The organism is Streptomyces sp. NPDC093801 (genome assembly GCF_040701585.1).
GTDB lineage: Bacteria > Actinomycetota > Actinomycetes > Streptomycetales > Streptomycetaceae > Streptomyces.
Map to the genome: position 1 here is coordinate 284,086 of NZ_JBFBDP010000001.1, position 57,671 is coordinate 341,756.

The following is a 57,671-nucleotide window of genomic DNA, read 5'->3' on the forward strand; positions in this document are numbered from 1 at the left end:
CCGGCGGGTGAGCAGCGGTGGTGGAACGCGTCGATGTGGGCGATGTCCGAGGTCCCGGCCCGCCGGATGCCAGCGAGCACAGCGATGAGGGCAGGTCCGGGGCGTGGGGTGGGGCGGTTCAGCAGAGGTCTTCGCCCCACGCCGCCGAGACGAAGGCGGAGCGACGGTAGGACTTGCGGCGTCGGCCGTCCGGCAGGGTGATGTCGCGGGTCTGGATCCCGTACGGAGCCAGGAACTGGGCCAGCCGGGTCTGGGTGAGGTCGGCGTAGGACCAGCAGCCCACCGCGGTACCGGGCAGCAGGCGCAGTCCGCCCACCAGGTCCGCCGACGCCAGCGCCTCCGGATCACCGAGCGCGCCGAACACCGCCAGGCAGGCTTTCAGCAGGTCGGCCGGTTCTTCGCCTGCCTGCCGGCAGGAGCCATTCTCCGGCCCCTGTCCGCAGGAGAGGCAGTCGGGTTCGGCCGGGACATCTCCACTCGGGCGGCAGCAGTCCGTATCCGCCTCCGGCGCGCCCGTGGCAGCGGGCGAAGTGCTGCCGGTGACCGGGGCGCAGGGGGCGGACAGCAGGAGGGACAGCTCGACGCCGGCGGCGAGGCGGTCGAGGACGAGCTCGGTGTACTCCTCCACGTACGTATGCAGCGAGGTGTTCTCGGGCAGCGGCCGGGAGAACCTCTCCAGGAGTCGGCCTTCGAGGTGCTGGACGGTGGTGTGGGCCTCCAGGAGGGCCCGGTGGTGGGGGTTCTCCGGCTTCGGCGCCGTCCCGAGCAGGGTGTGGGCGAAGGCGTCGAGGAGGTTGGGGTGAGTTGTCAACGGGTGGGGCCTTTCGTAGCGAGGGGGGTGGGTGCGGGCTGAGGCAGGCCCGGCAGCGCGTACGGCGGCGGGCCGGGCTTGGGAACGGGCCGGTAGCCGGCCAGCTGGGGTGAGCGGGCGCGGGCCGCGTGGGTGAGCGCGCTCACGGGGCGCCGCTTGATGCCCAGGCGGGCGGCGGCGGTGTTGTAGACGTCGTGGCGGTCCCGCGGGCGGACCGCGACCACGTGGATTTCGGTGCGGAAGGCAGAGCCCGCCGGGGCCGGGCGCTGGGCGTAGACGATGCGCCATGCAGCCCGGTGGTCGACGTAGAGCTTGCGCAGGCCGGCAAGGTCGCCGGTGAGCTTGCCTCCGAACAGGCGGGCGTTGACGACGTCCTGGAGCTGGGCGAGGACGAGGTCGCGAATGTCGCTCGGGGCGGCGAGCAGGTCGTTCCAGGCGCGCGGATCGAAGTTGAGGCTAAACGCGGGCCGGGGCTCAGGCCCGCTCACGTCACGGTCCCGTTCATGCCAGGGGTGTCCTCGGCGTCAGGATCGACGGTCCGGTCGGAGCGGCCGGGACCGCGCAGGAGACGGTGGGCGGGCCGGTCCGGATCGGTCTGGCAGGCGGAGAGAGGTCCGCCCGGTGCGCGGACGGCGGCCATGGCATGGGTGAGGCAGTCCCGGTGCCACACGAAGATCCCCGCCAGGCCGGCGTCGGGTTCCTTGTGCTGGAGGTAGGCCAGCCACAGGGCATGCAGCCAGGCCACCACGTCAAGGTGTTCCTGCCACTGCCCGCACCACGGCGCGGCGGTGGTGATCTCCGCGCCGTAGGTGGGCATCAGGAAGTCCTCGACCCAGTCCGTGAGCGAGTCGATCTCGTTCTCGTATGCCTCGCCCTCCAGTTCCAGGATCGGCCGCGGCTCCGGCGGGAGCACAGGCGCCGGCATCCCCGGCATGCCGGGGAGCGAGGGCATGGCGAAGCCGGGGAACGGCATGGGGTCGGGGGCGGTGGCCAGGCTGTCGAGCTGGCGGGCCTGCTCGGCGGAGCGGTCCAACAGCTTGGCCACACTGGCCTGGATGCTCTGCAACTCGGCTTCCGGTATCCGGACCGGCTCCAGGTCCTCGCCGTCGGCGGCTTCTTGTGATTCGTGCACGAAAAGGGAACTCCTCGCGGCCGTATACGGCCCATGGAAAAGCGGGAAGGGGACTTCAACGATCCACGGGATCCCCGGTTTGGCTAACCGGGGATCCCGTGATACAAAGCCCGGCAACCGGACCGGAACGGGATTCGAGAACACCGCATCCGGCCCCGGAGTAGTGCTCCGGACGGTCAGGCGGACAGCGTGAAGTCGTCCTGGGTGAGCGTCTGCTGAAGCGTTTCGGTGAGCCGGCCGGCGGCGATCTCGGTGTAGTGCTTGGTCTTCTCCACGCCGATGAAGTCGCGGCCTTCCAGCAGGGCGGCAACGCCGGTGGAGCCGGAGCCGGCACAGAAATCGAGCACGGTGCCGCCGGGCGGGCTGATCTTGACCAGCTCCCGCATCACTTGCACCGGCTTCTGCGTGATGTGCTGCCGGTTCTTGCCCGAGGGCTGCGAGGCCGAGTACAGGCCGGGCAGGTAGACCTCGTTCCGGTCGCCGTCGATGGCGCCGTTGGAGCCCCAGACGATGAACTCGCAGTTCTGGGTGAAGCGGCCCTTCTGCGGCCTGGCCTGCGGCTTGTGCCAGGCCAGGACGCCGCGCCACAGCCAGCCGGCGGCCTGGAGTGCGTCGGTGGTGACGGGGAGCTGGCGCCAGTCGGTGAACAGCAGCGCCGTCCCGCCGGGCCGGGTGAGCCGGTGGGCCTCGGTCATGATCTGGGTGAGCCAGAAGCCGTAGCTCCTTTGGTCCATGTTCTCGCCGGTGAAGTCCGGCAGGCTGTGACCGGCGTCCGCGGAGGTGTACTTCTGCCGGGCCGTCCGGGAGGTGCGTTCCTTCGCGGTGCGCCCGCCGGAGTTGTACGGCGGGTCGGTGATGACGGAGTCGACGCAGCCGTCCGGGAGGGTGGACAGGACGCTGAGCGCGTCACCCTGATGCAGGGAAAAAGGCAAAGAGGTACCCCAATTCGGGTCGGGAAAGAGATGAGTCTCCCCAGAACGCGCCAATCGGGCACGCGCCCGCCAGACGGTATGCGGGCATGGCAAGGCCACGGCAGAAAGCGCCGGCACTTGCAGGGGGGAGTCCCAAAACTGTAGGGCACGATCCCCGGTTGACCACGGTCGGCGCGAAAACCCTTGAAATAGAGCCTTGATCATCTATTTCTTGGTCAACCGGGGATCGGCACCTACAGTTTTGGAACCGCCCCGGCACGCACCGACTGCCGGGTGGCCTCCCCCACCCATGCCCTCACGGAGGATTCCTGTGCCCACCCGCGCCTGACCCCGCGCCCTGCCGCGCCGGACCGAGAGGCAACTCGAACCGGCCCCCGGCAGGAACGCCAGATCACCCATCACCCGGCCGTACTGCGCCCTTCTCACATGCTTCACGGACCGCGCGGCCGGGGCTTCACTCCCCTCAAGGACACCGTCATGACGCACCTCTGCCCGCCCCAGCCTGAATCCCGGCCGCCGGCACCGCCCGGCGAGCGGGGAGGCGCACCGGATTGAAGGCCGTAGCCGCCGCTCTCGGCGTCGTCTGCCTGACCCCTCTCCTCCTCGCCGGCACCGCCGCCATCGCCGCGGCCGGAAGCGGCGGCGCCTCCCGCGCAACCGCCTGTACCTCCGGCGGCAAGGACGTCGACACGAACGCCGTCGCCCGGCAGGTCGCGGCCATCCTCGGCGGCCAGGGCGCCGACCAGAACGTTCGCGTCGAAGGCCTGGAACTGCCTGCCGAGCAGATCCCGCACGCCAAGACCATCGTGGACACCGGCATCGCCATGAAGGTCCCCGAGCGGGGACAGGTCGTCGCCCTCGCCACCGCCATCCAGGAATCCCGGCTTCGCAACCTCAACTTCGGCGACCGCGACAGCCTTGGGCTGTTCCAGCAGCGGCCCAGCCAGGGCTGGGGAACCCCCGAGCAGATCCGCGACCCCGTCTACGCCTCCACACGCTTCTACAAGGGGCTGCTGGAGGTGAACGGCTGGCAGCAGATGACCATCACCCAGGCCGCCCAGGCCGTGCAGCGCTCCGGCTACCCGGACGCCTACGCCCAGTGGGAGCCCCTCGCCCGGGCGCTGCAGCAGGCCATCGTCAAGACCCTCCCGAACGGCGGACAGACCCAGCCCGGCCAACCGGACACCGGAAACGGCTGCCGGCCGGGCGAGGACGGATCCGGCTGGGGTGAGATCCCCGAAGGCGCCGTCCCCGACGGGTACAAGATCCCCTCGGACGCCTCACCGAAGGCCCGTACCGCGATCGACTGGGCGATGCACCAGCTCGGCACGATGTACCAGTGGGGCGGCACCTGCCTCGCCCCGCGCGGACCCGACCCGATGGGCCGCTGCGACTGCTCCAGTCTGACGCAGCAGGCCTACGCCAAGGCCGGCGTACAGCTGACTCGCACCACGTACACCCAGGTCAAGGAAGGCGACCCGGTCCCGGCCAGTGCCCTCAAGCCCGGTGACCTGCTCTTCACCCGCGGCACCGCCGCCGTCCCCGAGCACGTCGGCATGTACATGGGCGCCGGGCTCGTGATCAACGCGCCGAAGACCGGTCGTCCGGTGCGGATCGAGAAGGTCGGCGACTGGCAGATCCTCGCCGTCCGCCGCATCCCCGCGCTTCACAGCTGACCGCCGGCAACGCCGCCCTGGCCTGGTCCGCGCCTCTCACGCGCCCTGAGCGCCCTCTTCCCTTCCACCGCATTTCGCAAGGCCGCTTTGCCCTGCGCACGCAAGGAGCTCCGTCATACCCATTCCACTCGCAGACCGCGTCACCCACCTCGCCTTCGACCCGGGCATCACCCCGAAGGGTGGCGGCCTGCCCGGACTTGACGTCCTGAAGAACGTCGTCAGCTCGATCAACATGTTCGGGATCATCGCCGTCGTCGGTGCCCTGGCCGTGTCCCTCGGCGTGTGGGCCTGGGGCCACCACACCGGCGGCCACCAGGCAGAAGCCAATGGGAAGAAGGGCGCCGTCGTCTCCGCCGGCGCGGCCCTCGGCCTCGGCGCCGCCAACGGCATCGTGGCCTTCTTCTCCGCACTCGGCACCCAGGTCCGCTGATGGGCAGGCGCTCTCTGTCCCCCTTGCACCGGGCCACCTCCCACTGGCCTTCCAAGCGGCGGATCACCGTCCTCGTCACTGTGACGGTCCTGCTGCTCGCGGTCGCCGCAGCCGCGGCCCTCCTCACCAACCGGGACCAGGGCAAGGCCCGCACCCCCGCAGCACCGGCCCCGGCCGACCCGTCACCGTCCACACCGGGCGCACCGAAGCCCGGTACGGGGACGAGAGCGGTACCCAGCCCGCCGCGGCTGTCGGATCCTCTGGCCTACGGGCGGGCGGCGGCGGTGATGCTGTGGTCCTACGACACCCGCACCACCAGCCGCGACCAGCAGCTCGCCGGCATGCACGCCTGGATGACCGCCGAGACGAAGTACACCGACTGGACTTCCCTCTCCTCCCAGGTACCGGACCCGGTGCTGTGGTCGCGGATGGCCGACAACGCCCAGCACGCCACCGCCACGGTCTCCGACGCCCGTTTCCCGTCGGCGTTCAAACAGGCCCTGGCCGAACACCCGACCGCGATCACCGAGGCATACATCTACGCCGTCACGGTCACCGGCAAGCAGTCCATCGCCTGGAAGGACGGCGGTGGCGGGGCGGAGGACCGCGCGGTCACCCTCGCCGTCCAGTGCCGACCGAGCGCCGACTGCGCCCTGGTCTCCCTCGCCCCGAGCGTCGCCCCGTAGCACGCCACTGAACAGATAAGGAGGTACCCCTTCCAGTGGACTTCTGCTCCCTGCCCCTGGCGAGCAAGCTGTGCACGGCCGCCGACGCCATCGACTTCGTCAACGATCCGGGCAAGGCCATCACCGAGGGCATCGGCAACTGGATCGCCAAGTCCGTCGGTGAGTTCGCCGCCGGAGCCGCCGACCTGGCCGCCGAGGCCGTCGACACCACCACCAAGGTCGACCTGCGCGCCGGGTGGTTCGTCGACAACTACGAACTGCTGCTGCCGATCGGCCTGACCATCCTGGTCGCCACCTTCTGCGCCCAGCTCATCCGGGCCGCCATCAAACGCGACGGCCAGGCCCTGGCCCAGGCGTTCACCGGCACCGCCTCCGGCGTCCTGTTTTCCTTCGCCGCCATCGCGCTCACCACCGTGGCCATCGAAGTCGTCGACGCGCTGTCGGCCGGGCTGTTCGCCGCGGCGGACACATCCATCCAGGAAGCCGTACGGCGCATGGTCAAGGCCAGCTATGTCGGCTCGATGGTGCCGCTGGGCTGGATGATCCCCGCAGTCGTCGGCCTCGGCTCCGCGATCGGAGCGCTGCTGTACTGGTGCGTGATGATGGTCCGCAAGGTCGGCATCCTCGTCCTGGTCACCCTCGCCGTCTTCGCCGGAGCCGGCGGCGGCTGGGAAGCCGCCCGCCGGTGGCGCCGCGGCTGGATCGAAGCCACCGCCACCCTCGTCGTCTCCAAGCTCCTGATGACGATCGTCTTCCTCCTCGGCGTGTCCGCCCTCGGACGGACCGACCCGAAGGACGGCATGGCGGCCCTCGCCGACTGCCTCGCCGGCGCCGTGATCATGCTGCTGGTGCTCCTGTGCCCGTACGCCACGTTCAAGTTCGTGCACTGGGCCGCCGAGGGCACCGACGGCGAATCCATCCATCGGGCCGGCGGCGCGGGTGCACAGATCGCCAAGCAGCACACCGAGCAGGCCGCCCGCAAGGCCGCCGCGATGGCCGCGACCGGCGGTGCCGGAGGCGCCGCAGCCGGAGCCGCCCCGCAGGGACCGGCAAGCGTCCCGGGCCAGTTCCCCGGCGACGTCGCCGCCAGCCCCACCGGCGGCAGCGGCGGGGAGAAGAACACCGCGCCCCTGCCGTCCACGGGCGGCGGGCTCGCCGATGGACTGTCGAAGGGGGTCCAGCCTCCGCCGACCCGCGTGAACCAGGACACCAGCGGCCACCTCGGCGGCAGCCCCGGCCCGCAGGCCGGACCGACCTCCCCGAGCAGCAGCACCGGTCCGGTACCGCGCAGCACTCAGCAGGTGCCGCCACAGGGCGCCCCGAGTGCGACAGCCGGATCCTCCGGCAGCCCGTTCACCACGTCACCCCCGCCGACCGGTTCCTGATCCGTTCGCCCCTGCCCGGGCGGGACACCCACACAGCGTGTCCCGCCCGGGCCCCGGCCCCGCGCCCCGAAAGCGGCCCCTGCCTTGTCTGATCTCTCCCTGTCCCCACTGACGATCAAGTTCCCCCACCGGTCCAGGCGCGGCATCCTGCTCGGCCTGTCCCTTCCCCAGCTCGTCCTTGCCTCCGCCGCCCTCGCCCTGCTCCTGGCGACCGTGGTGTCCACCGGCCTTCTCGGAGCGCTCGCCCTGACCCCCCTGTGGGCGGCCGTCGCCGCCCTCGTCGCGGTCCGCCGCCACGGCCGGTCCCTGATCGACTGGGCGCCGATCGTCCTGCGCTACGCCCACCGCCGACGCACCGGCCAGACCATGTGGCTGGCCCGCGCGGTCTCCCGCCCCAAGGTGGACGGCCTGCTCCACCTGCCCGGCACCGCCGCCTCCCTGCGCGTGGTCACCCCGGCCGGATCCCAGGCCGCCGCCGTCCACGACCCCCACCAGCAGACCCTCACCGCCGTAGCCCGCGTCACGTCCCGCGCCTTCGCCCTGCTCGACCCCGCCACCCAGAACGCCAACGTGAGCGCCTGGGGGCGGGCGCTGGCCGGCATCGCCCGCACCGGGCACATCGCCACCGTCCAGGTCCTGGAACGCACGGTCCCCGACTCCGGCGACACCCTCACCCGCCACTGGACCACCCACGGCCACCCGGCAACACCGGTGGCCGGGCACGTATACGCCGACCTCGTCGCCTCCGCCGGACCGGCCGCCGCACCGCACGAGACGTACCTGGCGATCTCCCTGGACATGAAGGCCGCCAAGCGGCTGATCTCCCAGGCCGGCGGCGGCCTGCCCGGAGCCTTCACCGTGCTCGGGCAGACCACCGCCTCCGTCACCCAGGCCGCCCGCACCGCCGGGCTGATGGTCACCGGCTGGCTCACCGCCCGGGAAGTCGCCGCCGTCGTGCGCACCGCCTACGACCCCAAGGCACTGGCGGCACTCCAGCAGTGGTCCGAGCACGGGCGGGCCGAGGCCGACCCGGCGGCGGCCGGCCCGGTGGTCCAGGTCGAGGAGCACGACCGGGTCATCACCGACACCGCCCGCCACGCCACCTACTGGGTGGAGAACTGGCCCCGCACCGAAACCGCGCCCGGCTTCTTGCACCAGCTGATGTTCACCGCCGGGGTACGCCGCTCCTTCTCCCTTATATACGTCCCCCAGGAGCTCGAGTCCGCGCTGCGGGACGTCCAGCGCACCAAGGCCACGATCATCGCCGACGCCAACGAACGCGCCCGCCGCGGCCAGGTCGACTCCGAAGCCGACTCCGTCGAGTACACCGACGTCAAGGAACGCGAACGCCAGCTCATCGCCGGCCACGCCGACGTCGCCCTCACCGGCCTGCTCACCGTCTCCGCCGAAACCGACGCACAACTCGACGCCGCCTGCGCGCAGATCGAAACCGCCGCCGTCACCGCCCAGGTCGACCTGCGCCGCCTCGTCTACCAGCAGCCCGACGCCTTCACCCTCGCCGCCCTCCCCCTCGCCCGCACCGCCCTGTAACCGGCACGCGGACCGGGCATCGCCTACCGCCCTGCCGCCGCTGACCTGCCCCAACAGAAAGACGCCCTGCTTCTTGGCTTCCTCCCTCACCGACTCCGGCGACGCGCACCCCTACCTGCGGGCCGCCACCGCCGGCGTCCGCCACCACACCCGCCAAAGCGCCACCGCAGGCGCTCCGGCCGACCGCGCCCACCTCGATGTCCTGCACGGCCACCTGACCGGACTGCACCTGCTCCTGGACCAGCTCGCCGAGGCCACCCGGCCCGCCCACCCGGCGGCCGGACGCCACCTCGCCGCAGCTCACCTGCGGATATGGCAGGCCTCAGCCGGCGTCCACGACGCCTTCCACACACTCCCCGCCACACCTAAGGCCGACGCGGACCCCGTCTGCCGCCCCGAGACGCTGCCCGAGGGGCCGCCTGTCCTCACCATCTGCCAGCGCCACCTCGCCTCCGGGCACTCCATCCGCCGCAAGACCACCCCCAGCGACCACAGTCCCCGCACCGCCGGAGCGGTGTGAGCGGCGCCTCCGCAGAATCGATCCGCCCCATGCCCCAGCAGCACCGTCCCGGCCGCCGCGCCCGCCGTGCCAGCGCCTCCCCTCTGTTCACCCCGCACGGCACCGACCGCGCCAGCCGCCGCGCCGCCCGCAAGCAACTCGCCGAAGCCGAGGCCAAAGCCCGCGCAGCCGCCGCAGTCCACGGACCCGAGCCCGCCGAAGCGCAGATGCCGACGCCCACATACCCGTCCTCCGGACGGTCCGGCGCAGCCTCCGCCCGCGGCAGCGTTCTGCACCTGCCCGCGCACCGCATGACCACCGCGGTCGCCGCCGGCGCGTACCCGTTCCTCGCCGAAGGCGGCCTCGGAGCCGACGGCATCTACATCGGGCGCGACGTCCACGCCGAAGCCGCTTTCACCTTCGACCCGTTCACCCTGTACGGCAAGGTCGAAGGCTTCACCAACCCCAACGTGCTGCTGGCCGGGGTCATCGGCCAGGGCAAGTCCGCTCTGGCGAAGTCCTTCGCGCTGCGCAGTGTTGCGTTCGGCTACCGCGTCTATGTGCCCTGCGACCCGAAGGGCGAGTGGACTCCCGTCGCTCAGGCGCTCGGTGGCACCTCGATAGCCCTCGGCCCAGGCCTGCCCGGCCGCCTCAACCCCCTGGACGCAGCACCGAGGCCGCCGTCCGTACCCGAGGCGGACTGGGCGGGTGAGATCCGAAAGCGGCGCCTGCTCCTCCTCGGCTCCCTGGCCCGTACCGTGCTGGGCCGGGACCTGATGCCGATGGAGCACACCGCCCTCGACATCGCCCTCGACGGCGTCGTCAAGGCCGCCGCCCACGCAGGCCGCACCCCGCTGCTCGGGGACATCGCCCACACCCTGGCCCAGCCCGCGCTCCTCGACCAGGCCGCCGGCACCGTCTCCGGCCACCTCGGCGACGCGGCCCGCGACCTCGCCCACGCCCTGCGCCGCATGGTCCACGGCGACCTCGCCGGCATGTTCGACGCCCCCTCCACCGTGGCCTTCGACCCGAGCACTCCGATGCTGAGCATCGACCTGTCCCGGCTCGGCGGCTCCGGCGACGACACCGGCCTCGTCCTCGCCATGACCTGCGCCTCGGCCTGGATGGAGTCGGCCCTCACCGACCCCCGCGGCGGGCGCCGCTGGATCGTCTACGACGAGGCGTGGCGCATCCTGCGCCACCCCGCGCTCCTCCAGCGCATGCAGGCCCAGTGGAAGCTGAGCCGCGGCCTGGGCATCGCCAACCTGATGGTCGTCCACCGCCTCTCCGACCTGCTCTCCGCAGGCGACGCCGGATCCCAGGGCCGGGCCCTGGCCGAGGGCCTCCTGGCGGACTGCTCCACCCGCATCGTCTACCGGCAGGAAACCGATCAGCTCCACGCTGCCGCCGCCCTGCTCGGCCTCACCAGCGTCGAGACCGAAGCGATCTCTCACCTCAGCCGCGGACGCGGCCTGTGGAAGGTCGCCGGACGATCATTCATCGTTCAACATCTTCTTCACCCGGCCGAGCAGCACCTGTTCGACACCGACGCCCGCATGCACTGAGGTCTGCCCACCTCACCGGGCCACCCCCTCGCAACCGAATCCCCCAGGAGGACCCCCATAGAATCCCATCCGACCACCGCACTGTTCCCGATGCTCGACGACGACGAGCTCCGGGCACTCGCCGACGACATCCTCGAGCTCGGCCAGCACCACCCCATCGTTCTCGACGCTGACGGCCGAATCCTCGACGGCCGGAACCGGCTGAAGGCATGCGAGATCGCCGGCATCGAGCCTGTATACGTCACCTACGACGGGAACAGCCCGAGCGCCTACGCCCTGTCGGTCAACAGCCGCCACCGCCACCTGACCAAGGGGCAGCTCGCGATGATCGCCGCGAAGGCCCGTTCACTCAGTGAACATTCGGAGCGTTCACCGAGTGAACAGTCCGTCCGTTCACTGAGTGAACAGGCCGGAGTCTCCACCGGCCGCATCACGCAGGCCACCATAGTCCTGCGCTACGCACCACTCCTCGCCGACGCCGTCATCAAGGGCACCAAGAGCCTGAACGAGGCGTACGCGACAGCCCAGGAGAACAAGGCCAAGGAGAACTCCGCCGAGGCCCAGCTCGCCCGCCTGCGGGAAGAGGACCCCGAGCTTGCCGACCGGGTCGTCGAGGGCGACCTGACCCTGGCCGGCGCGTGGGCGGAACGTACTGAGCGCGTCGAGGAGGACAAGCGGCAGCGAAAGGTCGCCACCCGCCTGCTCGACGAACTCATCCCGCCGCTCGCCCAGACCCGCGGCACCAGGACGTTCAGCCGGTACGACCCCGCGTACACGACCGGCGCGCCCCTCACCCGCGAGATCATCGCGCACGCGATGACGGCGCTGGCCGAGATGGACCAGGTCTGGCAGGAGCGTGATCTGCCGTGACGAGCGATACCGAACTCCTCCTGCGGCAGCTCGTCGAGGAGACCGCGCTGGAAATCACGGACGCCGACGGCCGGTTCCGCAAGCGCGACCTCGTCGACGCGGTACGTGGCAAGCTCGATGACGTGAACCTCGGCCCGGACACGCTGGCCATCGCCCTGGACAAACTCGCCGAGAATGCGGTCACAGGGTTCGGGGACCAGCGCAACCCCCGTCGCAGGGGGCCGGGCTCCTTCTTCCACCCCGACGACATCCTCAAGCTGGGCAACGGCGTCTGGGTCTGGATGAGACGCGCGACCGACTCCGACGTTGTCGCCTGGCGCAAGCAGTCGCGGCGGAACCGGGTGCACGTCGATGCGGTGGACAACGAGCGCCAGGAATACGCCGACGATCGCCTCGACGCCTTCCGCGCCAATGACGGCATCGTCTACCTCATAGACCTGGAGCGGATTGTCTTCCACTGGACCGAGGACAACGCCACTCAGTCCGGCCCCTTCTGACCGTAGCAGGCGAGCACCGCAGGCCCGACCACCCGACCCGGCGTGCATCGGGCCCGCGGGCCGACCACCAGACCTGTCTGTACAGGCCTTCCGAAGTCCGCTGCCTGCGGCGACTCCCACGCCGACCGCCCCGCTGCCCGGAGGATCCTCAGCGCCCGCACAGCAGACTTCGTTCCCGCACCCGAAAGCCCCTGCCCTGAACCCCGATTTCGAGCTGTACGACAACGCCAGCCGCGACGCCGAGCAGATCCACTCTCACGCGACCGGGTCTGCCACCGCGGCTGACCTGGACCGGTGGGCGCGCAGGGATGCCGCCGGCCTCCTGGCCCGCCACCGCTTCCCCGAGCCGCCCCTTGACGCACCCGACCTGCGCCCCTATCTGAAGGCCCTGGACGAGGCGGCCACACCTGTCGAGGCCGCCGTCGTCACCAGCGCCGTGCTCAACGCCTCCGAAGCGTTCGTCGGTGCCCTCAGCGACTACCTCCTCGCCGCCGGCCACCGCTATCAGCACAACGTACGGTCCTCGGCCGACTCCCCACGCACGGCGGCGTGGAGAGCCGCGAGCGGTCTGCTGGCCTCCATGAGCGAGGCCGCTCGCGCCGTCGAAACCACCCTCCGCCAGGAGTACGACACCCCGGCCCGACCGGGCAGCCACCCCGGACAGAAGCCACCGGCTCCTCCGCCGAACCCCGCATCCGGCCCCACCGCGCCCCGCCGCTAGAACCCATGACAGGAGGCAGCACGCACATGCTGCACCACCCCGTGAGCATCCACGTCGGAGCCCACACCGCCGCACCCATGACCCACCCGCGCACCGACCCCGTCCACCGCCTGCTGTGGGGGCGTGGATTCTCCTACTGCCCCCGCCTGCACGCCTACGTCGCACCCTCGGAACTCCCGGTCGAACAGCAGGAGCACCTCGTCCACCAGGCCGTCCACGCCCTCACCGCGCTCGGCCACCCGGTCGCCCACTTCCACCACCAGCACCCGGGCTAACCCGCCCGGCCAGCCCGCCCGGAGACACCCCCTGCCCCCACCGCCCACCCCCGCGACCACGCCCCCGGGCCCGCCGCCCCTGACCACCCCCACGGATCCGAGCGGCCGCTACGCATACGGCCTGCTGCTCCTCGACCTCACCGACCGCCTCAACGGGATCCCGGACCCCGACCGCGCCGCCGCTCTCGTCGACCAGATCCTCCATCCCGACGACGGGCTGCTGGCCCGGCTCGCCGAGCTCTTCGAAGCCGCCGGCGAGAAGGCGAAGGAGTCCGAGGACGACGACGCCTTCGACCTGGCCGCAGACTTCGAGGAAGCAGCCGTCCAACTCCGCGACATCGGCGACACCCTGCACGGCGCCACCGAGCGGATGGCAGCACTCGCCACCGTTCCTGCGCCTGCGCCTGCGCGGCGGTCCAGGTCTCTCGGCAGCGCCGTCCCCACCAGCAGCAGCCGGCCAGCGCCCGGCCGCTCCCGCTGACCCGAAACGGAGTCCCGCTTCTGTCCGGCCAGTTCGTCATCGGCACGCACCCGCAGTACGGGTACGTCGCCTCCTCCACCGGCATCCCCCACCACATCAGCCAGTGGTACCTCACCCGCCTCGGCTTCCAGCCGCTCCATGGCCTGCACGGCGTGTACCTGCTGAGCACCCCCGGCCACGACGGTGCTCGGCGCACCCGCGAGGCCGTCGCCAGCCTGCGCGCCAGCGGCTACCCGGTCCACGCCGACTACTCCCTCGATCCCGCCAACACCACACAGGCGGCCCCGGCGCCCGATCCGCGGGCGTGGTACCGCACCACCGTGGCGCAGGCCGCAGCCGTCCGCTCCCCGCAGGAGGGGCCCGCCGTGCCCGCCCGCCCCGCGCCCGCCGCCTCCACCGGGCGGCCGGCGAACGCACCGGCAACCGCCGGGCCGGGGCGAAGCCGTTGACGAAGGACCCCGCGATCATCTCCATCACGCGTGGCAGGGGCGGGCAGGTCGAGGCCGAGGGCCCGATCGACGCGCTCGCCTGGGCCCTGCTGGACCGTGCCGGGTTCATCCGTCAGCCCACCCTGCGGGGCACCTGGCACCGGCTCCCCTTCGACATGGGCGAGGAGTGGGAGAACGAACACGCCTCCTACGCAGCCGACATGCTCCGCGCAGCCCGCTACACGATCCACCTCGACCCCGCCCTGACACCCGGCGGCCGTCCCGCACCGCACAGCCCGCGCCAGGGCGCCGGCCCGGTCCCTGCACCTGCTGCGCCCGCCGCGGTGCCCCGTACCCGCTGACCACCAGGACCTTCCCATGACCACCGCCCCCCAGCCCGGCCCCGGCCTGCCCTCACCCAGCGAGCTGCGGCGCCAGGCCCGCGCCGAGGCCAGCCCCTTCCTCGACCGGCTGGACCTGCCCGACCCCGCCGACGCCCTGCGGGACTGGACACGCCGACTGGCCGAGGCCGAGACACCTGCCCAGTTCCACGTCCTCGTCGACACCGTGACCGGCACACACGACAGCACGCTGCTGGCCCTGCGGGACTTCCTGCTCACCGCCGGCACCTGGTGCCGCGAGCACGGACACGCCCGGCTCGGCGAGCGCTACCAGCGCACCAGCGACCTCCTCGACGTCGCCGACCGGCTCCTTCACCAGCTCGGCGTCGACCACCTCGCCGCCACCTGGCCCAGCCAGGCACCCACCGCCCCCTCCCCAGGAAGGACACCTCACTGAACTCGGCCGAGATCAACCTCTTCACCAGCAAGCACGACGGCATCGTCGCCCTGGTCACCGGCGACAACTGGCGCTGGGCCCGCAAGATCCTGCTGGTCGCCGGATTCACCAAGGACGGCGACGGCAACTACACCCTGCCCCTGGCCGACCTCCCCCGGATCCGCGAGGCCCTGACCGAGGTCCACGAGCTCGCCCGCGCCTGCCAGATCAAAGTCACCGCCACGCACCAGCCCTATGTCGGCGACTTCGCCCGGGACATGGCCAAGCACCTGCCCGGCCAGTGGACCGTGAAGGTCGAAAACTACTCCCTGCCCGTGTGGCAGGAGGACCTGGCAGCCTGCATCTGGGACACCAGCCCCGGCCAGGGATCCAAGTTGTACGGCCCGCTACTGCACACCGTGGAGAAGCGCCGGGTGCCCTGGGCGGCTGTGCTGCGCAGCGACACGGGAGTCGAACTCGCCGTCGTCCAGGCCCCCGACGACGCCAGATACCACGTCGGCGCGCTCGCCCCCAGGGACATGTACCTGGACGAGGAGGTGACCCCGCCGCAGAGCATCGCCGTGCAGCCGTCCGCCGTCACCGCGGCGCGCCGGGCAGACTCCGTGCTGCTGGCCGACTACCGCCGGGCCGTCCTGCAATCCCACCTCAACCACCTGGCCGATGACCTCGCCTGGGCGCAGGAGGCGTACGAGCCCGGCACCGTGCACAGTCCGCCGCAGCCGGACCTGGCAGGCGCCTTCGCCCGCTTCACCACCCACGCTCCCGGCCTCATCACCGCCCTGCGTGGGGCGCCTGCCGCCGGCGCGCAGGAGGCGGCGTTCCTCGAGCGCATGGACGCCGCTTTCGGTACCCGGCCGCCCGGCAACGGCGCGGACACCGGTGCGGCCCTGCCCGCAGCTGATCCGCTGGCGCTGTGGCTGATGGAGGGAGGCCAGCTGATCGACCTGGCCCGCACCGCCCACCCGGCGCTCACCCCCGCACCGGTTGCCGCCGCGCCTGGGCGGCCTCCAGCGGTCCCGAGCGCACTTCCCGCTGCCCTGCCACCGAGTTCCCGCGCTGTCCCCAGCCGCAGATAGCCCCCTACCTCCTTGGAGTGCCCATCACCTCGCCCCCGTCCCCGACCCCTCAACTGCGCCAGGCGGTCGACTCCCTGACCGGCTACGCCGCCCAATACGCGGTGATACGACTGCGCTACGAGAGGGCCCTGAACCCTCCGCGACCCGGCTACTGGCAGATCACCGTCCCGGGCGCCGCCGCCGAGGGCCACATCCGCGATCTCGCCGAGGCATTCAACCGGCTGCTGCCCCACACGGGCGTGCTGCTGGAGTCCGCCCGCGCCGGCATCGACGCCATACCGCCCGCCCGCCACCACGCCGGATGGCGGCTGCTGCTGGACGACCTTGCGCACGCCGCCGGCCAGGCAGCCCGTCTCCCCGATCCCGCTCGCGGGGGCGGTGACCGGCTGTGGCCGTACCTGCAGACCTGGGGCGAACGCGCCACCTTGTTGCGCGACCTCGCCCTCCAGCCCCAGCAACCCCACTCGGACGTCGTACTGAGCGCGCCCGAGGAGGAGCTGTGGACCGCGCACGCCCACGCGGCCCGCCTGCGGGGCCTGCTCCAGCCCATCGAGTCCCGCTACGACGCCGCGGGCCGGCAGATCACCGTGGCCAGCGCCCTTCACCCGGAAGACCCCGACGAGGAGATCGTCCTGGTCCTGTCCGGGGACATCGACAGCCCCGGCATGCGGGTGATGGGGCACCACACCAGCCACGACGACGCCATCGCGCACCTGCCCGCGGCCGTCCCGCCCGGCGTGCTGTACCCGGCCGGGCCTCCCTCCGTATCGGACAGGCAGGCGCCGTCCCTGGCCGATCTGACCCGGGATGTGGCCGGTGGCCGCCACAGCGGCGACGTCGCCGAGGCGATCTCCTACATCGCCGGCCATCGGGCCGAGGGCGGATACCTCGCGGACATCGCCGCGTTCCTCGACACCTGTACGGCCTGGGCGAGCGCCATGGACACCCGCGCCGGCCTCGACCTCGCCGCCCGCCTGCGGATGCTCGCCGCCCAGACCCGGCAGCTCGGCCACGAACTGCGCCGCGTCGGTGACGACATGGACGCCGCCGTCGCCGTCCTTCCCCCGTACCGCACCCCGGCCCCCCGCCACCTCAAGGCCCCGGCCACCCCGGCGCTGACCACAACCCCGCTGCCCGCCGCACCGCCGACCAGCGCTCTGCACGCCCACCGCCGGTAGCCGCACCCCCTTCTCGCACGCCATCTGACGGAAAGCCCTGCCCTGTTGACCCTGGCCGCCACCCCGACCGCCGCCCCGCCGCCTGCCACGTACGGTGCCGTTCTCGGCAGCCGGCACGTCGCCCGCCTGCTCGCCGGCACCCTGACCGGGCGCCTGCCCAACGGCATGGTGCCCGTCTCCCTCGTCCTGTGGATCACCGCAGCCGGGGGGAGCCTGGCGTTCGCCGGGATGCTCGCCGCCCTGTACGGGCTGGCTTCGGGACTGTCCCAGCCGGTCAAGGGCAGGCTCATGGATCGGTACGGGCAGACCCGCGTCTCGGCCCCAGCGGTCCTGGTCAACTCCGGCTGCCTCCTAGCCCTCGTCTGGATCGGGGCGAGCGGGCACCCGGCCGCCGTCACCGCGACCGTCGGCGTGGCAGGGGCATTCACCCCGCCGCTGGAGGCCGGGCTCCGTGCCCTGTGGCCGAGCGTGCTCACCGACCCCGCACAGCGCCGGGTCGTCCAGGCCCTCGACACCGGCTCCCAAGGACTCCTCTACATCGCAGGCCCCCTGCTCGCCTCCTGGCTCGCCACCACCTACGAGCCGGACGCCGCGCTGGCCGCGACCGCGGCCCTGGGGCTGGCCGGCACCGCCGTGGTGCTGACCGCCTCCCCGTCCCGGACCTGGCGCCCCGCCACCCACGACAGCGACGCGGTGGCGGGCAGCGGGCGGCTGATGAACACCGCCCTCGTCCTGCTATTCCTCGCACTCGCCGGGACCGGCTTCACCCTCGGCGCGATGAACGTGTGGGCCGCCAGCATGGCCACCAACCACCACCAGCCCCTGCTGTCCGGAGTGCTTCCCGCAGCGTTCTCCACCGGATCCTTCCTCGGCGGCCTGATCTACGCCCGCCGGGCATGGCCCGGCACGACCACCACCCAGCTCCTGGCCACCAGCACGCTGTTCCTCCTTGGCTGGCTGCCCTTGCTGGCCCAGCCCGGCCCACACACCGCGATCGGACTCGCCCTCGTGCCGGGGTTGTTTCTCACCATGGTCATCACCTGCGGATTCCACACCATCGACATCCTCGCCCCCGCCTCCCGCACCACCGAGGCGTACGCCTGGCTGATCTTGAGCGTCGGTGTCGGCCAGGCCGCCGGAACCGCCCTCGCCGGCACCCTCGCCACCCACCCGCACACGCTCGCAGCTCTCCCCGCAGCCGGTGCCGCCACCGCCCTGGCTGTCCTGGCCTGCGCCCGCGGCCGGATCGGCCCCGCCCGACGACGTGGCCGCCACCGCCGCACGCATGCCACAGGCGCGGCCCTCCCCCGCCACGCCCGCCCGTAGCCCCCACCACTGATGCGCTGGAACCTCCGGGCCCGCGCGTTCGCCCAACACCCCACCGCTTTCCCGCCACCGCCGATAGGACTCCCGCCTTGCCCGAATCACCAGCCGAGCCGCTCATCCCGATCCGGCACAGCATCACCGGCGAGATCACCACCACCCGCTTTGGCGCCGCCGCCCGGCGGATCCTGCTCCAGTCCGGCTTCGAAGAGGCGCCGGACTGCGCCTGCCGAGCGACGGAACCCGGTACGGAGCAGGCGCACGGGCCTGCTCGGCAGCCGGCGAGCTGCTCGTCGCCGGCCATCCCCTGCCCCTGCACCGAGCCCTCGGTTGGCCGGTGAGCGCCGACGTACGCCCCGGTTGGCCCGGTCGCCGATGTCGGCACAGTCCGTGATCCGCCCCCAGAGCGGCCAGCCTCTCCAGCGCATCGCCAACCCGCCCGCAACCGCACCTGTTGAAGGATCCACGTTTTGACCACACCCGGAACGCCTACCAGTCCAGCACGGACAAAGGGCGGCGAACTACGGGCCAAGGTGGCCCGACTGCTGGCCGACCGGCCGACGGACAAGCTCACCATCGGGGACATGGCCCGGCACCTGGGCCACTCCCACGGCGCCGTCCGCAACGCCGCCCTCACCCTGGTGCGACGCGGCGAGGCCGACCAAAGCGGAACCGGACAACCGGAGTTCCGAGCGAACGCGAAAACCGCCGCAGCCGCACAGACCGCTGTGATCAGCCCACCGGGCACCCACGCTCCCCGCGCCCAAGCGGCCACGGCCCGCACGACCACTGCCGCAACAGCCCCCAGGCAGACCGGCCCGATCCGCCGCGCTGGGGGCCAGCTCTACCACCCCCGGGAGCTGGCCGATCTGCCCGACGTCGAGGCGTTGAACCGGCTGCGCGACGCCGACGTACCGGTGCTGCTCTACGGCCCCCCGGGCACCGGCAAGACGTCGCTCGTGGAGGCGGCGTTCCCGGACCTGCTCACCGTCGCCGGTGACGGCGACACCACGGTCGGCGACCTGATCGGCGAGTACACACAGGACGACGCGGGAGCCTACGTCTTCCAGTACGGTCCGCTGGTCACCGCGATGACCGAGGGCCGCGCCCTGCTGATCGACGATGCCACCTTGATCTCACCGAAGGTGTTGGCGGCGCTGTATCCCGCGATGGACGGGCGCAGGCAGATCCAGGTCAAGGCCCACAAAGGCGAGACCATCAAGGCCGAACCGGGCTTCTACGTGGTGGCGGGCCACAACCCCGGCGTCCACGGGGCGGTGTTGACGGAGGCGCTCGCGAGCCGGTTCAGCGTGCAGATCCAGATCGGCACGGACTACGACCTCGCCCTGGCCTTGAAGATAGATGCCCGGGTGGTCCGGGTCGCCCGACACCTCGCCCGCCAGGTCGACCTCGGCGAGCTGGGCTGGGCCCCCCAACTGCGCGAGCTGCTCAGCTACCAGAAGACCGAAGCCGTCCTCGGCACGAAAGCCGCGCTCGCGAACCTGGTCGGCATCGCTCCTGTGGAGGATCGCGACGCCGTCGCCGACGCCGTCATCAAGGCCGTCGGCGTCAAGACGATCGCGCCCCTCACCCTCGGCAAGCAGCTCCCCGCCTCGGCCGTCCGGAAGCCCCCAGGCAGCGCCGTCTCCGCGCACCGGGGCCGCTCGCGATGAGCGCCCACCACCACGTCCAGTCCCCCGCCACCACCCGGGACGAGGACGCCGACCTCGCGCGATGGGACGACGACGGTGCCCCGCCCGCACAGCCCCGTTCCTCCCCGTCCGCGTGGCTGCGCGTGGGAGCCGAACTCGGCGATCGGCTGGTCGCCCTCTCCGGCCGCCTGGACCTCCTCGTCACCTGCCGCCCCGGCACGCGCAGCGGCGCACCGGCTGCGTTCTTCCCCACGCTGGGCGAGGTCGAGTTCGACGCCCGTTTGTTCGCCCCGTTCCAGCCCCATGAGATCCATCCGCGGATCGTGGGCGACGAGGAGCGGTATCCCGCCGCCTGGGGAGTGTTCGTCCACGAGGCCGCGCACGCGGCCCACTCCGTCTGGACGGCGCCTGCGGGAGCGGACCCCCGTGTCGTCGAGGCCGCGCTCCTGCTGGAGGAGAGCCGCGTCGAAGGCGCCCACCTGACCAGGCGGCCCACGGACCGCACGTACCTGCGCACCAGTGCCCGAACCCTGGTCATGCCCGACATCGCCCACCCCACCCTCCAGGGCATAGAGCACGCCGCCTCCGTGGCGGCCCTGATCCTCGGCCGCCGGGACGTCGGCATCCTGGACGCCGGCGAGACCCAGGCCGTCGCCGATCTGTGCGAAAAGGTGCTGGGCGCCGACCTGCTGGCCACCCTCACCCGCATCTGGTCCGCGGCCCACCGGTGTGCCGACCACGACGCCACGACCATGCTCGCGCGCGCCCAGGACTGGTGCGACGCCCTGGACAGCGCTGCCCCCTCCCAGCCCGTGCCGGAGAACCTCAGCGATCTGCTGTCCGGCGCCGTGACGGTCGTCATGGACAACATGGCCGCCAACGACGCCGCCGACCTCGCGGCACACGCAGCCGCGAACAACGCCGTGGCCGCGCGGTCCAGGGCACAGGCCAAGGACCGCGCCCAGCAGGCCGACCAGCGGCGCAAGGCCGCCGCCACCGCCAAGTGGGTCTTCAACCCCCGCGGCGCCACCGTCAACCCCGACGGCACACCGGCCCCCTACAGCAACCCCGTCACCGGCACCCGCAGGCCCACCGCCGCCGAGCAGAGCGCCGCCGCGCGCCTGAGCCGCGCCCTTCGCGCCGCCGCCTACCGCGAACGCACCGAGGAGCGGACCACCAGCCCCACCCCGCCCGGCCGCCTCAACATGCGCCAGGCCCTCGCCCGCGACGCCCAGCGCGCCGCCGGCTCGATACCCACCGCAGAACCGTTCACCCACACCCGCCGCCGCAACTCACCCACCCCGCCCCTGCGCGTGGGCATCGCCGTCGACGTCTCCGGCTCCATGCGCGCCGCCTGCGGACCCGTCGCCTCCGCTGCCTGGATCGTGGCCCGCGCAGCAGCCCTGACCGACCCCGACTCCCGCACCGCCACCATCGCCTACGACCACGATCTGACCGCACTGACCCGGCCCACCCACCGGGCGCCAGAACGCGTGACGACGTTCAACGCCAACGGCGGCAGCCACAACCTCGGCGACGCCATCGACGCACTCGACCACGGCCTCGAACTCAGCCGCCCCGGCGCCGGCCGCCTCCTCGTGATCGTCACCGACGCCCGATACACCCCCGACGAGACCGCTCAAGCCGTCACCCGCATCAAACGACTCACCACCGCCGGCTGCGCCGTACTCCAGCTCACCCTCAACAAGACATCCCTCCACCTGCCGGGGACCACCCTGCTCCACCTTCCCCGGCCGGCCAGCGCGCCCGCCGCCATCGCCACGGCGGCCACCGACGCCATCCGCAGGACACGCTGAGACGACGCAGAAGGCGGAAGCGTCCCCGAGACCACCGCCACGCGCTCCAGACCACCTCCGTCCACCGCATGAATCGTGCATCCGATGCACGACCCACCGCGACGACGCAGGCCACCACCCCAACCGCCAACGAAAGGCACTCGACTTGACGCACCAGACCAGCAACCCGACCTCGAACGCAAACCCCGTCAAGCGGACTTCCCCGGGGGTCCGTACCGCATGGCAGATCGTCCACAGCTGTGGACACGAGGTCACCCGAGACCTGTCCGACCGCCCCGCCGACCGGCGGGCGTCCTTCGCCCGCTGGCTCGCAGACCGCGACTGCACCGACTGCTGGAAGACCGCCCGCGACAGCGACACCGCCTCGAAGGAAGCCTGGCTGGCCGCGCGCCGCGCCGAGGAACAGGCCGCCGCGAAGGCATGGACCGAACAGTTCGACATGCCGCCCCTGGAGGGCTCCGAGCGCGCCCTGGACTGGGGCGAGCGCTCCCGCTACCAGCTGGCCACCGCCGCCTACACCGCGCTCGTCACCGAAGGGAGCTGGGAGGAGGCGGACTGGACGGTGCTGGAGGAGAAGGTCCGCACGGTCACCCGGGCCGGGTGGTGGATCGACCAGCGGGATGCCGAGGGTGCGGATCTGCCGGAGCTGCTGGAGGCGGCGACCGAGGCCGACCGCGGCACGGAGAACCCGTTCCGGTAACCGCCGGGCCAGTGACGTCGCCCGCGGCGGGAGACGTATAGCCGACGATCCCCGGTTAGCCAAACCGGGGATCCTCCAGACCATTGAAAGTGCTGGCCCCACCGCCACCCATGCTCTTCGTAGAGAGGACTTCGCCGTGCCCGAAGCCGTCCCCCGTACCGCGTCCATACTCGCCGACACCATCACCCCCCACCGGGACATCACCCACGCACACTTCGCCCCCGGCGACCGGATCGTGGTGATCAAGGGCATCGCCGACGGCGAGCTGTGGGGAGACGCAATGACGGTGGTCGCCCCGTCCTGGCACACCCCCACCGAGGAGGACGGCTGGCGGCTGCGCGACCCCAACGGCGGCGCCCTGTCCTTCATCACCGGCCACCCCCGCTACCTCGTCCACCTCTCCAAGCGCTGCCCGGACTGCCTGATCTACCAGCGCGCCCTGCGGGACTTCCTGCTGCCGAAGGCCGACGGGGACGAGCCCCTGGATGCCGGGTGGTACTCCATCGAGGACCGCAACCAGCTCTTCCACACCGCAGACCAGCGGAGCACCCGGTGATCGCCCGCCTGCACCGCCGGCAGCACGCCGCTACGGCCGCGCTGGGCAACGCGCTGGAGCGTCCGGTCAGCTTCACCCGCGAACTCAGCCACCGCATCGTGGCCTGTTGGGACCGGCTGGACCCGCGCTCCGAGTTCGCCGAGCGGGAGGCATGGAGCGAGTTCCAATGGGCCGCGCACCTCAGCCATGCACAGCCGCGCTCCGAGGCGGCCGATTCACCGTACTTCCTTCATCTCAGCGTCCGGCTGCACCGCATGGACCGGCCGCTCGCCCCGGCGCAGTGGTCGGAGATCGCCCACCGGCTCGCCCGCACCGCGGGCCTGGCGCCGCCTGGGGACGGCGAGCCGTGCCGGTGGATCGCGCTCCAGTTCCGGCACGGGCGCCTGGATGTCATCGCCAACCTGGTCCGCGAGGACGGTACCCTCGCCCGCACCCCGAGGCGGCTGGCCGAGGACCTCGCCCGACAGGCCCGGATCCTCGAATCCGAGTTCGACCTCACCCCTGCCCGGCCCCCGGCCGGACACCAGGACCAGGTGATCGCTGACCCCCTGGTCGCCGCGGAAGCCACACCCGCGCAGATCGCCGAGCATATCCGCGCCCTCACCGACGAGATGAACGGCAGCCTCGCCCAGGCCCGGCGCCTGACCGAACAAGCCGCCCACGAGCTGGCGACACGGCCCGAGGTGTACGCCCGGCGCGGCGCGCACCAGCTCGAGTGGGCAGCCGGGCGCCTGTACGGGCTGCTCCACGACCTCGAAGGCACCGCCGAGACGCTGGCCAACCCGCCCGCACTGCTGCGCAACGCCGTGGTCCGCTCCACCCGCCGCCCCGCCCGCACGGCGCGGCGAGCCCGCTGAACCCACCCTCGAAGGGAGCCTGTTTGCCTCTGGCCGAACGCCACCTCACCCTGCGGCGCGACCCGCACTCCGGTGAAGTCCTCGCCCGCGGCGGCGACGCGGTCGCCCGCAGCATCCTTGAGCGCACCGGCTTCGTCCCCGTCATCCGCCACCACGACCGCTACCACCGGCTGCCGAAGAACCTCGACCGGGCCGAGGAAGAGCACCTGGCCACCCGCGCCGTGGCCCGCCTCCAGGCAGTCGGCTACACCGTCGAGGCGGACACCGCCTTCGCCACCGACCGTCGTGAGCCGCGCTATCCGAGCCTCGGCGCTCAGGTCGCGCACCTCGCCTCCCGGATCCGCGAAGCCGACACCACCGAAGACGTCGCCGGCGTACTGACCGAACTGACCGCCGAGGACAACGGCATCCTGCCGGCCCTTGCCGAAGTCCTAGCCGCCACTGCCGACTTCTACCAGCACTTGGGCGATCCGGCCGACCCCTCCACCGCGAAGCGGCTGCGCTACCTCGCCGAGGAACGGCTCGCCGTCATCGACTCGGACGTGCGCGCCACCCGCAACGCACTGGCCGACCGGCACAGCCCGCACCCCCACCGCCATCCCTGCCCGGGCAAGGTCGGCCCCGGCGAGAGGGAGGCATCGGCCGCCTGCCCGTGTCCTGTCCCCGTCACCACCACGCCCCCGTCCGCGCTGCGGCCCGCGCCCGCCGTTCGGCGCCGCTGACCACCGTCCCGTACCGCCTTGAGGAATCCATGCCCACCGACCACCACGAGGAACTCGGCGCCTTCGCCGCGATCCTCACCCAGCTCCTGCCCGGCACCTGGACCCACCAGCTCCGCCTGCACACCGCCCACGACGACCAGTTCTTCCTCACCGCCGACGTGTGGGACATGAACCAGGTCGCCGAACCCCTCGCCACCACCACCCTCACGCACGACGTCATCCTGACCCGCGACGACGGCCGGCGCCTGTTCCTCATGGACCACCCCCGCCACGCAGACGCTGTCCTCATCGCCGCCATGGCCCCGGAAGACATCCATGCCGGAGCCTTCCGCGGCGTGCGCGAACCGGACGGCATCGTGATATCCGCCGACCCCGAGGAGGCCGCCGACGCCATCACCACCAGCCTCCTGCCCCGCTACGAAACCGCCCTGGCCCACGTCCGCGACAACGCCGCCCGCCTCACGGCCGATGCAGTAGGCCCGCAGACTGTCGAGATGACCTGGACCGAGGACGGCTCCCTGGCCGCCGAGGCCAGCAGCGACGAGGCCGCCCGGATCCTGACCGCCAACGGATTCGTCCACGACCCCGACCGGCAGGCGTACGTACTCGCCGGTGACGACACCGCCGTCCAGGCCCGCCACGTACGCACCGCCGGCACCCAGCTCGCCGCCCTCGGCATCGGCGTCGCCCTGCGCCACCCCACCCCCCTCACCAGCGTGAACAGCACCCCAGTCCCGGTCCCGCGCCAGCACACGGCGGGCAAGACCCGGTCCCGGTGAGGAGGCAGCCCCACCAGGTCGCCGAACTCGTGCACGCCGAGGTGCGCCGCCCTCTCCCCGGCTCCCCGCAAGCACCTCGTCGTCGCGGTGGTCCTCCCGCACCCGCTGATGGCCCGTGGCACCGGCGGCGCCTCCCTTCCCCGCCCCAGGAGCCCATGTCCCCCTCACGCCCCGACCTGGCCGTCTACGCCAGGGCCCTCGCCGCCCGGCTGCCCGGCACCTGGGCCGCCACCTACAGCCGTCACGACGGATACGCCGACCAGCTCGCAACCGCCGGAGCGGTCTGGGACGCCGGCGCCGTCGGATACGCCGCGTCCACCTACGTTCTTCGCCACCAGGCCGTCCTCGCCCGGCCTGACGGCGCTCGCCTGCTGGTCTTCGACCGGCCTCTTCGCCCCCGCCGGTTCATGGTCGCCGCCCTGGAGCCGGACGCCCCCCACGACTCCTTCCACGGCGTGGGCGAGCCCAACGGCATCGCCGTCCCCGCCGACCCCGCCCGCGCCGCAGCCCAGGTCGCCCGCCGCCTGCTGCCCCGCTACGAGCACGCCCTGCGCCAGGTCCGCCACAACACCACCCACCCGCCGCCGCGGCGGCCGGCACCACCTCTGATCACCGGGACCGTGAGCATCGCCTGGTATCCGGACGGCGTGGTCGGCGCCGTGACCGGGGCCCGCGACGCCACCTCGGCCCTCTACAGCGCCGGGTTCCAATACCACCCCCACCACCGGATGTTCCTGCTGCCCGCCGCCCTGGGCGACCGCGAACAGATCACCCGCATCGACAGGGCCGCCCAGCAACTCGCCCGGATCGGCATCGGTGTCACAGTGCGCCCCGCCCCGACCGTCACCCCCGCAACACCGCCCGCCCCACGCCCTGCCCTGCCCACCGCCGTCTCTGCACCGAGCCGCTGACCCCGGGCCACCCCCCTACGGAAGGAGTGCCCACCTTGGGCAATCTCGCTGATGAATACGGCACCGACGTCGAGATCTACCGACGCCACGCCACTCCCGACACCATCCACATCGTCAGCCGCACCGACGCCCCCGAAGAACTCCTCGCCCTCCTCGACAGCACCGGCCTGGAACGCAAGACCGAGGCCATCTACACCTGGCACGAAACCCCCGAGGGTCTGAGTGAGGCCGCACAGAAGCAGCTGGTCACCCGCGCCGTGCTCCCGCTCCTGATCGCCGACTACAAGGTCAACATCGACCAGGACGTGTACGACGTGACCGCCTGGGCGCAGACCCTGGACGCGCACCGCGCCGCCCAGGCCCGAGCCGCCGCGGCCCCGGCCTCCCCGCCGACCGCTCCGGGCACCAACGCCTCTCCCCGCTCCCGCTGAACCAGGGCGACACCGCTCACCCACCGGAGCACCACGATCCCAACGCCTCAAAAGCCCCCTCCCCCGATCACGCCCGACCGCCGTCCACGCCTGGCCGTCTTCCTACTGCGCCGCTACCTGCGCACCGTGACCGCCACGGCAGCCGACCGAAGGCCCACTCGCCGACCCGGATGAGTCACGCCGCCGAAACACCTGCCCCAGACACCCCGCCCGGAGGACCATGCCCGGCCCCAACCCCCAGCCCGTCCAACTCGCCCGCCACATCGCCCAACAGATCGACGTGCTCAACGAGCACCTGGCCACGGCGCCGCCGCGGCAGGCCGCCCAAATCCTCGGCCAGGTCCTCGACCCGGAAGAGGGCGTGCTCGGCAGCCTGACCACCCTGGTCGCCACCGGCTCCCACTTCGCCAAGCACCACGCCACAGCCGGAACCCTGCCGCCCGAGGTGTGGCTCGCCCTCGGCCGCGCCGCCAACGAACTCAACGACATCGGCCTCGACCTCGACGAACACGCCGACGCCCTCCACCAGCTCACCCGCCCACCCGCCACCACCACGGCGCCGCCAACCGCATCCGCCCTCGTCGCACGGAGGCACCGGTGAAGAAGACCTGGACCGGATGGGGCCCGGCCGACCAGCCCGAACAGCACTACCTGATCGAACCCCGCCACCTCGGCGGCGGCGGAGACCCCCGCTACATCGCCGAGTACCTGCGCGCCTCCGGCTGGAGCGACCACACCCGCAGCGGCGGACCGTACGTCTTCGACAGCCCCGACCGCACCGTGCGCATCGGCTACGACCCCACCACCATGCCCGGCGGCTGGACCGTCTCCGGGCACGCGGTCGGCGAACACCAGCCGGCCTGGCACGCCACGTTCACCATGGCCGTCCCCGTCGAGATCGTCGCCGGTCTCACCGACAGCCTGACCAAACCGCGCTCCGCGCACGCCCCCAACGTGTGGGCCCCACTGGAGGAGAACGAGTGGGAGACCGAACGCGGACAGCACTTCACCGCCGTCTCCCCGGACCGCAACGCCTGGGTGCAGTACCACCAGAACAGACCCGGGCAGGCCCACTGGTGGGCCGGCGCCCGCACCGAGCACGGCCGCGCCTGGGACGCGGTATTCACCTCCACCACCCCCCTCCACCTCGTCCAAGGCTTCGCGACGGCGCTCGCCGACCCGACCCCGGTGATGCGCCCGCGCGGACACGTCCCCGCCACCAAGTGGATCACCACCACGTCGGTGTCCGTGCGGCCCTCCGAGCTCGGCACATGGCAGCAGGCCCGGATCACCGCCGCCCGCGCCGCGACCTGGGCCCGCAACTCCTGGACCGCAGCACGCCCCCGCAAGCACGCACCCACCGCCACCGCCGGCCCGTACACGGCAGCAGGCGCACGTGGCCGCCGATAACACCCCGGGAAGGAGATGAAGCCCTTTCGTGAGCATCAGTGAGCGGCACCTGGCCGCCTTCGCCGCCGACCACAACGTCTACGGCTCACCCGTCAGCCCCCGCTACCTCGCCGGCCGCGGGGACCCCCGGCACATCACCCACGCCCTGTGGGCCGCCGGATGGACCACCGCCTCCGACCCCCTGCACCCGGCCATCCGCATGACCAGCCCCGACCGCTCCCTGCGTCTCGACATCGACTTCGCCGAACACCGCACCGGCTGGAGGGTCGGTCCCGGATTCGGGCACAGCCACTGGTCGGCCTCCTTCAGCACCGACACGCCGGTGGAGATCGTGGCGGGCCTGACCGACGCCCTGATCCGGCCCGAACCCGACACTCCCGCCTCCCCGGTCGCCGACGTCCTCACCGCCCGCGGCTGGCAGCACACCACCGACGAGGCAGGCACGCAGACCCTGCTCTCCCCGGACGGCACCGTCCAGGCAGAACTGCGCGTCTCTCCCTCGATCGGGGTGATCGGCTGGCAGTTCACCACCGCCCACCACCACGGCGAGTACGGCCCCAAGGGACTGCTGTGGCGGGCCGACTTCCACGAGAACACCCCTCCCCACCTGCTGGCCGCCGTCACCGCCGCCGTGTGCCACCCCGGCTCCGTCCTGCGCGCCCGGTACGACCACGTCTCCAGCCCCCACGTGCACATCGACGCGGAGTTCGTCATCGGCGACGAGATGGCCGCCGCTCACAAGCAGCGCCTGGCCCAGGCCCGACGCCACCGTCCACGCCCGCCCAAGCCCACCCCGGGCGTGGCCACCTCCGTACCCGCCGCCCGGGCGGGCGCGGCCGGCCCCGCCCGATAGGTCCCCGCCCTCCGGTTCCAAGGAATCCCCACCACGTGTCCCTGTCCGCTGACGAAGACCACCGGCGTGCCCTCGGCCGTCTCACGCGATACATCACGGAGGCCCAGGAGATCCTCGCCTCCTGGGACACCTACTCCGACGAGCACACCGATGCTGACGGGTGGCCGCACGACCCCATCGCCTACGGATACCGGCAGCGCCGCCGCGATGCCGAAACCTGGGAGGCGTTCGCGAAGATCCGGTTCGTCGCCCTCACCCACCTTCTGCCGCTCGCGGAGCGGCAGCTGCCACACATCCCGACGCTCCGTGTCCGTCCGAGTTGGTCCTGGCAGCTGAAGACACTGAGGACTTCGCTCGACGAGATCTACCGCCTCCAGGAGTCCTGGCTGGCCGAGCGGGACGCCCTGCCGGACCGGGCGGTGCCCGGAACGCAGGAGTACGACGAGCCGCTCGCCGACCGCAACGCCGAAGCCTGGCACTACCTCGACACCTGGGCCGTCCACGGCCAAGCGCTCCTCGACATCAACACCGCTGCCCAGCAAGGGTCTCGCCATCGCGCCGACCTGACCACGGCTGCCGTCATCTCCACCGCGGGCCCAAAGCCCCTCTCCAAGAGGACCCCCTGACCGATCACACAGCCCTGACCGTCGAGCAGGCCCTCGTCCGCCCCCGCTACCTCGCCGGCCCCGGTGACCCTGCCTGGGTCACCGCTGCCCTGCACCGCGCCGCCGGGTGGAGCTACGGGTACGACCCGCTCATGCCGCGGGTACTGCTCACCAGCCCCGACCAACTGGCGGTACTACACCTGGAGCCCGCCCCCGACCAGCCCTGGTGGGTCCTGCGCCACCACCGCACCGACACGAACCCCTCGTGGTCGGTGAACTTCGGTGCCCGCACCCCGGTCGAGATCATCGCCGCGTTCACCGACACCCTCACCTCACCCCACGCCCCGCCCGCACCTGGCAGCCCGTACGAGCCGCTTCTCGCGGCCGGCTGGCAGCCGGCGCGCGACCACGACGGGCTGACCTCACCCGACGGCATCGCCCACGTCGAGCACTTCACCGACACCGGCTCCAACAGCTGGTTCATCGACGTCGCCATCGGCGGCGACCCCGAAGGCCAGGTCTGGAAGGCATACCTCAGCGGCACCACTCCACCCCACTTGATCACCGCTGTCACCGGCGCGCTGGCCGACCCCGCCCCCATCGCCCGCGACCCGCATCGCCTGCCCCACCTCGGCCACCACCTGCACACGACTACCGCGCAGGTACCGGCCCCCGACGTGGCCTTCGCCCTGGAGCGGCGCATCGACGCCCTCACCGCCCGCCCGCCGTCCAGCACACCCGCGCCCTCGCCACCGCCGGGGAAAACGCCCCCGACCCGCCGCCCCCGCTGACCCTCCCCCTCTGGAACCGCCCCCTTGCCCAACTCCTCCTCGAACTCAGGCAACGACGGCTACGACATAGCCTTCAAGGCACTGCTCGGCGCCATGGCCGTCATCATCCCCGCCTCCGCCTTGGCCTGGCTCGGCGGCAACGCCCTCGCCTGGGCCACCGACGCCGGCGACTGGGTGCCCTACCAGCCAGCCGCCGCTCTCCTGCACCCCGAGCAGCTGTGGCCCGCCGCGGACGAGACCGCGCTGCTGATCGCCACCCGCATGCTGCCCGCCCTGATCCTCATCGCGCTCGTCCTGGGCGGGCTCACCTGGTGGCGGCGCCACGCGGGCGCCGCCGGCAGGGGCAAGCGGAAACGTATCGCCGGGATGGCCAAGCGGTCCGACATCGAGCCGCTGCTCGCCAAGGCCATCACCGCCAAGGCCCGCTCCCTGCGCCCCAGCCTCAAGCACGCCAAGACCATCGACGCACACGACACCGGCGTCCTCCTCGGCAACCTCCAGGGCAGCCGGCACGAAGTCCGGATGGGGTACGAGGACGTAGCTGTCGCCATCATGGCGCCCCGCTCCGGCAAGACGACCTGCCTGGCGATCCCCGCCATCCTGGGTGCGCCCGGCCCGGTCCTCCTCACCTCCAACAAGGCGGCCGGCGACGCCTACACCGCCACCCTCGACGCCCGCGGCCAGGTCGGCCGGGTGTGGTCGATGGACCCGCAGCAGATCGCCCACGCCGAACGCGCCATGTGGTGGAACCCCCTCGCCGACGCACGCACCCTCGACGGAGCGGGCCGCCTGGCCGGGCACTTCCTCGCCGCTTCTGTGGATGCCTCCCAGCAGGGGGACTTCTGGTCCAAGGCCGGCAGCAACATCCTCGCCCAACTGTTCCTCGCCGCCGCGCTCGACGAGCGGCCGATCACGGACGTGATGCAGTGGCTGGCGTTTCCCGCAGACCGTACGCCGCTGGACATCCTGCGCGACCACAAGTTCACCGCGGTCGCCTCCCAGTTGAAGGGCACCGTCGAGGGCCCGCCGGAAACGAGGGACGGTATCTACGAGACCGCCCGCCAGTACGCCGCCGCCCTCCTCAACTCCGAGATCGCCGCCTGGGTCACCCCGCAGAAGGGTGTGGCAGAGTTCCGGCCCGCCGAGTTCGTCACCTCCCTCGACACGCTGTTCCTGCTCAGCAAGGACGGCGGCGGCGGCGCCTCGGCGCTGATCGCGGCGTGCGCGGACTCGGTGATGCGGGCCGCGACAGCCCAGGCCGAACGCGCCGGCGGACGCCTCGATCCGCCGATGCTGGCGATCCTCGACGAGGCCGCCAACGTGTGCAAGATCAGCGACCTCCCGGACCTGTACTCCCACCTCGGCTCCCGCGGGATCATCCCGATCACCATCCTGCAGTCCTACCGGCAGGGCCAGAAAGTGTGGGGGGACGCGGGCATGGACGCCATGTGGTCCGCGTCCACCGTCAAGGTCATCGGCTCCGGAATCGACGACCCGGACTTCGCCGACAAGCTCAGCAGGCTCATCGGCGACCACGACGTCGAGACGAAGTCCACCTCCGTCTCCGACTCGGGCAAGTCCACCTCCATCAGCATGCGGCAGGAACGCATCCTGCCCGCCGACGCCATCCGCGCCCTGCCCAAGGGCACCGCGCTGTGCTTCGCCACCGGCATGCGAGCCGCCATGCTCGACCTGCGCCCCTGGTACCTCGAGCCCGGCGCTGATCAGCTGTCCGCAGCATCCGCCGCCGCATCGAGGGCGATCACCGCCCGCGCCGTCGCCAAGGCCGCACCGCGCCAGTCCGACTTCGGAACCGCCGCGTGAGCCAGCCGCCACTGCACCTGGTACCGGTGCGCTCGCGCGACGCGAAGGCCTTCGTAGTCGCCTGGCACCGCCACCACCCGCCCCCCGCGGGCATGGTGTTCGCCGTGGGTGCCGCCGACGACGACGGCGTCCTGCACGCGGTCGCCACCGTCGGCCGACCCGTCGCCCGGCACCTCGACGACGGGCAGACCCTGGAAGTCACCCGCACCTGCACCGACGGCATCGCCAACGCCAACTCGATGCTGTACGGGGCGGCATCGCCAACGCCAACTCGATGCTGTACGGGGCGGCATGGCGCGCGGCGAAGGCGCTCGGCTACCGCAGGTTGATCACGTACACGCAGGACGGCGAGTCCGGTGGCTCGCTGCGCGGGGCCGGGTGGCGGGTGATCGCCCGCCGCCCGCCCCGCCCCGGCTGGCACACCCCCTCCCGGCCCCGCACCCCGCGCGGCACCGAGCACATCGCCCGCACCCTGTGGCAAGCGCCATAGCCCCTCACCGGCTCACCGGGCCGTGCCCAGCCTTGCCGCGGCCGGCACCCCGCAACAGGAAGGTCCACACTGACCGAATACACCCCCCGCTCTGGCCGGACGCCCGCTCCCGACCAAGTGCTCGCGGACGAAACCTCACCGTCCACACGACCCTGCGAAGCACCGCGCCCCGACCGCTATAACTGGGAACTGGCCCGCGGGCCGATCACCGCGTTCGGTGAGTCCAAGGCCCTGTCCGCCTGGGCCAAGGACCCGCGATGCCCGGTCAGCCGCGAGGCACTGCGGACCCGGCTCGCCCTGGGCTGGCTACCCGAGGACGCCATCACCCGCGAACGTCACGACAAACCGACCCTGGAACACACCTACCAGGGGCGGACCTTGACGCTTCGCGGCTGGGCGGAGCAGTCGGGCATCAAGTACCACACCCTGTACCGGCGCCTGACGGCCGGAGGCATGACGTTCGAGGACGCCCTGCTCAAAGGGTCCGACGGGCCGGACTTCGCCCTCCCCGTCACGGCGTTCGGCGAGACCAAGCCGATGTCCCGCTGGGCCGTAGACCCCCGCGCTGGCTGTACCGCCACCACCCTGCGGCGCCGCATCGCCGCAGGGTGGGAGCCGGAGCAAGCCATTACCGAAGAACCGCACAACCGCTCGATGCTGGGCAGCGGAGTGCCTCACCGGGCGTTCGGGCTCCGCATGGGCCTGGAGGACTGGGCCCGGCACACCCAGATCCCCGTCGGCACCCTGCGCCACGTCATGGGCCACCACGACCTCCCTCTGGAGTCCAGCCTCCACGCGCTGGGCTGGAGCCCGCACGCCGAGGCCGGCACGGTGCACGACCTGATCTCGCTACCGGCCGCCCAACTCCGCCCGGGCGACCGAGTCCTCGGCATCTCCACCGAGGACGGCCCCGAGCCCGTCCTCACCGTCCGCAGACCCCTCACGCCACCGCAGCCCCCAGCACGGACCTCCGCTGCGGCGCCACATCCTCCCGGCGGCCACCCCGTCGCCCGCCGTGGCCGCCATTAGCACGGTCGCCGTGACCGCCGCGACCACCACCGCCCGGTCCCTGCTGGAGCAGCACGGCTTCGCCCCCACGCCAGACAGTGTGCTCTACCACCCGCGGAACGGGCTGGACAAGCGCGGACTGCTCGGCGGCGTCGCCGCTGCCGAGGCGCACTCCTATGCCAACGGCCTGAGCGCCCACGTCAGCCTGGGCATCCCCACGCCGGCGGACATCCCCGCCCATGCACGCCGCCGCTCAGCTGCCGCCGTGCCACCGAGCAAGCCCCCGGCCCAGCGCCGCCTCCTGTGACCACGCCCCCAGCACGCAGCACCGCCACCCAAGGAGCTCCCACGTCCTCCGACATCCCCACCGTGCACGATCTCGCCCGCGCTCTCGCCGACCAGCTCCACCCCGGCGCCGCTCCCCGGGACGTGACCGTCCAGTTCGGCGCCCGTCGGCAAGCCCCCGTGGAGTACCGAAGCCGCGGCCGGGGCGGACCCGTGACGACCTACGCCCAGGCATTGCACGCCACGCTCTACGGCCTTCCCGCGCATGACGAGTCGCTCCCCGCCGCGCTGGACGCGCTTCTGCAGGCCACGCACACGGCCACCGCCCCGGACCAGCAGACCGCGATCCTGCGGCAGGTCGCCGAACAGCTCCGCAACGCTGCCGAGATCGTCCAGCGCTACCAGTACCGAGCCCAGTGGGACCGGCTCCCCACCGATGTCGCCGAGCAGCTCGCCGATGCTCACGCCCAGGCCCTGCAGATCGCCGAAGGGCTCGACCGCGTGGCCCCCGCCTTCAGCCACCAGGCCACCACGGACGCACCCCGCAACCTGCCCCGCCCGGCCGCGCCTGCCGTGTCCCGCCCCGGCGCCGCGGCCTCTGCGCCCGCCGTCAGCCGAACTCGCTGACATCCCCCGCCGTCAAGGATCTTCTTGCACCCCTTCCACCTCTTCACCCTCCAGCTCGCCCACCATCTGCCCGGCACCCGGAAGGCCGTCCGCCACTGGTACCCGCGCCCGCCGACCAGTCCCTCGACCTCTGCCGCGTCTGGACTCCCTTCGACGCCCGTCCTGTGCTCGCCGGCCGTCTTCATGCCGCGACGCTGCTGGGCCCTGACGACCTGGAGCTCTACCTCATCGAGCAACGCCGGGACCGAGTCCTGACCTGCCCCGTGATCCCGTACGGACTCCACTCGGACGTCACCGAGCTCATCCCCGCGCCACCGGCCGTCGCCGCTCCTCGCGATCCGGTCCGAGCCGCCTGGCGGATCACCGACCGCGTCCTGCCGCGCCTCCGCTCCCATGCCCCTGACCGCCCCGGCGGCCGGCCCCTTCCGAGCACCCGCTCGCTGACCTCACCCTCCCCGCACCGTCAAAGGATTCCCCCATTTCCACCTCTCCCCAGTTCCGCGCCCTTTCCCTTGGTGCCGGAATTCAATCCTCAGCTCTGCTCTGCCTTTCCGCCGAGGGCATACTCCCGAGGGTCAACCATGCGATCTTCGCGGACACCGGATGGGAACCTAAAGCCGTTTACGATCACCTCAACCGCCTGGAGGAGGAGATCGCCCGCCCGGCCGGAATTCCCGTCCTCCGAGTTTCGGCCGGGAACATCAGAAGAGACGCATTGGACCCGGATCACAGATTCGCGTCCATGCCCCTCTACATTCTCAACCAGGACGGCCGTCCTGGAATGACCCGGCGTCAGTGCACCGGGGAATATAAAATCAAGCCGATTAAACGACAAATCCGCGAACTCCTTGGCCACCCGTACCCACAACGCGTTCCGAAGGGCATGTTCGTGGAGCAGTGGGTCGGTATCTCCACCGACGAGTTCCACCGGGCGAAGGACTCGGACGTCAAATACATGCGCAACCGCCATCCGCTTATCGAGATGGGCTGGTCGCGCGCCGACTGCGTCCACTACCTCACCAGTCTGGGACTGGCCGATACTCCGAAATCGAGCTGCCTCGGCTGCCCGTACCACGGCAACGCGCAGTGGCGGAGTATCCGCGACAATTCCCCGGAGGAGTGGGCGGATGTGGTGGAGTTCGACGCGGCGATCCGGGCCGGAAATGCGCGCGCCAACGCTACCGGAAACCGGCTTCTGGGGCAGGCATTCCTGCACCGTTCCCGCGTGCCGCTCGGTGAGGCACCGATCGACCACGTGACCGCGGCGGAATGGGCCGCCCTGCAGGCCCAGACCGCCGAAGCGGACCTGGAGGAGCTGGAGCAGGGCGTCGAGAACGGCTGCTCGCCCTGGGCCTGCCGCGGCTCCGAAGAAGAGCCGGTGCAGGACGACTTCGGGCTCGCCTCGTGACCGCCTCCCCGCCGTTGGCCCTGGATCTGTTTGCGGGGAGCGGGGGCTGGAGCCTGCCTCTGAAGGTGTTCGGCATACGCGAGGTCGGACTCGAGTGGGATGAGTGGGCGTGCCGGACGCGGGCCGCTGCCGGGCAGTTGACGGTCCGAACCGACGTGGCTCTGTATCCGACCTGGCCGTTGGTGGGCCGGACCTGGGGGTTTCTGGCGTCGCCACCTTGTCAGGCATGGAGCATGGCAGGGAAGCGGCTCGGTCTGGTGGACCAGCCGCTGGTGCACCAGGCCGTCGCCGACCTCGCGGCCGGGCGCGATACCCGCGCCGGCCTGCTGACCGCCTGCCGGGACGACCGCAGCCTGCTGGCCGCCGAGCCGATGCGCTACCTCCATGCATTGAACGCGGTGGGGCAGCCGGAGTGGATCGCGATGGAGGAAGTCCCCGACGTCCTGCCCCTGTGGCGCCAGTACGCCGCCATCCTCAGGAGCTGGGGGTTCTCGGTGTGGACGGGCATCCTCAACGCCGCCGACTACGGCGTGCCCCAGACCAGGCGCCGGGCGATCCTGCTCGCCTCCCGCGTCCGTACCGCCGAGCCGCCGACGCCCACCCACGCGCAGGCCGCTGAGCCGGAGTCGCTGTTCGGGCCGGGCCGCGAGCGGTGGGTGTCGATGGCCGAGGCGCTCGGCTGGGGCGCCACCGACCGGCCCACCCCGACCGTGTGCGCCGGCGGCGGCCCGGGCGGCGGCCCGGGCGGCGGCCCCGAGCCCTGGCCCACTGGCGCCCGGAAGACGCTCGCCGATGCCCGCGACCGCGGCCGGTGGAGACACCGAGCCCCCGGCCACATCGACGGGCGCACCCGGCCCGGCGGCCCGGCCAGAAAGACCACGGGTGGATCGGGCTGGTCCTGGTCGCTGCGGAGCAACAACCAGGCCAACGCCACCGTACGCACCGTCGACGAGCCGGCCGGAACGCTGTTCTTCGGGCACCGCGCCAACGAGTGCGTGTGGGTGGCCGAACCCACCGCCGCGGAACCGGGCGCAGACCGCCCCCCGAGTCCGGCGCCGGAAGCGATCCGGATCACCGCCGCCGAGGCCGGTGCTCTGCAGTCCTTCCCCGCCGACTACCCCTGGCAGGGCAACAAGGGCCAGCAGTTCGCCCAGATCGGCAACGCCGTCCCGCCCCGCCTGGCCGCCCACCTCCTCGCCCCGCACGTGGGCGTCACCCTCACCCGCGACGACTTCACCCTGGCCGCCTAAATTGCCCCAACCCAACATCCCCGACGCCGACTTCGACCTGCTCGACGTACCGCCCGCCCCCGCCGGCCACTACGCCGAGCAGGCCCTCCTCGGCGCGCTCCTCCTCGAACCCGACCGCCTCAAGACCCTCGGCATCCTGCACCCGGCCGACTTCGCCAACGCCGCGCACCTGGCGGTGTTCCACGCCATGACCGCCCTCACCCCGCCACCGCCCAACGTCCATACCAGAAAGCCGGTTTGGCTCACAGCCGTTCTGGAGCACGCCCGGCCCGCCGCCCGCGGCCTGACCGCCTCCTACCTCCACCAGCTCGCAAGCACCTGCCCCGAGCCCGCCCACGCACCGGCGTACGCGGCGATCGTCCGTGCCGGCCACGCCCGCCGGACCCTAACCGCTCACGCCGAACACCTCGTCCACACCGCCGGCGACCCCATGCTGGAAGACCAGCCCACCGCTGCGCTCACCGCCGCCGACACACTCGCAGGCGTACTGGACCACCTCGCCGACCGGTTCCCCGCCCACACCAGCCCCCTGCCCCGAACCCCCGCCCCGGCTCACCCCGTCCGCGACCCCGACCACGAGGACGTCCAGGACGAGCGTCTCCTCCTCGCGGCGCTCTGCGCCCACCCCCGCCCCACCGAGGCCGCACGCTGGCTCCAGCCCGGCGACTTCCTCGACCCCCTGCACGGCCGCCTCTTCGGCTGCCTGCTCAACGTCGCCCGGCGCGGCGACCCCATCGACCCGGTCACCGTGCTCTGGGAAGCCCAGCACCAAGGGCTGATCACCCCCGCCCTGCCCCCGGCCGAACTCCTCGGCATGCTCACCGACGGCCACGGCGTGGCCACGGAGCACTGGGCGGAGGTCGTCCTGCGGCGCGCCATGCTCGCCCGCGCCCACACCACCGGCCTCACCGTCCTCGCCTACACCCAGGACGACACCAACACCTTCCACCAGCTCCTCGCCGGCACCCGCCGCGCCCTCGCCGACCTCGCCGCCGTTCGCGCCCGCTGGCACCGCGCCACCGGCCCCACCCTGCCCAGGACCACCCAGTCCGCAGGCCCGGCCCCACCCCGGGCCGGACCCGTCCCACCGCGTCCTACAGCCACCACGCGGGCCCCCCGCTGACCCATCCGCCCCAGGCTCCGGCCGGCACCCCGCCAGCCGGAGCCGCAAGCTTCAAGGCACTCCCATGCCCCAGCCGACACCTGACACCCGCATCCACTTCGCGCTTCACCCCGACCATCCGCCCGCCGTCACCGCCACCGTGACCGGCCCCAACAGCACCGAGGCCCGCATCGCGCTCGCCGCCCGCGGCTTCCGCGACACCGGCGCAGGCTCCATGGTGCTCGCCCGCATCGACCGCGAAGAGCCCTACTACACCCAGCAGACCGCCCACGACCTCCAGCACGACTACGACGTCGGCATCGAGCCCGCCCTCCAGGAAGAGATCGACACGGAGTGGACCTGGGGCAACTACCCCATGACCCACCTCACCCGCGAGGAGATCCGGCAGGTCAGCGCAACCGCCCAGCAGATTTACGACGACATCTCCGACGGCCGCCTGAAAGTCCACCTGCATGCCCACGACGGATGGACCGCCGTCGCGGTCGGCACCTACACCGACGGCCACAGCGTCCACCTCCACGGCGAGAACCACCTACGGCAGATTGCCCTCGTGTACGACGACGAAGCCGAAGCCGTCGCCGAGTTCCACCGCCTCCACTCCGTCGCCGTACGCCCAGGACCCGCACCCGCCACCGACACCGAACTCGCCGCAGCAGCAGCCCACACCCCACCCACCCCGCACCGCGCTCCCGTCGACCACGACAGCCCGGCCACGGTGCGGGAGGCCCCTCCTGCTGCCGGCGCTCAGACAGCCGACCCGCGCGTCGGCGAGGCTCTGCTGGAGTCCTTCTTCGAGAACAACCCCGACTGGTGGAAGGTGAGGACCTGGTCGGACGAGACCACCGTCGCCTGCCACGAATCCCTGGCTATGCGCATCGAGTTCGACCACGAGGCACGGCACCGAAGGGACGTCGCCTGGACGGTCGCCGTCTACGACTCCCCGGTCGGCGAACGCCTCTGGCACGCAACCGCCAGCGCCACCACACCCACCGACCTCGTCCAGACCCTGCTGGACAGCCTCACCTCAAACGAGCCGGGGTGGGGCCGGCCGCCCACCGGCGGTGCCCTGCGGCCGGTCGATGCCACCCGCACCCTGCTGGAAGCCCGCTGGACGCAGACCAGCAGTGCCCGGTACGTAGCCTGGCAGGCCCCCGATGGCAGCTCCAGCCTGCACCTCAACACCTACGCCGCCGAAAACCCGGCAAGCCGGCTGACCGCCTGGAGCATCATCGGCGGCACCGACCCCAACCGCCCCGACTGGGCCATCGACCTCTCCGCTGCGGTGACCCCCGACATACTCGCCCACCTCACCGACCACCTCGCCGCTTGTGCACCCCCAGCACCGCGCCGAACGGGCACACCTTCGCTGCCCGCCACCCCCACGTCCGCGACGACGACCACCCCAGCGCGCCCCCGGCGTCACTGACAGGTCATCCGCGCCCCCGACATCGGCACGGAGACGTCAGGCCGGCCCGCCCAACGGCAGCTCGGCCACAGGCGCCCAGCTCATGCGCCACCCTCCGGTGTCCGGTGCGATGTCGTATCGGACGGACAGCAGGTGGATGGCGTCCACCCGCATGGGTGCGCGTCGTGGGGTGATGCGGTTGCGGAGGATGCCGTTCAGGGAGTCGGAGTCCGCAGTGTCGTAGGCGTAGCCCAGTGACATGTGGAGCCGTCCGGTGTCGTGTTGGAGGGCCGCGTCACCTCGGGCGGTGCGGATCGCCGTGCGGACTCTGTCCTGGAGGGCAGAGGCTTTGTCGTCGGGCCACACGTCGAAGACGGCCCCGGCGACGTTGGCGATCGGGGGGCCGATCTCAGTGGTGAACGCCGGCACGTCGGCAACAGCACTACGGAGGGCACGGATCAAGTCCTGGCGCTCATCAACGCCGATGTCCGCGGCAGGGGCGTCGGCGACCATCTCCAAGGTGACGTGCAGGGTGCCCGGGTCGCCGGCACGCGCCGGGCATGCGGGATCGATGGGATAGTCCAGGAGCGCAGGTCTACAGGCATGGGCAAGGTCCAAAAGGGCCACATCCGTGCCCGGGCGAGGCGTGAGGTAGACGTGCAGGACGTCCATTCCCTCGGTCCATGGCCTGCCCTGGAACCGTGGCGTGAAGCGCTGCACGAAGACCTCCTGCTCGGTCCTGTACCCCTGCCGGAGAACCTAGCGGCCGGATCAGGCGTGAACCGTGGCTTCGGGGCAGACTGGCTGAAACTCCACCAGGCGCCCGCTGCGGGCTGGAGCTCCTCGAAGGGGCCGCGCCTCACGCCGTCGCATCGATCGTCGGTCAGCTCCGTTCGTCGATCAGACGGTTGATTCGCGCGAAGATGTCGTCGCGCCCGACGATCGGGTGCTCCGGTTCCCTCAGGAACCAGTTGGCCTGCCTTGGGTCGCTGTGCCGGGGCAGCTCCGTCGAGCCGACCAGCAGTTCCGGGAGCTGGTGCTTCCCCTGTACGGAAGGATGGGCCCCCGTCGCCCGGGCGGCAGACATCCTCACCCGCGCAGCCTCAAGCTCCCAGTGCCCTGAGGTATGCCCTTGCTCGCACTCGAGGGTCGCCTCGGGGCCGTCGACGCGCACCATGCGCACCGGGTCGCCCTGCGAGCAGCGGAGGGGCCTGAGGCTCTTGGCGGTCACGATCTTGATCCGGTCGGACTCAATGACGAGGGGGCCGGGCGCGACCGCCGGTGCCGTGGCCTGCTCGCGGGCCTGCTGCGGGTACGCGGTGAGGAACTGGCCGAGGCGTGCGGCTGAGGCCCGCATCGGGGAGGGGCCGGGGGCGGGAGGCTCGATATCGTCGGCGAGGAGGCTGGCGCCGATACGGCCGCCGTACTGATCGCGCACCGCGTTGAAGATGCTCCACAGGGGTGCGCTCTGCCGGGCAGCGGGATCGTAGCCTTGCCCGGTCTCGGTCAACGCTCGGCCGATCTCGTCGACAATCCGCGGCTCCCGATCCGCCGGCCCGGCGAGGGCCTCACGCAGCTCGGTGACCGGCACGTCCCGGGCTACGCGGTCGCCGCCATATGTCCGGGCGAACAGGAGCAGGGACAGCGTGCACAGGTCTACGGATGCCCGGCTGTCCTGTTCCCATGACTGGTCGACAAGAATGCGGGCCGCCTCGTGGACCGCGGGCCCCCAGCGGGCCGGCGCGGAGGAGGGGAGCAGCAGGCACATCTCCAGTTCGAGGCCGTACGCGCTGTCGTCAGCGAGATTCACCATCGGGGTATCAGGCATGAGAACCATCCTGTCGGGTATCCGTCGGCCGCGGAGCCGGGTCCGAAGAACACGTCCGCTGTTGGCCGCCTTCCTGACACCGCCCTCGCTCCCCGCGACCCGGCTGACGTACGCCCAGTTCCGGACGGTGCACGGGCGGGCGCTCGGACTTCGCAAAAAGCGGGCCGCGCCGGCCGCCTCGACCCCAGTACGCTCCGTCGCCTGTCCGCTGCAGAACGGAGCCGCGCCTGTGATCCTCACCAGCGCCCGCCTGACCCTCCGCGCCCCAGAAGAACACGACGTCAACTGGATCACGGCCGAACTCCAGGACCCCGAGATCCAGCGCAACACCACCGTCCCTAGCCCCTACAGCAGACCTGACGCCGAGCAGTTCGTGGCCAACGCACGCAACCACGACAGCCACAGCACCTTCGTCATCACCACCACCGCCACCGGCCAGCCGGCCGGAGTGGTCAGCCTCCACCAGCACCCCAAGCACGCTCCCTCGATCGGCTACTGGATCGGCAAGTCCGCCCGCGGCCAAGGCATCGCGACCGAGGCCGTCATCCGGATCTGCCGCTGGAGCTTCGAAGACCTCGACCTGCCGATCATCACGTGGATGGCCCGCGTCGGAAACAACGCCTCCCGCGCCGTCGCCCTCAAGGCCGGATTCCAGATGGAGGGCACCCTCCGCCTGCGTATCACCTCACAGGGCTGCCTGCGCGACTGCTGGGCCGGATCCCTCCTCCCCGAAGAGCTCAACCCGAACGCCAGGTAGCGGACAGCTTCACACCCAGGGGAGGGCGGAGATGCCGCCGCGCCACCCAAAGGCCACCCACCGGACCGACGAGGAGCACGATGCCCGAGAACACCGCCGCCTCGACGCGCAGCTACGCGTCCCACTACGCCGACGTCCACCTCCTGCTCCGCCAGGGCGACGAAATCCTCATGAGCCGGCGCCGACAGCAACAGGTCTTCCCCGGCATGTGGCAGATCCCGGCCGGGCTCATGGAAGAACACGAACCCGCCCGCGCAGCTGCCGCCCGAGAGTTCACCGAGGAGACCGGCGCCTCCGTCGACCCCGGCCACCTACGCTTCGTGCACCTCATGCACCACGTCTCCACCGGCTCCGGCTCGCGAAGGATCGCGTTCTTCTTCGAAAGCGACCGCTGGCACGGCAGCATCGGCAACCCCGAGCCGGACAAATGCGAAGGCTGGCAGTGGCACAAAGCCACCAGCCTGCCCCGGCCGCATCCGCCCTACCTCGCTGTAGCGCTCCAGCACATCGCCGACGGCACCCGGTACAGCGAGTACGCCTGGCCCGATACCGCGACCCCGGGGCCAGCCGTTCATCCGGCGGGCCGAGCCCAGGCGGCACGCGGCCTTTCCCCACTCGAGTAGGCCAGGCCCAGCCGTTCGCCACGACCCAGCGATGCCGCCAAACAGCCGTACATATAGCAGGCGATCCCCGGTTAGCAAAACGGGGGAATCGCCGCGACAGTGAATACCCACCGCCACTCGACTACCACCGAAAGGCCAGCACCACGCCCCCCAAAACCACAACGACAAAGTGCGCACCGACCGTTCGCGTTCACGCCGCGGCGTAGCTCATCCGGAACAGCTCCTGGGCACGCTCCAGTTCGCGCTCGGAGTGCAGCCGCACCTCCAGGTTGCCCGTGCCGTGGTGGCCGAGCCCCGTCACATCCCGGCTGAACCCCGGGACGAGCTCGACCTCGGCGGGGCTGGCCTTGAGGTAGACCAGCAGCCTGCTCTTCCGCGGGCAAACACAGGCGAAGTTCTGCAGCCGCTGGTAGGCGGTGTAGGTCTGGTTCTCGACCTTGGTGACGCCCTCGCCGAGCCCGAGCAGCACCTCGTCGACCGCCGCGGCCAGCTCACCCATCGCCCCGTCCGGCCGCCCGGCACGCTTCTCCCGAGCCATGCCCCGTCGGCGCCCCGCCCGCGCCGACGCACGGGTCCCGCCTGCCGAGGCCACAGTCTCCAGGCCGAAGTGCTCGTCGCCGAACATGCGGTAGCGCACCAAGTCGATGGCGTGCCGGTGCTCGCGGACCGCATGGAGGTCGTAGCGCGTGAAGTCGCCGGCCACGCAGATCAGCCTCGGCGCGCTCCACCGCACCCGAGCCGCGGCCTGCGTACCGAGCCGGTCGCGTACCAGGCGCCGGAAGGCGTCCCTGTGGTCCATCAGCCAGGCCAAGTAGAACAGGCCCTGGTTGATCACACCCGCGTCAGTCGAACGCTTGTACTCGACCACGACAGGTGAGCCGTTCTCGTCGATGCCCAGCGAATCGACGCGGCCACCATGCACCGGTCCGGTGCCGTACTCGCTCGCCAGGAACGTCACCCCGAGCATGGCCTGCATGTGCGCCTCGACGAGATCCTGCACGTCAGCCTCGACCTCGGCGAGGCGCGGCACGACCTCCGTCACGTCACCCTTGAGGTTGAACAGTCTCAGCCCCGACACCTTCCCTTCCTCGGCTACGGGGCTGCAACGACAGACGGTGATCGGATTATTTCCATCAGCGTCTTCGGACTTGTGGAGATGGCGCACGTCGGCGTCTAGGACGTGCTCGAGCCGGAGGCCGGCGAGGAGCCCTTGGGCCGGGTTCGGCGTCCGGGGGGAGGTCGCAAGCGGGTCGCGGAACTGAATCCGGGACTGCGGTCGGCTCTGTCGGCGCTGGTCGGGCCGGAGGTCTGGGGTGATCCGATGTCGCCGCTGCGACGGACGGGGAAGTCGACCTGCGCCCTCGCGAAGAAGCTGACCCGGGCCGGGCACCGAGTCAGTGCCGACACCGTTGCCAATCTGCTGCGGGAGGAAGGCTTCAGCCTGCAGGCCAACGCCAAGATGCTCGAGGACTTGCACATGCAGGACGGCGACCAGGAGCGTGGTCGGGACAGACCACGGCATGCCCGGCACCCGGCCGCCCACCGCAGCTCCACCCTCAGGCGGCCTCCCAGAGGCCGGCGTCAAGCACACGGGCCGCCTTCGTGATGCTGCCCGGCATAAGATGCCGATAGGTGCGATAGGTTTCCTCGATGGACTTGTGCCCCATCCATTCGGCTACATCGGTGATCGGTATGCCTTTACCCAGGGCATTTGACGCGAAGTAGTGGCGGAACCCATACATGCCCATGCCGCTCACCGGGGGAAGGTCTTTGAAGAGCTTCTGCACACGACGGCGCTCCATACCTTCGGTGTAATAGCCGCCCGGACCCCTGAGGAGATAACCTTCCTCAGTCGTACCATACTTCTCTTCGAAACGCTCCATCGCCTCTCGAACGGTACGCGGCAGCGGCACCTCTCTGAATTCACCGACCTTTCGGTGCTTGAGCTTCGCCGGCTTCAGCAGGTTCGAATGGATCTGCTCGTGGACTCGGTAGACATCGTCTGCAACCACGTTGTTGATGTTCACCGCCCGCGCTTCACCATTGCGGAGACCACACCCGACCATCATTGTGATCTCCAGCGCGAGGTCTTTGTCTGCCACCGCAAGCGCCTTGGTTATGTAGTCCAGCTTGGGAATAACCACCTTGCTGCGCACATATTCGGGATCCTGCACGCCCTTCACCGGATCCTCAGCCATCGCGCCCTTGCCATAGGCATCTCTCAGGATCGACTTCAGGGTGCGGTATATATTCATCTGATTGCCGCGCCCGACACCATTGGCCTCAAGGTCATCAAGGAACTGCTCAACGACACTCGGGGTGACCGAGTTCAGCTTTCGGGAGCCGATGGCGGGATTGATGTGGACCTTGATATAGCTGCCGACATGCTGCGTGGTTGAGTAATCGGTCATCTTCCGCTGCCGAGGCAACCACGTCTCCGCGTACTCCTTGACCGTTTTCTGCCCCAGCTCACGACGCGCTTCGGCCACGGTCGCGGCCGTCTGCTTCTTGGTCTTATAGAGCGCCGTAAGGCGGTCTATCGCGTCATCCTGAGTACTGAAACCAGTCTCCTCGCGCTGCTTCCCCAGCGCGTCCCGGAAGCGAATCGTGTATGTGTGAGAGCAGCGCGTTTGCCTGGCGCAGTCACAGGGCTTGAAGAACGTGCCCATGCCGCGGGCGAGCTGTCGAGCCATGAGTGGGAGCCTTCCGGAGCCGTGCGGGCGACCGCCGGCCCGGCCCCCCGCTGTCTCGCCCGGAGGTCAGCATCGCCGGAACGGGGTCCGGTCTCATGCTGAGTGTTTGCTGACCTGGGCCCGGTCATCATGGCCCTGACCTGCACAGATGACCAAATGTCAGATGTTGGACTTGATCATGGTGCGCAGCATTTTGGACTCCTAGAAGACGGCTCCCTGCCAGCTTTCTGCAGGTCAAGGGCACTACGCACTCTACACGGAGGCATGTTGAGACGAAGATAAAAAGGAACATCGTCCTCGCTGTCGAGAAGCCTCGCAGCCTGCGCTTCTGCGTTAACAGGGCTGTTCTGACGCCGCCGACCAGGCGTCACGTCAGACAGCTCCTCAGGAATACTCAGGGACTGATGCTGACCAGATGCTGACTTTCCTGACGCCACATCAGGTGTGCTCCCGGACCAGTCTGGGACCAAATTCCGGCCAGCACCCACCCTGACTCACGCTCGATCATGGACGAGGGCTTCGCGGTCTTTGTGCGCAGACTCCGAGGGCTGTCACTGCGGCAGTGATCGACAGCGCTGCAAGTAAAGAGAACAGCGCAGGGTAGCCGCCGAGTGGTCTGGCCAGGACGGCACCGGCGAAGGGGACGAAGGCGGCTGCGGCGTGGGCTGGGGCTCCGAGGAGTCCGGAGAGCCGGCCGTAATGGGTGGTGCCCCACCGGTCGGTGACGGCAGTGGCCTGGAGGAGGGTGAGGTTGCCGCGGATCACTCCCGCGAGGACCGACACGGCAACGAGTAGGGCGTACGGGCTGGCGACGGTGGCGAGGCTGCGGTGGAAAGGGTGCCGAGGGCGATCAGGGTGACGGTGCGGGCGGTGACGCCCAAGTGGCGGGCAAGGGTGGCGTAGAGAACGCCGGCCACGCCCCCAGAGGGCCGCCGGCTTCCTGTGCCACCTCGCCGGGGATCGCGTCGAGGTCCGGTCCGCAGATTCCGTGCCCGGCGACGCGATCAACCCGTCCGCCGTGGCCGCCATGGCCGAGCTCGGCATCGACATCTCCGCCCAGAGACCGAAGGTACTGACCACCGAGGCCGTCCAGGCATCCGACTACGTGAGCGCCATGGGCTGAGGCGACGCCTGCCCGTACTTCCCCGGCAAGAAGTACCTCGACTGAACTGATCGGCTGACGGACACCTCACTGGGGGCGGCGTGCCATAGGCCAGGCGCACGAACTTCCCACTTCGCCGAGTACCGCGCCGGGCTGGAGGCCGCCGGGTTCACGAACGTCCAGATCACCACGACCCACCCGGTGGCCGACGGCATCCGGGCATGGGCTCCGACCAGGCGAAAGCTGTCGGGTGAGTCTTCTGGCCAGGACATGAGACATACGCCATCCGGTTCAGCCGCCGAAATGCTCGGAGCTGTGACCTAGGGTGAGGGCGCAGCTGGTTCGCCCCGTCCGCCAGGCGGGATGCGTCGTAAGAGGGAACCCGGTGGGAATCCGGGACTGCCCCGCAGCGGTGAGCGGGAACGACCGCCGTCATACGCACTGGGACCGGAGAACAGAACGGTCCCGGGAAGCGACGGTCAGTAGGTGCCCGCCGGGAGACCGGCAGGCGTGTCCGTGAGTCCGAAGACCTGCCCGCTGCCCGTGCGCGACGAGCGCGTACGGAGACCCGAGGGCCTCGTGGGCGGGCCGGCGGCAGCGGGCACCACCAGTCCCGTCGCTCCTTCGCGCCCGCGGCACGCCGTCGGGTCGAGCCACGACTCGCGAAGGAGAGTTCCGTGACCACGGACACCACCGCAGGCTCCCGCGCCCACAAGGCGCCGGCCGACTCCCGTGTGACCCTCGCCCACATCATGAGCGAGCACGACACGAACCTCTACGGCACCATCCACGGCGGCGTCGTCATGAAGCTCATCGACGACGCGGCCGCAGCGTCGGCGGGCCGCCATGCCGACGGGCCAGCCGTGACGGTCTCCGTGGACCGCATGACGTTCCTCGCCCCCGCCCGCGCCGGGGACCTCCTCACCGTCCACGCCCTCCTCGAACGCGCCGGCCGGACCTCCATGACGGTGGCCGTACGCGTCACCGCCGAACGCTGGAACGCCACCACCACCCCCGCCACCGACGTGGCCACCGCCCTGCTGACCTTCGTCGCCATCGATGCCGAGGGCCGTCCCCGCCCGGTCCCCGGCCTGTTGGAGGTGTAGGCAGGTCCGTTGTCAGGCCCCGGCCGCGTCCGTGCGCTCGGGCGAGCGGCTGAAGCGGACCGGGGCCTGGAAGCGGGCCTTGCGGGCGGCTCGGCGGAAGACGGTCAGGACGGCCGGGCCGGCCAGGCAGATGCAGATGAGGTTGGTGACGGCCCGGCCGGTGTCCCAGCCGAGGGAGGTCGCGAGGTCGAAGGCGAGGTAGCGCTGGAACTGCTCGGTGAAGGGCAGACCGGGCAGGTACGCGATGGAGCTGTTGGGGTCGAGGGAGAAGGGCCAGAAGGAGAGGTTGAGGAGGAACCCGAAGAGGTACCCGGAGACCGAGCCGTAGGCGGCGAGCATGAGCACCTCGCGGCGGCCGGTGGCCCTGGGCAGGAGGCCCGCGAGCATGCTGACGAAGGCGCAGCCGAACATCTGGTACGGCATCCAGGGCCCGACCCCGCCGGTGATCAGCGCGGAGGCGAAGAGCGAGGTGCAGCCCAGCGTGAAGCCGAAGCCGGGCCCGAAGACGCGGCCGGCGAGGACGAGGATGAAGAAGACAGTCTCGATGCCCGCGGTGCCCGCGCCCAGGGGGCGGATGGCCGCATTGACGGCGGACAGCACGCCGAGCATGGCGAGGGCCTTGGAGTTGATGCCGCCCTCGGCGATCTCCGAGATGACGACGGAGAGGACGATCACCAGCAGCACGCCGAAGATCAGCGGCGGGGCGTAGTTCGAGCCGAACTTTCCGGGGGCGACGAGGAACGGCCAGAAGAAGGCCACGATGCCGAGGAAGGCGGCCAGGGCGATGACCAGGGCGGCACGCGGGCCGATGCGGATGGCGGGGCTGAGCGCGGTCATGGGGCCGTGTCCGTTCCGTCGTCGTCACTGAGGGCGTCGACCGCCTGGGCGACGGTGAGGTACGGGTGCGGTGCGAGGATCTTCGCGGTCTGCGGGGCGAAGACCGGTGAGGCGACGATAACTTCGGTGGTCGGACCGTCGGCCACGATGTCCCCGTCGGCCATGACCACGACGCGGTCGGCGGCTCGGGCGACGAATTCGACGTCGTGGGTGGAGATGACGACGGCCCGGCCTTCGGCGGCCAGGTCATCGACGATCCGGATCAACTGCTCCTTGGCCCGGTAGTCCAGTCCGCGGGTCGGCTCGTCGAGGAGCAGGACCTCCGGTGCCGCGGCCAGTTGGACGGCGAGGACCAGGGCGAGCTTTTGTCCCTCGGAGAGGTCGCGCGGATGGGTGGTGTCGGGTATGCCGGGCGCCAGGCGATCCAGGAACGCGCGGGCCGGGGTTCCGTTCGCAGTCACTCCCGACTCGGCGTCGGCCTGCTCGAGTTCCTGCTTCACCGTCTCCAGGTACAGCAGGTCCGTGGGGGTTTGCGGAACCAGACCCACGAGCTTGCGGGCCTCGGCAGCAGGAAGCTTGCGAGGATCGGCCGGCTTCCCCGGGCCGGATGGTATGCCCACCGAGCCCGCGGTGCGGGGGCCCGACCCCTGGAGGGCCCACAGAAGGGAGGACTTGCCGGAGCCGTTGCGGCCCATGAGCGCGGTCACCTCACCGCCGTGCAGGGTCAGGTCCACCTCACGGACGGCCGGTACGCCGTGGTAGGTCACGGTCACGCGGCGGGCGGTCAGGAGAGTGCTCCGGTCCGACGCGGTCAGGGGGCGGGCCGGACCGGGGACCGTGCCGGCCAGCCGGGTACGTACGGGCGCGGCGGCGCGGCGGGCGTCGCGGATCGACAGGGGCAGCGGGTCCCAGCCCGCGGCACGGCCCAGTTCCACGATCGGCGGCGCGATGGACGTCGTACGGAAGACCTCCGCGGGCGGGCCCGAGACGACGCGGCCGTCGCCGGGCAGGTGGATGACGCGGTCGGCGTACTGGACGACGCGCTCCAGGCGGTGTTCGGCGAGGAGGACGGTGACGCCGAGGTCGTGGACGAGGCGGGTGACGGCGGCCAGGACCTCCTCGGCGGCGGTCGGGTCAAGGGCGGAGGTGGGTTCGTCCAGGACGAGGATCCGGGGATGCGCGGTGAGGACGGAGCCGATGGCGACTCGCTGCTGCTGTCCGCCGGAGAGTTCGTGGAGGGCGCGGTGGCGCAGGTCGGCCAGGCCGAGGAGGTCGAGGGTCTCCTCGACGCGTTTGCGCATGGTGGCGGCTGGTACCGCCAGCTGCTCCATGGTGTAGGCGAGTTCCTCTTCGACGGTGTCGGTGACGAAGCCGTCGAGGGGGTCCTGGCCGACGACGCCCACGACGTCGGCGAGTTCGCGGGGCGGGTGGTCGGCGGTGTTGCGGCCGTCAACGAGGACGCGGCCGTACAGGGTGCCGCCGGTGAAGTGGGGGACGAGGCCGTTGACGGCGCCGAGGAGGGTGGACTTGCCGACGCCGGTGTGGCCGACGACGAGGCAGAGTTCGCCTTCCTCGACGGTCAGGTCCACGTCCCTGATCACGGGTTCTTCGGTGTCGTCGTACTGGACGGAGACCTGGTCGAAGGTGATCACGTGGCTGCCTCGGTGCGCGGTACGGGGACGGGGGCTGCGGGGCGGGGTGCCAGGAAGCTGGCGGCGCCCGCGAGGAGGATGGCGGCGGCGGGGACGAGCGGGAGCGTGGGCCAGCTGAGCGGGTAGATCGACGGGTTCAGTTCGGCCGCGTCAAACCCGGCGTGGCTGAAGAGCAGGACGGCGGAGAGGACGCCGCAGCCGGCGACCGCCCACTCGGAGAAGAGCCAGGGGTCGGGCCGGTAGGTGGTGCGCGTGATGCGCCGGCCGCCGAGGCGCAGTCCGGCCACGCAGAGCAGCGCCCCGACGGCCATGGCGGGCAGCCCCAGCAGTTTCGGGGCCGTGGCGTCCAGGAGGCCATACGCTCCGGCGCACATCCCGCACATGCCCAGCAGCATCAGCACGCCGGTGATCCGGCGGGAGCGGCGGGTGGCGGTGCCGGCCCGACCGTAGCCGCGCGAGTCCATGGCGGCGGCGAGCCGCAGGGATCGTTCGAGTGCGTCTTCCAGGACGGGGACGACGATCCCGCGCAGCGCCCGCAGGCCCTTGGTGCGGCCGGCCCGCAGCCGCCGGGCGCGGTGGATGCGCTGGACGCTCTGGACGAGCTGGGGGGCGACGCTGATCGACACGGTGACGGCGACGCCGAGTTCATACAGGGCCCCGGGCAGGACGCGCAGGGCCCGTTTGGGGTTGGCGAGGGTGTTGGCGGCGCCGATGCAGCAGAGCATGCAGGCCAGGCGCAGGCCGTCGGTCGCGGCGGAGAGCAGCGCCTCGAGCGACACCGGGCCGCCGAGCTGGATGCCTGCGTACCAGTCGGGGGTGGGGATGTGCGGGAGGGAGAAGAGGAAGTGGTCGTGCGGGGTGATGCCGGTGGCGAAGACGGCCCGGAAGGCGACGCGGATCGTGACGACGGTCAGCGCCAGGTAGAGGTAGTACTTGAAGCCTCTAGCCCAGGGGGCTTCGGTGCGGCGCATGGTGATGACGTAGCCGAGGACGGCCAGGACCAGGAACAGCAGGAGCGGGTTGTTGGTCCGGCTTACGGCGGTGGCCAGGGCGAGCGCCCAGATCCACCAGGCCACCGGGTGCAGGGTGCGGGGCAGGCGGCGGCCGCCCTTGTCCGGCGCGGGGCCGGGCTTGGGCGGCGAGGCCGCCGCCGACGGGATCGTGCGTGCCATGCGGGCTACTCGGTACGGCGGCGGCGCTTGGCCGCGTAGGCGGCGCCCCCGCCGATCAGCAGGACCAGGGCGCCGGTGGCGACGGCGGGCAGGTACGAGCCGGCGTCGTGTTCGGCGTCCGCGGCGGGGGCCGCGTCGACGACCTTGGGGCCCTCGCTCGGCGCTGCCGCAGCAGCGGCGCTGGGCGGAGGGGAGGACGCGGAGGTACTGGCTGACGGGGTGGCCGAAGCGGTGGGGCTGGAGCTGGGTGCGGGGATCGTCGGTGAAGGGGTCGTGGACTGCTGGGGCGGCGAAGCCGGCTGCTCAGGCTTCGGCCCGGTGTTCGTGCCGGGCGGGACCGGCGCGGCGGTCCGGGTGTCCTTGGGCTGGGGCTCGCTGCCGCCGGTGGGCTTGCTGTTGTGGGCACGCAGCTGGTCGGGGGTGACGGTGGGCTTGCCCTCCGTTCCCTCGATGTTGGTGCCGCCGAAGATCCACAGGTCCACGCTGCCCGGCTTGGGCCTGTAGAGCATGGCGCCGAGCTGGCTGTAGGTCCAGGTGTTCTGCCCGGGATCGGCATGCCAGTACGACCAGTACGCCGAGGCCGGCGGTGTGAGGACACAGTCGTCCTGCGCCGGTGTCGGGAACTGCTTGCCGCCCTGGTGGCCGCTGTAGCCGATGCGGCAGATGAAGGCGGGGCCGTCGTGGCCGGTGCCGGTGGTGGCCCAGCCGCCCTGGTTGAGAAGCTCGTAGCCGGTGGTGGGCGTCGTACCACAGGAGCGGTAGACGGGTCCGCCCCAGTGGCTGAAGTCGACCGCGAGGACGACGCCCGCCGAGGTGGTGCACTGGCCGATGGGCTGCGGGGCGGCTGCGGCCGGCGAAGTGGTGGCGGTCAGGGAGGCCAGGGTCAACCCGACTACCGCCGCGAGGTTGCCGACAGCGCGTACGAACCGGCTGGTCACTGGTGGGCCCCCTTCGCCGTGCGGCGGGTACGGGCAGCGCGTACGAAGCCGTAGCCGAGCAGCGTGAGGAGTGCGGCCGCGGCGCCGATGCCGATCACCTGTGTACCGGTGTGGGCGAGCCCGCCGCCCCCTCCTCCGCTGCCGCCGGATCCGCCGCCGTTCTCGCCGGGGGTGACGATCTTCGGGGTGGTGGGCGTGCCGGAGGGCTGGGCCGACCCGGTGGGGGTGGGCTGCGGGGTGGTGCCGGCGAGGCTGCGGGTGAGGGTGCCGAAGGAGATGCCGGTGGCGCCGCCGACGGCCTGGGTGGAGGCGCGCAGGTCGGAGCCGGGCTGGGCGTCCTTGGCGATGTTGAAGCCGCCGTCGCCGTTCTGCTGGGAGGTGAGGAAGGCCAGGGCCTTGGTGATCTGCGTCTTGTACGTGGTGCCGTCGAGGGAGAGGGCCTGGACGGCCAGTGCGGCGGAGTTGACCGAGTTGCCGGAGGCTCCGGGGAAGCCGCCGTCGGGCTTCTGCTGGGCTGCGAGCCAGGCGAGGGCCTTGTCGACGGCCGCCTGGGACTGCTGGTCGGGCAGGAGGTCGAGGGCCATCGCGGCGATGGCGGTGGAGTCCACCTCCTCCCCGCTCGGCTCGCCGATGAGGCTGACCCAGGCGCCCGACGGCTTCTGGAGGGTCTTCAGGTAGGCGATGGGCTCGGCCGCGGCGGTGCTCTCCCCCGCCCGGACCTGGGCGATGACGCCCAGGGACTGGGAGAAGACGGAGGTGGCGTTGGTGTAGGCACCCTTGTCGGCGCAGGAGCGGTCGGGCGCCGGGGTCTTGGCCGGGCAGACGGCCTTGGCGAGGGCGGTGATCAGGTCCTGGCCGCCGAAGTGGCGGGGGTCGCGGCCGACGGCCTCGGCGAGCAGGGCCGCCTTGCCGAGGGAGCCGCCGCCCGCGTACTTGGTGCCAATGTTCGTCCAGGAGGCGAGGGTGCGGCCGGTGCCGTCCTTGCCGCCGTGATCGAGGAAGTCGACGATGCCGCGCAGGGCCGCGTTGTCGGCGCCGGTGGCGGCCAGGGCGTACGCACCGTCGATGGTCAGGCCGTAGTCGGCGAAGCCGGTGCCGGCGGTGCTCTCGTAGTAGTGGCCCTGGATGAGCCGGGTGGGGTCGGTGAGGTAGGCCGAGCCCTTCTTGAGGTCCGGTCCGCCCTCGGGACGGGGCGTCGGCCCGGTGGTGGGACCGGTCGGGGAGGGCGAGGGCTCGGGCTTCTTGGTGGTCAGGGTGACCAGGTCGCTCTTGGCCCCGGCGATGACGGCGGGGACGGTGGCGAACAGCAGCGGGTCGGTGCCGCCGGCCTCGAAGGCGAAAGCGCCGCTGGGCAGTTGCTGCTTGGACAGCCAGGAGACGGCCGCGTCCGCCCGGTCTGTCTCGCCCAGGTGGCGCAGGGCCTGGGCTGCGAAGCCGGTGGCGTACGCGCTGCCCACCGTGCCGTACGCGGCGGCGGGCAGGCCACCGTCCGCGAGCTGGGCCTTCTTCAGGAAGTCGCGGGCCTTGGCCACCTCCGCCTCGTGGCCGCCGGCCCGTTGGAGGGCGAGGGCGGCGAGGCCGGTGGCTCCGGGCTCGCTGTCGCAGCCGTCGCCGCGGCGGATCAGCATGCTGGTGAAGCCACCGTCCTGGCACTGCATGTCGGTCAGGCGGGCCACTGCGTCGGCGGGCGGGCGGACGCCGCCCCCGAGCAGGGCGATCACGGCCAGGGCCTGCCCCTCGGCCTGGCCGGAGGTGGTGGGAAAGTCACCCCTGACGGTGCAGCCGGGTACGGGCGTGGGGGCGTCCGATCCGCTGGTGCATACGTCCTTCACGAGGTCGCCGAGCAGGTCGTGGCCGCCGACGGCGCGGGGGTTGCCGCCCGTCGCCTCGGCCACGAGGGCGAGCCGGGCCGCGGCCGCCGCTTCCGGCGCCCGGTCCTTGCCGGACGGGTAGGCGTACGCCTCGGTGTGCTCGGGCCGGGCCAGGAAGGCGGCTACCTTCGCGGCCGCCGGGCTCTTCGGGTCGGCGGCGGCCAGGGCGAGGGCGGTCTCGGCGGTCAGGGTGTAGTTGGGGGTTTCGGAGCCCTCGTCAACGACGCGTTCGCCGTCCTTGAGCTGTGCGGTGAGCCAGCGGGTGGCCGCGGGGAGGTCGACCGCGCCGGGCGGGACGACGGGCCCGCTCGTGTCGGTGGGCTTGGGCGAGGCCCCGCCGCCGGCGCGGACGTCGTCCGGGGAGAAGGTGGGCTTGCCGGTGCTGCCGCCGACGTCCGTGCCGCCGAAGACCCACGCGTCCACGTCACCCGGCTTGGGGGTACGGGCCATCGCGCCGAGCGGGCTGTACGTCCAGTTCGCCTGCCCGGGCGAGGCCGTCCAGTAGGACCAGTAGGCAGAGGCCTGCGGGGTGAGCTGGCAGGGCTCCTTGTCCGGCGTCGGGTACTGCGTACCGGAGTTGAAGGAGCCGTAGCCGATCCGGCAGATGAAGGCGGGGCCGTCGTGGACGGTGCCGGTGGTGGTGAATCCGGCTTCGTGGAGCAGGTCGTAGCCGGTGGTCGGGGTCGTGTCGCAGCCGCGTTCGACCTTGCCGCCGAACGGGCCGAAGTCGACGGCCACGACCGCGCCGACCGTGGCCGTGCAGTCCTTGACCGGGTCGGCCGTCGCCGTCGTGGACGGCGCGAGGAAGGCGACGGTCACACCGCAGACGAGCAGCATCGCCGCCGTGATGGACAGCAGCCGATGTCTGGCGCTCGTGTGCTGGCCTGCCCACTGTTCGGTGTCCACCCGCAGCCCCCTCGTCCAGGCCGGACGGACGGGGTACGTGGCGAGACGCCCCGTGCGCGATGTCCGCAGGGGCGTTGACGACCACGCCGTAGTCCGCGACGGCGCTCTTCGTTCATGACACGGCCACAGGCAATCCGGCTCGCCCGGGACGATCGCCGGGCCTACGGTTGCGGGTCAGCGCCGGAATTCGACCGGCTTCCCCTGGGGCTGAGTACTTGTCAGCCGCCATGGAACACGGCCCCGAGTGCACCGTCAAGGTGGGATGCGTCTCATCCGGCTGCCGGGGCAGGGCACTTGGCGCCATGCTGGCGGACCCTTGATCACTGGGGTAGCGTCCTGGGCGCCACATGGGGGAACTCGGTGAGAATCCGGGGCTGACGCGCAGCGGTGTGGCACGGCGGACGCCGTGCCGAGCCCGAATGCCCGTGCGGTGACGAAGCATCAGGAAGCCGTACCACGCGTCCCGGACGGCGGCCCCTTCCCCAGGTCGTGCCGCGGTCCGCGCACGGTCCCCGGGCGAGGTCGGCCGGCGTTCGCCGATCTCAGGAGCAGGTCATGAACCGTTCCCTCACCCCCCGCCGCCTCGCGATTGCGGTCCCTGCCGCAGTCGGCGCGTTCGCCCTCGCCGTGGTGCCCGCCGCGGCCACGTCGACGCCCGCCCAGATCGCCACGTCGAAGACGAACGGTGTGGCGTACCTCAAGTCCCTTCAGGCCGCCGATGGTTCCTACGCCGGCTTTGGATTGTCCAACGAGTGGGCCTTCAGCGCCTTCGCCGCCGCGGGTACCGCGGTCGTCGACGTCGCGCCGGGCGGGGACACCACGAAGAACGCCCGGACCGTCTACCGGAACCTGCTGTCCACGTCCGGCTGGCCCTCGGCCTCCCCGGTCGTCACCGACTATGAGCGCGGCACCCTGAACGCGTACGCGGCCGGTATCGACCCGGCCCGGGTCTCCGCCTCCCGCAACCTGATCGCGAACATCTACTCCTACTGGCAGACCCCCGAGCCCGGCTACTTCGGCCCCTCCGCCAACTTCAACGGCACCGTCTTCGCCGCCCTCGCCCTCGGCGGCGCCAAGACCCAGACGGGCAGCGCCCGCATACCGCAGGCCCTCACCAACTCCCTCGTCGCACGCATCCGCGCGAACCAGCACAACGACGGCGGCTGGCAGTACAGCAAGGCCGAGGGCAACCCGACCGCTCTGGCCACCGCCGGCGACATCGACATGACCGGCGCCGCCATGGCCGCCCTGTGCGCCTCGGGCGTCCCGGGCACCGACACCGACGTCGTCCAGGCGAAGAACTTCCTCAAGAGCAAGCTCGTCACCACCTCGGGCGCCTTCAACTCGATGTACGGCGTCAACACCAGCTCCAACGGCTGGGCCGTCGCCGGGCTCAACGCCTGCGGCATCAACCCCCAGACCGGGGATTTCCTCACCACCGCCGGCAAGACCCCGATCGACTTCCTCATCGCCAACCAGTACAACCCCGGCGGCGGCTTCAAGTACAAGCCGGCCGACACCAGCCCCACCGCCTACGCCTCGATCGACTCGTTGCGCGCGGTCGCCGGCGGCGGCTTCACCTCCACCCCGCCCGTCCCGGTCACCCCGGGCGCCCCACAGTGGGTGGCCCAGTCGACGTTCACCTCGGGGACCGCCACCAAGCTGGCGCTCACCGTGGACGACGGCGCCGGCGGCCTGAAGGTCTGCTCGGTCTCCTTCACCCCGACCGGCACGACCACCACCCTCGGCGACGTCCTGAACGCGGCGACCACGGCGGCCACCCCGGCCGGCTGTGTCACCAGCGTGACGCCGTCCTCCGGCACCGGCACCATCACTGCCGTCAACGGCAAGGCCAACAGCGGCTCCAACACCTGGAAGGTGAGCGTGGACGGCTCCGCCTTCGCCGGAGCCGCCCGCAACAAGGTGATCAACGTGGGCGACACCATCGCGCTGCGCTGGGGCGCCTGAGACGTGCGACGGGCGGGGGTACGCGTCCTGCTCCCCCGCCCGTGGTGCGGCACCTGCTCGGATCAGAAGGAGGTCCAGACGAACGACACCTGGTCGCCCGCGTTCAGCTTGAACTGGCAGCCGCCGACCGGGGTGGGCGTGCCGTTGACGGATATGTTCCAGTAGGCCGAGCCGCCCCCGCTGACACCCTTGATGGTGTCGACGGAGAAGTCGTCGAACGAGGCGTACCAGGTGCCGTCCCAGGCGAAGTAGTTAAGGCGGGCGGCGTCGTCCAGGGCGGCGGTCGGGGTGGGGACCTTGCTCGGGTTGGCGCCGCCGTTGGTGCCGTCGCACTTGTGGGTGCCGCCGGTGGCGGTGGTCACGTCGTGACCCTTGGTCGTGATCTTCCCCTTGAACAGCT

General features: G+C 71.6%; 59 protein-coding genes, 5 pseudogenes and 3 riboswitches (2 of these 67 only partly in view). Of the genes and pseudogenes, 47 read left to right on the forward strand and 17 right to left on the reverse strand.

Annotated features, from left to right (window positions below; all coding sequences use genetic code 11):
* The 5 genes from AB0469_RS01280 to AB0469_RS01300 all read right to left on the reverse strand — a co-directional run.
* On the reverse strand, positions 1-80 hold the 5' end (the start) of the coding sequence (locus AB0469_RS01280) for a GNAT family N-acetyltransferase (RefSeq protein ID WP_366449194.1). Its footprint begins 373 nt before the window's first position; 80 of the gene's 453 nt are visible here — the first part of the coding sequence; it begins with the start codon at positions 78-80; its stop codon lies beyond the left edge, outside the window.
* Positions 81-118: 38 nt separating this feature from the next.
* Positions 119-811 carry a DUF3631 domain-containing protein gene (locus tag AB0469_RS01285; RefSeq protein ID WP_366449195.1) on the reverse strand — a complete coding sequence of 231 codons (693 nt, stop codon included), beginning with the start codon at positions 809-811 and terminating at the stop codon, positions 119-121.
* On the reverse strand, positions 808-1,299 hold the full coding sequence (locus AB0469_RS01290) for a hypothetical protein (RefSeq protein WP_366449196.1): 492 nt from the start codon (positions 1,297-1,299) through the stop codon (positions 808-810). The genes AB0469_RS01285 and AB0469_RS01290 overlap by 4 nt, the downstream gene beginning before the upstream one ends.
* A complete protein-coding gene (locus AB0469_RS01295) occupies positions 1,296-1,943 on the reverse strand; it encodes a DUF4913 domain-containing protein (protein WP_366449197.1) in 648 nt (215 codons plus the stop codon). The genes AB0469_RS01290 and AB0469_RS01295 overlap by 4 nt, the downstream gene beginning before the upstream one ends.
* Before the next feature lie 176 nt (positions 1,944-2,119).
* Positions 2,120-2,875 carry a site-specific DNA-methyltransferase gene (locus AB0469_RS01300; RefSeq protein WP_366449198.1) on the reverse strand — a complete coding sequence of 252 codons (756 nt, stop codon included), beginning with the start codon at positions 2,873-2,875 and terminating at the stop codon, positions 2,120-2,122.
* Positions 2,876-3,426: 551 nt separating this feature from the next.
* Here AB0469_RS01300 and AB0469_RS01305 point away from each other — a divergent pair.
* From AB0469_RS01305 to AB0469_RS01345, 9 genes are all read left to right on the forward strand, one after another.
* Positions 3,427-4,551, forward strand: coding sequence for a C40 family peptidase (locus AB0469_RS01305; RefSeq protein WP_366449199.1), 1,125 nt, complete (start codon positions 3,427-3,429; stop codon positions 4,549-4,551).
* Positions 4,552-4,666: 115 nt separating this feature from the next.
* Positions 4,667-4,981, forward strand: a complete 315-nt coding sequence (locus tag AB0469_RS01310; RefSeq protein ID WP_366449290.1) for a DUF6112 family protein — start codon at positions 4,667-4,669, stop codon at positions 4,979-4,981.
* Positions 4,981-5,667 carry a hypothetical protein gene (locus tag AB0469_RS01315; protein WP_366449200.1) on the forward strand — a complete coding sequence of 229 codons (687 nt, stop codon included), beginning with the start codon at positions 4,981-4,983 and terminating at the stop codon, positions 5,665-5,667. Before AB0469_RS01310 ends, AB0469_RS01315 begins: the two co-directional genes overlap by 1 nt.
* 35 nt (positions 5,668-5,702) lie before the next feature.
* A complete protein-coding gene (locus AB0469_RS01320; RefSeq protein WP_366449201.1) occupies positions 5,703-7,052 on the forward strand; it encodes an ATP-binding protein in 1,350 nt (449 codons plus the stop codon).
* Positions 7,053-7,136: 84 nt separating this feature from the next.
* Positions 7,137-8,603, forward strand: coding sequence for an SCO6880 family protein (locus tag AB0469_RS01325; protein ID WP_366449202.1), 1,467 nt, complete (start codon positions 7,137-7,139; stop codon positions 8,601-8,603).
* A gap of 73 nt (positions 8,604-8,676) precedes the next feature.
* Complete coding sequence (locus AB0469_RS01330) at positions 8,677-9,123, forward strand: DUF6238 family protein (RefSeq protein ID WP_366449203.1); 447 nt, start codon at positions 8,677-8,679, stop codon at positions 9,121-9,123.
* Positions 9,124-9,152: 29 nt separating this feature from the next.
* Positions 9,153-10,667, forward strand: a complete 1,515-nt coding sequence (locus tag AB0469_RS01335) for an ATP-binding protein (protein ID WP_366449204.1) — start codon at positions 9,153-9,155, stop codon at positions 10,665-10,667.
* A 90-nt stretch (positions 10,668-10,757) separates the two neighbouring features.
* Positions 10,758-11,537, forward strand: coding sequence for a ParB/RepB/Spo0J family partition protein (locus tag AB0469_RS01340; RefSeq protein ID WP_366449205.1), 780 nt, complete (start codon positions 10,758-10,760; stop codon positions 11,535-11,537).
* On the forward strand, positions 11,534-12,034 hold the full coding sequence (locus tag AB0469_RS01345; RefSeq protein WP_366449206.1) for a hypothetical protein: 501 nt from the start codon (positions 11,534-11,536) through the stop codon (positions 12,032-12,034). Before AB0469_RS01340 ends, AB0469_RS01345 begins: the two co-directional genes overlap by 4 nt.
* A 148-nt stretch (positions 12,035-12,182) precedes the next feature.
* Here AB0469_RS01345 and AB0469_RS01350 read toward each other — a convergent pair whose 3' ends face one another.
* On the reverse strand, positions 12,183-12,545 hold the full coding sequence (locus tag AB0469_RS01350) for a hypothetical protein (RefSeq protein ID WP_366449207.1): 363 nt from the start codon (positions 12,543-12,545) through the stop codon (positions 12,183-12,185).
* A gap of 333 nt (positions 12,546-12,878) precedes the next feature.
* Between AB0469_RS01350 and AB0469_RS01355 the strand changes: the two genes are divergently transcribed.
* The 31 genes from AB0469_RS01355 to AB0469_RS01505 all read left to right on the forward strand — a co-directional run bounded on the left by AB0469_RS01355 (position 12,879) and on the right by AB0469_RS01505 (position 39,839).
* On the forward strand, positions 12,879-13,511 hold the full coding sequence (locus AB0469_RS01355; RefSeq protein WP_366449208.1) for a hypothetical protein: 633 nt from the start codon (positions 12,879-12,881) through the stop codon (positions 13,509-13,511).
* A 152-nt stretch (positions 13,512-13,663) separates the two neighbouring features.
* Entirely contained in the window at positions 13,664-13,960 is a 297-nt protein-coding gene (locus AB0469_RS01360) for a hypothetical protein (RefSeq protein ID WP_366449209.1), read from the forward strand.
* Positions 13,957-14,301: a hypothetical protein gene (locus AB0469_RS01365; protein ID WP_366449210.1), complete on the forward strand. Its 345-nt coding sequence runs from the start codon at positions 13,957-13,959 to the stop codon at positions 14,299-14,301. The genes AB0469_RS01360 and AB0469_RS01365 overlap by 4 nt, the downstream gene beginning before the upstream one ends.
* Before the next feature lie 270 nt (positions 14,302-14,571).
* Positions 14,572-15,813 (forward strand): hypothetical protein, encoded by a 1,242-nt coding sequence (locus tag AB0469_RS01370; RefSeq protein WP_366449211.1) that lies wholly within the window; start codon positions 14,572-14,574, stop codon positions 15,811-15,813.
* 17 nt (positions 15,814-15,830) lie between these two features.
* Positions 15,831-16,991: a hypothetical protein gene (locus tag AB0469_RS01375; protein ID WP_366449212.1), complete on the forward strand. Its 1,161-nt coding sequence runs from the start codon at positions 15,831-15,833 to the stop codon at positions 16,989-16,991.
* A 45-nt stretch (positions 16,992-17,036) separates the two neighbouring features.
* On the forward strand, positions 17,037-18,317 hold the full coding sequence (locus AB0469_RS01380) for an MFS transporter (RefSeq protein WP_366449213.1): 1,281 nt from the start codon (positions 17,037-17,039) through the stop codon (positions 18,315-18,317).
* A gap of 116 nt (positions 18,318-18,433) precedes the next feature.
* Positions 18,434-18,655 (forward strand): hypothetical protein, encoded by a 222-nt coding sequence (locus tag AB0469_RS01385; RefSeq protein ID WP_366449291.1) that lies wholly within the window; start codon positions 18,434-18,436, stop codon positions 18,653-18,655.
* A gap of 192 nt (positions 18,656-18,847) precedes the next feature.
* Positions 18,848-19,987 carry an AAA family ATPase gene (locus AB0469_RS01390; protein WP_366449214.1) on the forward strand — a complete coding sequence of 380 codons (1,140 nt, stop codon included), beginning with the start codon at positions 18,848-18,850 and terminating at the stop codon, positions 19,985-19,987.
* Complete coding sequence (locus AB0469_RS01395) at positions 19,984-21,783, forward strand: hypothetical protein (protein WP_366449215.1); 1,800 nt, start codon at positions 19,984-19,986, stop codon at positions 21,781-21,783. The genes AB0469_RS01390 and AB0469_RS01395 overlap by 4 nt, the downstream gene beginning before the upstream one ends.
* 226 nt (positions 21,784-22,009) lie before the next feature.
* Complete coding sequence (locus tag AB0469_RS01400; RefSeq protein WP_366449292.1) at positions 22,010-22,483, forward strand: hypothetical protein; 474 nt, start codon at positions 22,010-22,012, stop codon at positions 22,481-22,483.
* A 136-nt stretch (positions 22,484-22,619) separates the two neighbouring features.
* Positions 22,620-23,039 carry a hypothetical protein gene (locus AB0469_RS01405; protein WP_366449216.1) on the forward strand — a complete coding sequence of 140 codons (420 nt, stop codon included), beginning with the start codon at positions 22,620-22,622 and terminating at the stop codon, positions 23,037-23,039.
* Positions 23,036-23,896, forward strand: coding sequence for a relaxase/mobilization nuclease (locus tag AB0469_RS01410; protein WP_366449217.1), 861 nt, complete (start codon positions 23,036-23,038; stop codon positions 23,894-23,896). Before AB0469_RS01405 ends, AB0469_RS01410 begins: the two co-directional genes overlap by 4 nt.
* 23 nt (positions 23,897-23,919) lie before the next feature.
* Positions 23,920-24,618, forward strand: coding sequence for a hypothetical protein (locus AB0469_RS01415; RefSeq protein WP_366449218.1), 699 nt, complete (start codon positions 23,920-23,922; stop codon positions 24,616-24,618).
* Positions 24,619-24,647: 29 nt separating this feature from the next.
* Positions 24,648-25,397, forward strand: coding sequence for a hypothetical protein (locus AB0469_RS01420; RefSeq protein ID WP_366449219.1), 750 nt, complete (start codon positions 24,648-24,650; stop codon positions 25,395-25,397).
* Between the two features lie 155 nt (positions 25,398-25,552).
* Positions 25,553-26,308, forward strand: coding sequence for a hypothetical protein (locus tag AB0469_RS01425; RefSeq protein ID WP_366449220.1), 756 nt, complete (start codon positions 25,553-25,555; stop codon positions 26,306-26,308).
* A 35-nt stretch (positions 26,309-26,343) separates the two neighbouring features.
* A complete protein-coding gene (locus AB0469_RS01430) occupies positions 26,344-26,739 on the forward strand; it encodes a hypothetical protein (protein ID WP_366449221.1) in 396 nt (131 codons plus the stop codon).
* Positions 26,740-26,959: 220 nt separating this feature from the next.
* Complete coding sequence (locus tag AB0469_RS01435) at positions 26,960-27,340, forward strand: hypothetical protein (RefSeq protein WP_366449222.1); 381 nt, start codon at positions 26,960-26,962, stop codon at positions 27,338-27,340.
* The gene (locus AB0469_RS01440) at positions 27,337-28,149 is read left to right on the forward strand and encodes a DUF317 domain-containing protein (protein ID WP_366449223.1); all 813 of its coding nucleotides are present in this window, start codon (positions 27,337-27,339) and stop codon (positions 28,147-28,149) included. The genes AB0469_RS01435 and AB0469_RS01440 overlap by 4 nt, the downstream gene beginning before the upstream one ends.
* A gap of 28 nt (positions 28,150-28,177) precedes the next feature.
* Positions 28,178-29,002: a DUF317 domain-containing protein gene (locus AB0469_RS01445; RefSeq protein ID WP_366449224.1), complete on the forward strand. Its 825-nt coding sequence runs from the start codon at positions 28,178-28,180 to the stop codon at positions 29,000-29,002.
* A gap of 35 nt (positions 29,003-29,037) precedes the next feature.
* Positions 29,038-29,628 (forward strand): hypothetical protein, encoded by a 591-nt coding sequence (locus tag AB0469_RS01450; RefSeq protein WP_366449225.1) that lies wholly within the window; start codon positions 29,038-29,040, stop codon positions 29,626-29,628.
* Positions 29,629-29,759: 131 nt separating this feature from the next.
* On the forward strand, positions 29,760-30,398 hold the full coding sequence (locus AB0469_RS01455; protein ID WP_366449226.1) for a DUF317 domain-containing protein: 639 nt from the start codon (positions 29,760-29,762) through the stop codon (positions 30,396-30,398).
* Positions 30,399-30,422: 24 nt separating this feature from the next.
* Positions 30,423-32,222: a TraM recognition domain-containing protein gene (locus AB0469_RS01460; RefSeq protein ID WP_366449227.1), complete on the forward strand. Its 1,800-nt coding sequence runs from the start codon at positions 30,423-30,425 to the stop codon at positions 32,220-32,222.
* Complete coding sequence (locus tag AB0469_RS01465) at positions 32,219-32,551, forward strand: XF1762 family protein (RefSeq protein WP_366449228.1); 333 nt, start codon at positions 32,219-32,221, stop codon at positions 32,549-32,551. Before AB0469_RS01460 ends, AB0469_RS01465 begins: the two co-directional genes overlap by 4 nt.
* Entirely contained in the window at positions 32,497-32,712 is a 216-nt protein-coding gene (locus tag AB0469_RS01470) for an XF1762 family protein (protein WP_366449229.1), read from the forward strand. The genes AB0469_RS01465 and AB0469_RS01470 overlap by 55 nt, the downstream gene beginning before the upstream one ends.
* Positions 32,713-32,829: 117 nt before the next feature.
* The gene (locus AB0469_RS01475; protein WP_366449230.1) at positions 32,830-33,741 is read left to right on the forward strand and encodes a hypothetical protein; all 912 of its coding nucleotides are present in this window, start codon (positions 32,830-32,832) and stop codon (positions 33,739-33,741) included.
* 10 nt (positions 33,742-33,751) lie between these two features.
* Positions 33,752-34,027, forward strand: coding sequence for a hypothetical protein (locus tag AB0469_RS01480; protein ID WP_366449231.1), 276 nt, complete (start codon positions 33,752-33,754; stop codon positions 34,025-34,027).
* 62 nt (positions 34,028-34,089) lie between these two features.
* Positions 34,090-34,632 (forward strand): hypothetical protein, encoded by a 543-nt coding sequence (locus AB0469_RS01485; protein ID WP_366449232.1) that lies wholly within the window; start codon positions 34,090-34,092, stop codon positions 34,630-34,632.
* A gap of 538 nt (positions 34,633-35,170) precedes the next feature.
* On the forward strand, positions 35,171-36,040 hold the full coding sequence (locus AB0469_RS01490) for a hypothetical protein (RefSeq protein ID WP_366449293.1): 870 nt from the start codon (positions 35,171-35,173) through the stop codon (positions 36,038-36,040).
* A gap of 14 nt (positions 36,041-36,054) precedes the next feature.
* Complete coding sequence (locus AB0469_RS01495) at positions 36,055-37,290, forward strand: DNA cytosine methyltransferase (RefSeq protein ID WP_366449294.1); 1,236 nt, start codon at positions 36,055-36,057, stop codon at positions 37,288-37,290.
* 1 nt (position 37,291) lies between these two features.
* Complete coding sequence (locus AB0469_RS01500) at positions 37,292-38,413, forward strand: DnaB-like helicase N-terminal domain-containing protein (RefSeq protein WP_366449233.1); 1,122 nt, start codon at positions 37,292-37,294, stop codon at positions 38,411-38,413.
* A 64-nt stretch (positions 38,414-38,477) separates the two neighbouring features.
* The gene (locus AB0469_RS01505) at positions 38,478-39,839 is read left to right on the forward strand and encodes a DUF317 domain-containing protein (protein ID WP_366449234.1); all 1,362 of its coding nucleotides are present in this window, start codon (positions 38,478-38,480) and stop codon (positions 39,837-39,839) included.
* 36 nt (positions 39,840-39,875) lie between these two features.
* Here the strand turns inward: AB0469_RS01505 and AB0469_RS01510 are convergent, their stop codons facing one another.
* Positions 39,876-40,538, reverse strand: coding sequence for a 2'-5' RNA ligase family protein (locus AB0469_RS01510; RefSeq protein WP_366449235.1), 663 nt, complete (start codon positions 40,536-40,538; stop codon positions 39,876-39,878).
* A 163-nt stretch (positions 40,539-40,701) separates the two neighbouring features.
* On the reverse strand, positions 40,702-41,646 hold the full coding sequence (locus AB0469_RS01515) for a hypothetical protein (RefSeq protein WP_366449236.1): 945 nt from the start codon (positions 41,644-41,646) through the stop codon (positions 40,702-40,704).
* 229 nt (positions 41,647-41,875) lie between these two features.
* Between AB0469_RS01515 and AB0469_RS01520 the strand changes: the two genes are divergently transcribed.
* Positions 41,876-42,403 carry a GNAT family N-acetyltransferase gene (locus AB0469_RS01520; protein ID WP_366449237.1) on the forward strand — a complete coding sequence of 176 codons (528 nt, stop codon included), beginning with the start codon at positions 41,876-41,878 and terminating at the stop codon, positions 42,401-42,403.
* 80 nt (positions 42,404-42,483) lie between these two features.
* Positions 42,484-43,026: an NUDIX domain-containing protein gene (locus tag AB0469_RS01525; protein ID WP_366449238.1), complete on the forward strand. Its 543-nt coding sequence runs from the start codon at positions 42,484-42,486 to the stop codon at positions 43,024-43,026.
* A 190-nt stretch (positions 43,027-43,216) separates the two neighbouring features.
* On the opposite strand, the gene AB0469_RS01530 is transcribed toward AB0469_RS01525, so the two are convergent.
* Positions 43,217-44,104, reverse strand: coding sequence for a DUF5655 domain-containing protein (locus AB0469_RS01530; protein ID WP_366449239.1), 888 nt, complete (start codon positions 44,102-44,104; stop codon positions 43,217-43,219).
* 102 nt (positions 44,105-44,206) lie between these two features.
* Between AB0469_RS01530 and AB0469_RS01535 the strand changes: the two are divergent.
* Positions 44,207-44,632, forward strand: a pseudogene (locus AB0469_RS01535) (hypothetical protein); the annotation flags it as partial.
* Here the strand turns inward: AB0469_RS01535 and AB0469_RS01540 are convergent.
* Both AB0469_RS01540 and AB0469_RS01545 read right to left on the reverse strand, forming a co-directional pair.
* Positions 44,583-45,719 (reverse strand): tyrosine-type recombinase/integrase, encoded by a 1,137-nt coding sequence (locus AB0469_RS01540; RefSeq protein WP_366449240.1) that lies wholly within the window; start codon positions 45,717-45,719, stop codon positions 44,583-44,585. The pseudogene AB0469_RS01535 and the gene AB0469_RS01540 overlap by 50 nt on opposite strands.
* 504 nt (positions 45,720-46,223) lie before the next feature.
* Positions 46,224-46,624, reverse strand: a pseudogene (locus AB0469_RS01545) (MFS transporter); the annotation flags it as partial.
* A 35-nt stretch (positions 46,625-46,659) separates the two neighbouring features.
* Between AB0469_RS01545 and AB0469_RS01550 the strand changes: the two are divergent.
* The 3 pseudogenes from AB0469_RS01550 to AB0469_RS01560 all read left to right on the forward strand — a co-directional run.
* A pseudogene (locus AB0469_RS01550) lies at positions 46,660-46,839 on the forward strand (phosphotyrosine protein phosphatase); the annotation flags it as partial.
* A gap of 114 nt (positions 46,840-46,953) precedes the next feature.
* A pseudogene (locus tag AB0469_RS01555) lies at positions 46,954-47,145 on the forward strand (hypothetical protein); the annotation flags it as partial.
* Positions 47,143-47,374, forward strand: a riboswitch (cobalamin riboswitch). (Overlaps the previous pseudogene by 3 nt.)
* A gap of 199 nt (positions 47,375-47,573) precedes the next feature.
* Positions 47,574-47,915 (forward strand): annotated as a pseudogene (locus AB0469_RS01560) (acyl-CoA thioesterase); the annotation flags it as partial.
* Between the two features lie 24 nt (positions 47,916-47,939).
* On the opposite strand, the gene AB0469_RS01565 reads toward AB0469_RS01560, so the two are convergent.
* The 5 genes from AB0469_RS01565 to AB0469_RS01585 are packed head-to-tail and all read right to left on the reverse strand — an operon-like array spanning position 47,940 to position 55,234.
* Positions 47,940-48,764 (reverse strand): ECF transporter S component, encoded by an 825-nt coding sequence (locus AB0469_RS01565; RefSeq protein ID WP_366449241.1) that lies wholly within the window; start codon positions 48,762-48,764, stop codon positions 47,940-47,942.
* Positions 48,761-50,416: an ATP-binding cassette domain-containing protein gene (locus AB0469_RS01570; RefSeq protein ID WP_366449242.1), complete on the reverse strand. Its 1,656-nt coding sequence runs from the start codon at positions 50,414-50,416 to the stop codon at positions 48,761-48,763. The genes AB0469_RS01565 and AB0469_RS01570 overlap by 4 nt, the downstream gene beginning before the upstream one ends.
* Positions 50,413-51,588 (reverse strand): energy-coupling factor transporter transmembrane component T, encoded by a 1,176-nt coding sequence (locus AB0469_RS01575; RefSeq protein WP_366449243.1) that lies wholly within the window; start codon positions 51,586-51,588, stop codon positions 50,413-50,415. Before AB0469_RS01575 ends, AB0469_RS01570 begins: the two co-directional genes overlap by 4 nt.
* 5 nt (positions 51,589-51,593) lie before the next feature.
* Entirely contained in the window at positions 51,594-52,526 is a 933-nt protein-coding gene (locus AB0469_RS01580; RefSeq protein ID WP_366449244.1) for a hypothetical protein, read from the reverse strand.
* Positions 52,523-55,234, reverse strand: a complete 2,712-nt coding sequence (locus tag AB0469_RS01585; protein ID WP_366449295.1) for a prenyltransferase/squalene oxidase repeat-containing protein — start codon at positions 55,232-55,234, stop codon at positions 52,523-52,525. The genes AB0469_RS01580 and AB0469_RS01585 overlap by 4 nt, the downstream gene beginning before the upstream one ends.
* 175 nt (positions 55,235-55,409) lie before the next feature.
* A riboswitch (cobalamin riboswitch) is annotated at positions 55,410-55,558 on the reverse strand.
* Positions 55,559-55,617: 59 nt separating this feature from the next.
* A riboswitch (cobalamin riboswitch) is annotated at positions 55,618-55,749 on the forward strand.
* A 109-nt stretch (positions 55,750-55,858) separates the two neighbouring features.
* On the opposite strand from AB0469_RS01585, the gene AB0469_RS01590 reads away from it, so the two are divergent.
* Positions 55,859-57,271 carry a prenyltransferase/squalene oxidase repeat-containing protein gene (locus tag AB0469_RS01590; RefSeq protein ID WP_366449245.1) on the forward strand — a complete coding sequence of 471 codons (1,413 nt, stop codon included), beginning with the start codon at positions 55,859-55,861 and terminating at the stop codon, positions 57,269-57,271.
* Positions 57,272-57,333: 62 nt separating this feature from the next.
* Here AB0469_RS01590 and AB0469_RS01595 read toward each other — a convergent pair whose 3' ends face one another.
* Positions 57,334-57,671, reverse strand: the 3' portion of a protein-coding gene (locus AB0469_RS01595) for a DUF4430 domain-containing protein (RefSeq protein WP_366449246.1). The gene runs 157 nt beyond the window's last position; the window shows 338 of its 495 coding nt (coding positions 158-495); its start codon lies beyond the right edge, outside the window; it ends in the stop codon at positions 57,334-57,336.

Excerpts from the sequence above, each read along its gene's own strand:
- AB0469_RS01315 (WP_366449200.1), top strand. The coding sequence starts at position 4,981 with ATGGGCAGGCGCTCTCTGTCCCCCTTGCACCGGGCCACCTCCCACTGG.
- AB0469_RS01335 (WP_366449204.1), top strand. The coding sequence starts at position 9,153 with ATGCCCCAGCAGCACCGTCCCGGCCGCCGCGCCCGCCGTGCCAGCGCC.
- AB0469_RS01340 (WP_366449205.1), top strand. The coding sequence starts at position 10,758 with ATGCTCGACGACGACGAGCTCCGGGCACTCGCCGACGACATCCTCGAG.
- AB0469_RS01395 (WP_366449215.1), top strand. The coding sequence starts at position 19,984 with ATGAGCGCCCACCACCACGTCCAGTCCCCCGCCACCACCCGGGACGAG.
- AB0469_RS01420 (WP_366449219.1), top strand. The coding sequence starts at position 24,648 with ATGCCCACCGACCACCACGAGGAACTCGGCGCCTTCGCCGCGATCCTC.
- AB0469_RS01425 (WP_366449220.1), top strand. The coding sequence starts at position 25,553 with ATGTCCCCCTCACGCCCCGACCTGGCCGTCTACGCCAGGGCCCTCGCC.
- AB0469_RS01435 (WP_366449222.1), top strand. The coding sequence starts at position 26,960 with ATGCCCGGCCCCAACCCCCAGCCCGTCCAACTCGCCCGCCACATCGCC.
- AB0469_RS01455 (WP_366449226.1), top strand. The coding sequence starts at position 29,760 with ATGCCGCGGGTACTGCTCACCAGCCCCGACCAACTGGCGGTACTACAC.
- AB0469_RS01470 (WP_366449229.1), top strand. The coding sequence starts at position 32,497 with ATGCTGTACGGGGCGGCATGGCGCGCGGCGAAGGCGCTCGGCTACCGC.
- AB0469_RS01505 (WP_366449234.1), top strand. The coding sequence starts at position 38,478 with ATGCCCCAGCCGACACCTGACACCCGCATCCACTTCGCGCTTCACCCC.
- AB0469_RS01515 (WP_366449236.1), bottom strand. The coding sequence starts at position 41,646 with ATGCCTGATACCCCGATGGTGAATCTCGCTGACGACAGCGCGTACGGC.
- AB0469_RS01525 (WP_366449238.1), top strand. The coding sequence starts at position 42,484 with ATGCCCGAGAACACCGCCGCCTCGACGCGCAGCTACGCGTCCCACTAC.
- AB0469_RS01540 (WP_366449240.1), bottom strand. The coding sequence starts at position 45,719 with ATGGCTCGACAGCTCGCCCGCGGCATGGGCACGTTCTTCAAGCCCTGT.
- AB0469_RS01565 (WP_366449241.1), bottom strand. The coding sequence starts at position 48,764 with ATGACCGCGCTCAGCCCCGCCATCCGCATCGGCCCGCGTGCCGCCCTG.
- AB0469_RS01575 (WP_366449243.1), bottom strand. The coding sequence starts at position 51,588 with ATGGCACGCACGATCCCGTCGGCGGCGGCCTCGCCGCCCAAGCCCGGC.
- AB0469_RS01585 (WP_366449295.1), bottom strand. The coding sequence starts at position 55,234 with ATGCTGCTCGTCTGCGGTGTGACCGTCGCCTTCCTCGCGCCGTCCACG.
- AB0469_RS01590 (WP_366449245.1), top strand. The coding sequence starts at position 55,859 with ATGAACCGTTCCCTCACCCCCCGCCGCCTCGCGATTGCGGTCCCTGCC.